34 protein-coding genes (2 of these 34 cut by a window edge) are annotated in these 57,671 nt (G+C 41.1%); 7 read left to right on the top strand and 27 right to left on the bottom strand.

The window, feature by feature from the left end; genetic code table 11:
- The 3 genes from OK025_RS06285 to OK025_RS06295 form a co-directional block, all read left to right on the top strand.
- Window positions 1-645: the 3' portion of a 6-bladed beta-propeller gene (locus OK025_RS06285; RefSeq protein ID WP_317668740.1), read on the top strand. The gene continues 513 nt to the left of window position 1, outside the view; 645 of the gene's 1,158 nt are visible here — the last part of the coding sequence; its start codon lies beyond the left edge, outside the window; the stop codon is at window positions 643-645.
- Window positions 646-650: 5 nt separating this feature from the next.
- Window positions 651-3,467: a hypothetical protein gene (locus tag OK025_RS06290; protein WP_317668741.1), complete on the top strand. Its 2,817-nt coding sequence runs from the start codon at window positions 651-653 to the stop codon at window positions 3,465-3,467.
- 314 nt (window positions 3,468-3,781) lie between these two features.
- Window positions 3,782-4,051, top strand: coding sequence for a hypothetical protein (locus OK025_RS06295; RefSeq protein ID WP_317668742.1), 270 nt, complete (start codon window positions 3,782-3,784; stop codon window positions 4,049-4,051).
- A 196-nt stretch (window positions 4,052-4,247) separates the two neighbouring features.
- Here the strand turns inward: OK025_RS06295 and OK025_RS06300 are convergent, their stop codons facing one another.
- From OK025_RS06300 to OK025_RS06410, 23 genes are all read right to left on the bottom strand, one after another.
- Window positions 4,248-5,672 carry a discoidin domain-containing protein gene (locus OK025_RS06300; protein WP_317668743.1) on the bottom strand — a complete coding sequence of 475 codons (1,425 nt, stop codon included), beginning with the start codon at window positions 5,670-5,672 and terminating at the stop codon, window positions 4,248-4,250.
- A 105-nt stretch (window positions 5,673-5,777) separates the two neighbouring features.
- The gene (locus OK025_RS06305) at window positions 5,778-7,553 is read right to left on the bottom strand and encodes an alkaline phosphatase family protein (protein WP_317668744.1); all 1,776 of its coding nucleotides are present in this window, start codon (window positions 7,551-7,553) and stop codon (window positions 5,778-5,780) included.
- A gap of 9 nt (window positions 7,554-7,562) precedes the next feature.
- Window positions 7,563-9,572 carry a M60 family metallopeptidase gene (locus OK025_RS06310; RefSeq protein ID WP_317668745.1) on the bottom strand — a complete coding sequence of 670 codons (2,010 nt, stop codon included), beginning with the start codon at window positions 9,570-9,572 and terminating at the stop codon, window positions 7,563-7,565.
- Between the two features lie 15 nt (window positions 9,573-9,587).
- Complete coding sequence (locus tag OK025_RS06315) at window positions 9,588-11,321, bottom strand: LamG-like jellyroll fold domain-containing protein (RefSeq protein WP_317668746.1); 1,734 nt, start codon at window positions 11,319-11,321, stop codon at window positions 9,588-9,590.
- 20 nt (window positions 11,322-11,341) lie between these two features.
- On the bottom strand, window positions 11,342-12,931 hold the full coding sequence (locus OK025_RS06320) for a DUF5008 domain-containing protein (protein WP_317668747.1): 1,590 nt from the start codon (window positions 12,929-12,931) through the stop codon (window positions 11,342-11,344).
- A 14-nt stretch (window positions 12,932-12,945) separates the two neighbouring features.
- The gene (locus tag OK025_RS06325; protein ID WP_317668748.1) at window positions 12,946-13,701 is read right to left on the bottom strand and encodes a fasciclin domain-containing protein; all 756 of its coding nucleotides are present in this window, start codon (window positions 13,699-13,701) and stop codon (window positions 12,946-12,948) included.
- A gap of 11 nt (window positions 13,702-13,712) precedes the next feature.
- Entirely contained in the window at window positions 13,713-15,230 is a 1,518-nt protein-coding gene (locus OK025_RS06330) for a RagB/SusD family nutrient uptake outer membrane protein (RefSeq protein ID WP_317668749.1), read from the bottom strand.
- A 12-nt stretch (window positions 15,231-15,242) separates the two neighbouring features.
- A complete protein-coding gene (locus OK025_RS06335; RefSeq protein ID WP_317668750.1) occupies window positions 15,243-18,404 on the bottom strand; it encodes a SusC/RagA family TonB-linked outer membrane protein in 3,162 nt (1,053 codons plus the stop codon).
- A 29-nt stretch (window positions 18,405-18,433) separates the two neighbouring features.
- Window positions 18,434-19,468, bottom strand: a complete 1,035-nt coding sequence (locus tag OK025_RS06340; RefSeq protein WP_317668751.1) for a DUF5007 domain-containing protein — start codon at window positions 19,466-19,468, stop codon at window positions 18,434-18,436.
- A gap of 7 nt (window positions 19,469-19,475) precedes the next feature.
- Window positions 19,476-20,147, bottom strand: coding sequence for a hypothetical protein (locus OK025_RS06345; protein WP_317668752.1), 672 nt, complete (start codon window positions 20,145-20,147; stop codon window positions 19,476-19,478).
- A 14-nt stretch (window positions 20,148-20,161) separates the two neighbouring features.
- Window positions 20,162-21,679 carry a RagB/SusD family nutrient uptake outer membrane protein gene (locus OK025_RS06350; RefSeq protein ID WP_317668753.1) on the bottom strand — a complete coding sequence of 506 codons (1,518 nt, stop codon included), beginning with the start codon at window positions 21,677-21,679 and terminating at the stop codon, window positions 20,162-20,164.
- A gap of 21 nt (window positions 21,680-21,700) precedes the next feature.
- Window positions 21,701-24,634 (bottom strand): SusC/RagA family TonB-linked outer membrane protein, encoded by a 2,934-nt coding sequence (locus OK025_RS06355; RefSeq protein ID WP_317668754.1) that lies wholly within the window; start codon window positions 24,632-24,634, stop codon window positions 21,701-21,703.
- A gap of 740 nt (window positions 24,635-25,374) precedes the next feature.
- Entirely contained in the window at window positions 25,375-27,591 is a 2,217-nt protein-coding gene (locus OK025_RS06360; protein ID WP_317668755.1) for a coagulation factor 5/8 type domain-containing protein, read from the bottom strand.
- Between the two features lie 13 nt (window positions 27,592-27,604).
- Window positions 27,605-30,340, bottom strand: coding sequence for a glycoside hydrolase family 2 TIM barrel-domain containing protein (locus tag OK025_RS06365; RefSeq protein WP_317668756.1), 2,736 nt, complete (start codon window positions 30,338-30,340; stop codon window positions 27,605-27,607).
- Between the two features lie 9 nt (window positions 30,341-30,349).
- Window positions 30,350-32,290, bottom strand: coding sequence for a 7TM diverse intracellular signaling domain-containing protein (locus tag OK025_RS06370; RefSeq protein ID WP_317668757.1), 1,941 nt, complete (start codon window positions 32,288-32,290; stop codon window positions 30,350-30,352).
- Window positions 32,291-32,432: 142 nt separating this feature from the next.
- On the bottom strand, window positions 32,433-34,313 hold the full coding sequence (locus OK025_RS06375) for a RagB/SusD family nutrient uptake outer membrane protein (protein ID WP_317668758.1): 1,881 nt from the start codon (window positions 34,311-34,313) through the stop codon (window positions 32,433-32,435).
- Between the two features lie 15 nt (window positions 34,314-34,328).
- The gene (locus OK025_RS06380; protein ID WP_317668759.1) at window positions 34,329-37,406 is read right to left on the bottom strand and encodes a SusC/RagA family TonB-linked outer membrane protein; all 3,078 of its coding nucleotides are present in this window, start codon (window positions 37,404-37,406) and stop codon (window positions 34,329-34,331) included.
- A gap of 543 nt (window positions 37,407-37,949) precedes the next feature.
- Window positions 37,950-39,527 (bottom strand): signal peptidase I, encoded by a 1,578-nt coding sequence (gene lepB, locus OK025_RS06385; RefSeq protein WP_317668760.1) that lies wholly within the window; start codon window positions 39,525-39,527, stop codon window positions 37,950-37,952.
- 37 nt (window positions 39,528-39,564) lie between these two features.
- Window positions 39,565-40,299: a hypothetical protein gene (locus tag OK025_RS06390; RefSeq protein WP_317668761.1), complete on the bottom strand. Its 735-nt coding sequence runs from the start codon at window positions 40,297-40,299 to the stop codon at window positions 39,565-39,567.
- Between the two features lie 304 nt (window positions 40,300-40,603).
- Window positions 40,604-41,077, bottom strand: coding sequence for a hypothetical protein (locus OK025_RS06395; protein WP_286727815.1), 474 nt, complete (start codon window positions 41,075-41,077; stop codon window positions 40,604-40,606).
- 113 nt (window positions 41,078-41,190) lie between these two features.
- Window positions 41,191-42,252, bottom strand: coding sequence for a hypothetical protein (locus OK025_RS06400; protein ID WP_317668762.1), 1,062 nt, complete (start codon window positions 42,250-42,252; stop codon window positions 41,191-41,193).
- 98 nt (window positions 42,253-42,350) lie between these two features.
- On the bottom strand, window positions 42,351-44,138 hold the full coding sequence (locus OK025_RS06405; protein ID WP_317668763.1) for an HSP90 family protein: 1,788 nt from the start codon (window positions 44,136-44,138) through the stop codon (window positions 42,351-42,353).
- A gap of 7 nt (window positions 44,139-44,145) precedes the next feature.
- Window positions 44,146-46,623 carry a tetratricopeptide repeat protein gene (locus OK025_RS06410; protein WP_317668764.1) on the bottom strand — a complete coding sequence of 826 codons (2,478 nt, stop codon included), beginning with the start codon at window positions 46,621-46,623 and terminating at the stop codon, window positions 44,146-44,148.
- Between the two features lie 228 nt (window positions 46,624-46,851).
- Here OK025_RS06410 and OK025_RS06415 point away from each other — a divergent pair, with 228 nt between their 5' ends.
- The 3 genes from OK025_RS06415 (at window position 46,852) to OK025_RS06425 (ending at window position 50,783) form a co-directional block, all read left to right on the top strand.
- Complete coding sequence (locus tag OK025_RS06415; protein WP_317668765.1) at window positions 46,852-49,020, top strand: TonB-dependent receptor; 2,169 nt, start codon at window positions 46,852-46,854, stop codon at window positions 49,018-49,020.
- A 202-nt stretch (window positions 49,021-49,222) separates the two neighbouring features.
- Window positions 49,223-49,699 carry a DUF4625 domain-containing protein gene (locus OK025_RS06420; RefSeq protein WP_317668766.1) on the top strand — a complete coding sequence of 159 codons (477 nt, stop codon included), beginning with the start codon at window positions 49,223-49,225 and terminating at the stop codon, window positions 49,697-49,699.
- A 64-nt stretch (window positions 49,700-49,763) separates the two neighbouring features.
- Complete coding sequence (locus OK025_RS06425) at window positions 49,764-50,783, top strand: DUF4625 domain-containing protein (protein WP_317668767.1); 1,020 nt, start codon at window positions 49,764-49,766, stop codon at window positions 50,781-50,783.
- Window positions 50,784-50,886: 103 nt separating this feature from the next.
- Here OK025_RS06425 and OK025_RS06430 read toward each other — a convergent pair whose 3' ends face one another.
- From OK025_RS06430 to OK025_RS06445, 4 genes are all read right to left on the bottom strand, one after another.
- On the bottom strand, window positions 50,887-51,336 hold the full coding sequence (locus OK025_RS06430; protein WP_317668768.1) for a PepSY-like domain-containing protein: 450 nt from the start codon (window positions 51,334-51,336) through the stop codon (window positions 50,887-50,889).
- An 82-nt stretch (window positions 51,337-51,418) separates the two neighbouring features.
- Window positions 51,419-52,702, bottom strand: a complete 1,284-nt coding sequence (locus OK025_RS06435) for a HAMP domain-containing sensor histidine kinase (RefSeq protein WP_317668769.1) — start codon at window positions 52,700-52,702, stop codon at window positions 51,419-51,421.
- Window positions 52,699-53,376 (bottom strand): response regulator transcription factor, encoded by a 678-nt coding sequence (locus tag OK025_RS06440; protein WP_286770410.1) that lies wholly within the window; start codon window positions 53,374-53,376, stop codon window positions 52,699-52,701. Before OK025_RS06440 ends, OK025_RS06435 begins: the two co-directional genes overlap by 4 nt.
- Before the next feature lie 137 nt (window positions 53,377-53,513).
- Window positions 53,514-56,570, bottom strand: a complete 3,057-nt coding sequence (locus tag OK025_RS06445) for a beta-L-arabinofuranosidase domain-containing protein (protein ID WP_317668770.1) — start codon at window positions 56,568-56,570, stop codon at window positions 53,514-53,516.
- Between the two features lie 414 nt (window positions 56,571-56,984).
- On the opposite strand from OK025_RS06445, the gene OK025_RS06450 reads away from it, so the two are divergent.
- Window positions 56,985-57,671, top strand: the 5' portion of a protein-coding gene (locus tag OK025_RS06450) for a helix-turn-helix domain-containing protein (protein ID WP_205400086.1). 210 nt of this gene lie beyond the right edge of the window; the window shows 687 of its 897 coding nt (coding positions 1-687); it begins with the start codon at window positions 56,985-56,987; its stop codon lies off the right edge, out of view.

Here is a 57,671-nt window from a genome sequence, read left to right on the forward strand (position 1 = left end):
TCCCCAGACTTAGGTGATCCCAAAATTAAAACAACCGACGCGCTAAAACTCGGAGACAGCGTTATTGTAAAATATGAAAAACTGGACTCCGTACTGATCTCTTATGGCATACATCAGCCTTTAAGTCCAAACATCAATAATAAAGCCTATGCAAGCTTTGATTATACAACCAAATTATTCGAACTGGATAGCAGCGGAGTTTCCAAAATCTACCAATTTGTCTTTCCATTAAAGAATACAGTCAACCTAGATGAACTCCGAAAAGTAAAAGATTATACAAATTACATGCATTATTACAATGCGCATCGCGAGGAAATCCGGACATTGGACAAAGTTGTTAATTATAAAAACTACCTCATCATGGAACTCAAAAAATCAGATAGTTTTTGGATTGCCCTAAATCCGACCAATAAAAACATAATCGGACTAACAAATATTCTCCCCGACAAAAGCAACGACTACCTCAAATTTATGAGCGAATATCTCCTAAGTAGCAATGGCGAATACCTCTTCTCGTTCCTTTCACCAAGTGACATCCGTATTGCCATCAGTAAATCAAAGGAAGAATTCCATCCCATCAGCGAACGGCTCAAAGCCCTGGAAAAATCCAACAACCCTGTGTTTGTCCTATTCAAACTTAAATAAGATCCATGACCAAAGCATCTTTTCAAACTTTACTACTGCTCGCCCTTTTTATACTATTAAACATATCCGGCTTTGCTCAAACCAAAATCGAAGGTATTGCAATTGATACAGCACATAACAATGTCCTACGGTCCGCTACCGTATCCGTTTATGAGAAAGGCAATAAATCCGTCGACAAGATTACACTGACCGATACCTATGGAAAATTTACAATTAACGATCTAGGCTTCAATAAAACCTACTTATTGGAGTTACGCTATCAGGGTTTTAAGAAAGCATTACGGGAATTTATCCTAAAGAAAGATGAATCCAAAAATTTTGGAAAAATCCACATGGATTTTGTGGAGAACGAACTCGAGGAAGTAGAAGTACTCCCTCCTGTTCGAATGAACGGAGATACCTTGGAATTTAACGCTGATGCTTTTAAACTGGACAGCAACGCCGTGGTAGAAGATCTATTGCGTAAACTCCCTGGCATTGTGGTGTGGGGAGACGGCAGTTTGACCTACAATGGAAAAGAGATTCCAAATATACTGGTCAATGGCAAGGAATTTTTTGGATCCAGTAAAGCGATCGTATTACAGAATCTCGCCAAAGATGCCGTCCAAAAGCTGCAGATCTACGATAAGCGTAATGAAAAGGAAAAGAAAGAAAACCCGCTTAATGTGGAACTTGAAATGAATGTGACATTAAAAAAGGGGAAGGAAAAAATGTACTTCGGAAGTCTATCTTACGGTAGGGGCACAAGTAAACGTTACCAACAACATGCGAACTTTAACTTGTCAACCGGTAAATCGCAATATACACTCGCCTATTCTGGGAATAACAGCAATAAATACCTGCAAAGCACGGATCATTTATTAAAAAATACCAGCTTCAAAGGCGTCGGTATCAACGCGGATTTTGATTCAGATTTTTTAAGTACAGGGATCAGCAATCAACATGTGCTTAGTGGTCGGTATCAGTATGATATTGTAGGAACCAACCAAGTCAATAGAAAACACCTATTGACAAGCAACGTGTTGAGCCGCTGGGACAATACAGTCAATAAAGACCATTCAACGACCTCTCTTCTTTCCGATGACAATGCTGTTAATAATCAGCGTACGAACGATAACGAAAGTCACAACAAAAGGAGAAACCTCGTAGCCGCCCTAAATTATACCAATACAGGCGGAAAAGTCAGCAATCGATTTACGAACCTAACAGCAGATGCCGATTTTGAGCACAGCTCCAACTTAGACAATTCGTTCATCCGCAACGAATACAATTACACCAACGAACATGCACAAAATACAGTTCAAAATAATGGTGAATACCGTAAAAATAGATTATCTTATAATACCAACATCGATCTATATGATGTCAATTCAAGTCCTTCGATGAGTGTGCGTACCAAGAACCGCAATTCATTTGGTGAGCTCCTGAGCTATAAATTGAAATGGAGCGGATCAGTCTCCGAAACACAACAATTCAATGAAATGCGGAGTGCCTATATGAACGCCGATAAACAGGAACTAAATAGACAAGATCATCGAACCTACGACAAATCACTCAAAGAATTTAGCCAAAATATTAACCTAAATGTTCGATATCTTGATTGGACCTTTGCAAATAATCTCAGTTTCTATCATACGACCACCAATGACAATGTTGTAAATTTAGTAGCAGACCAATCGCAGGTCAACCTGGATTTAACTCACCTGAGCAGGTTCAATCAGCTTCAATACGAGCCAAATCTTGAAAAATCCTTTCGTCTAAAAAGTCACTATCTACAAGGAAGAAGTAGCTCCTTTATGAGTCTGACATTAGGATCCGGGCTACGTTTCTATAAAGCAGAGAATCGCTCAACACTCGATTATCGCAACCTGGAACAAACTTTCACGACATTTTTGCCGCAGGTTCGCCTAAGTCGATATTATAGCAAAATCAGCCAATACAACATAAACAGCTCCTTAACTTTAAATTATGATGAAGAATATCCAAACCTAGACCAGCTTAGGCCCATTTATGATAACAGCAATGTCGCTTACCGCTTTTTTGGCGCAACACAACTTAAAAAAACACAGCGTGCTAAAGCAACCTTTATGACAAGCTTTAATGAACAACGTCAAAATGGCTATTCGGGCAACATAAGCCTGAGTTATACGCAGTATAGACAGGGACTGACAGACAGCATTTTATTTAAAGAAGGGCAGCAACAAAGATATCTTGTTCAGATTGCTACTCCAATGCCCTTATTAGCTGTTAATGGCTATTTAAATAAAAACTATCCCCTCAGCAAAACACAAGCATTGAATTTTCAATTCGATGTTAGCCTCAACTGGGGAAATAAAATTCAATTTATCGATGCCATAAAACAAGAAATGGGCACAAATAGCCAAAATATCAGCTTAAAAAGCTATTATACCATTCTGGATCGTTATCAAATTGGCTGGATCAACGGCTTGAACCGTTATGCGCGGCACAATAAACTATCTGAAAAAAACAATGACTATATATCCAATTATTGGACTTCGGGAGTAAGTATGAGCTATTCATTATCGAAACGCTGGCAGCTAAATAGTAACGGTACAAGTCGGTTATCGTCCGCTAACAATTACAAAGATCATGCGTTCATCTGGAACATGAATACAACATATCGTTTACTCCCGGGCAATAACCTAGAACTAAAATTATCCGCCTATGATTTACTCAAGGAGAATAAAGGATTGTATATCAATAATGGACTTACCGAATTTACACAGGGCTATCGCAATAATTTAACGCAATATTTTATGTTATCTTTAACGTATTTCCCTCGAAAATTTGGCTTCAAATAAAATGCAATCAGCATATAAAAAGCGCTATGAAGAAAAGCCAGTAATCTAAAATCTGAGCACAATGCGTCCTATTTTACTCACCATCATTGCTTTATTCGCAGCGTTATACTTAAACGCGCAAAACCAAAGCATTTCTATTCACACCGACAGGGATTATTATATTCCTGCCGACACGGTCTGGTTTAAAGCCTACCTACTCGAAGATGGAAGGCACCTGCTAACGGGGTCGCAGCAGTCATAATTTTTGAGCTGGCACCATCAGAAAAAGATCGAGATTTTGGTAAATATGTGGATGAACAGACCTATTGGGTTATATGCCTATCAAGCAGTTTACAAAATGCGACTATTCTAATGAAGCTGACAAGGAACTAATGCAAGAGGATAATCGAATGACACTCTATTGGGATCCATTTTTGTCAATAGACAGTACCGCAGCATCCAAGCAGATCAAATTTTCCAATAACAGTAAAGTGAAAGGATTCTGTATTACTATTCAAGGAGTAACCAGTACAAGTAAACTTATTTACTACTGTCGTCTCTTCGATAGTCCAGGAATTGAACGTCCAGAGAAATCGCAAAAATAATTGCCATTATCTAAGGACACCGTAGTGCTATCGACATGCTTATTAGATTAGTATTAATCCTTTTGTTACTCCATGAAAGGCTGCAAAAAATCCCCCAGAAAGCCGCTTGCTCGCTGGGGGATTTCAAAACCGGACATCTTCTCCTGGCATCTGGATTAAGCCGGGCTGTCTTTCCTTTGTTAAATTTAAAAACGGATTATTTAAGCACTATCGGGGCATATCCCGCTGCTCTAAATTCCGCCAAATGCGTTGATGTCGTACCAGCACGCATTGGCGCCGTCATGGTTATGCGGACATACCTGGCTTTGACCATCGATACATTATAATCCTGCCACGCAGCCGGAGTAATAGCCGAATTAAAATCGAGGTCTTTTCCGACCGTCTTCCAATTCGTTTTGTCCAATGACGTTTCAATATTGAATGTTTTAAAACCGCCCGTACTATTATTATGTCTCCGTATCATTCCAAACTGCGCAAAATTTTCCACTTTCCCAAAATCAACTATAAACCAATGCGGGTAGACTGGATTATTTGACGAAGACCAGGTCGAATGCCAATATGTTCCAATATCGCCATCAATCAACGAGCTCGCTTTTCCATTTGCGGCCCCTTCATTGGATTCGGTCGAAGATACCTCTGCAGACCAGTTCGACCTACTCAACAATGTGGGTGCCTTTACCTCAGCATTTTGCACGGGCGAGGTCAGACCGTCTGTCTCTATTGTAAAAGTAAACGCTGTAGGCTTACCCTCAAGGTCGAATAATAATCTTTTTTCAACATCTGTGCTGTTATCTATCCGTACCGTTTTCGCTTTGCCATTCAATTGGTAATTCACGATAATGGTAGCTGGATCTTTACCTGTATTTGTCCATTCAAGCCCTCCATTATTCCCGTCCATAAAGGCAATCATTGTTTTTAGTATTCCTTTATAAGCCAATATACCAGGCGCTTGCTTCCGCTCGTCCACAACTGCCACTTTCAATTCTTCATCCATAGATAAGATCTTGAAGGCGACTTCCTTGGTTTCGTCTGTCAGATTCGAGATAATGATTTCAGTCTCTTTATTCGAATCAAACGTTCGAACGATCTCTTTCCCTTCAAGTTCATAGCTAATTTTTGTTGCAATGGCCCGATCGGAAGTTTTTGGGAATGAAAACTTTATTCCACCCGGGACGGGTTCCAAAGTAAGCCCGGTCAGCTTATAGGCCGCTTCATAAGGCCCAGGTTTCAATGAACCTGTACTCAATTTTGACGCTGTTCCGTCCGAAGTGAAATATCGAACTGTAACCGTATAATCCTTATATTCTTTGAAACTGATCTTTGTCGGCTCATCAAATTTGTTCACCGTAATCACTTTCTCCTCAGCCCCCTCTGTATAACGAATCTCTGCTTTGGCTACACGATCTGACAAAACGGGCCAATAGAGTTCTAACTTCTGATTAAAGAAAGCCTGATAAGTCAAATTTGTCGGTCTTGCTGTCGGTCTCGTTTTGGTCTCCACTATCCCCTGTTCTACTTGCTGTGGAAACACCAATTCTTCTTCTTTACAACTCCCCATACTTAGCAAAAAAGCTCCTAAAATAGCATTAAATGCCCAGCTCATTTTAAAATTCCTTTTCATCGATAAATAAAGTTTATTCCATCAATATGATGGAGCTTAGTTGTGATTAGGGCTTACTTAAGAATAGTCTATAAAGTAAACCTTAATCACGGATGGTTTCATAATCTATTTTTTTTGCTCAGACAGCAGAAATTCAACCTCGTATTTACTTAAAAACACCTGTCCTTCCAATTTCCAGTCTTTTAAAGTCCGTACTTCCAACCAGTAAAATATTTGTGGGAAAAAGTCCGCTGCCTGAATAAATACGGCATTTTCACCCAAATCACAAGGCACCACTTCCGAAGTCATTCTCGATTGAAAAGCGCCACTAAGCCCCATTGCACTCTTGCCCGACACTTCGTTCTGAATCGAACCGCTTTCAGTAGGCGACATCTTCCAATAACCTTTTAAACTATTGGCAAACGAAGAGCTAGTCAATTCATCGGCAGAACATAAAGAATTGCGGATTTCATCTTGTGTAAATGCCTTATTAAATATCGACACATTCGACACATCAAAATCGACCAAGTCATAAGATATGTTAGGTCTATAACCGAAGATCAAAGGATCAGTCGTTTTGATATTGGCCACATTCATCCCTGATGTAGTTGTTTCCTGCGCTAGTGTACCATTATTATAGATCTTGATATTAACCTGATCATTGCCAATCGCTTTGATGACTGTAGTCATGGTATACCAGTCACCGTTAACTTTCGCTGTCTGACAGGTCGCCTCCTTCACCCCATCACTGATCTTTACCTGCAAATCATTTCCCCAGGTATAATACATCCATCCCGGCGTAGCGGTAGAAGTGTTTGAATCCTTGCCAAAAATACCCGAATACCAGTAGTTATAGGTATTTGGTTGATAAGTCGATGAAATAATTGTATTGTTCAAATTAAATCTGAAGCGGGCAGAAATTGTCAATTCCTTTGTCGTAGCCAAATCATAATCACTTGAATTCCCAATATCTCCACTGACTGCTCTTACCCCTAAAGGCTTGTTTCCAGTACCGTCGTATCCCCACATCCGAACATAGCTCATTGGTTTCCCCGTCAGTTCGGCACTTTTAAAGTTTTTATTCTGAAATATAGCAAAGGTATTCCGTTCCTGCAGCGTGTTACCACCGTAAGAACTTCCAATACCACCATGATTTGATGTTACGATAATCAACCAGTCTTCATTTTGATAATTTTTGCGTGCAGCTAATCCTTTCGTTATTTCGCCGATATACCCGTCAACTTTCTTTAAGGCATCCGCATAATCACTGTTACTCACTGTAAAACCACCTTTTTTTCCCGCATCCAATAAAGATGTAAACTGTACGATCATAAAATCCGTATTTTTGGTATTAAACAGGTCTAATACCTTTGTCTTTACATCTTCGTCGGTCGCTCCATTATAGGTTTCATTCGCGCTAACGAGCAACTTGTCATTCAATGTGACTGACCGTGATACGACCGTTGTTTTCAACGAAGGTGCTACTGTTGAGATACGATACAACATGGACGGATAACCCGCCACATTCTTATGCGGGTCATCTTCATCCGGTTTCGGGATATAAGAATCATCATTAATTTGGTGATTGGAATAGGTAACGCCACTCATCATAGTCATCCAAGCAGATGCATCACCGGTATTCTCGTCAGCTAGTGCGTTAAAGGTGTACTTACTTGTCTTGATCAGCTCGGCCATATTGGCTGGCACACTCTTTTTTAATTCCTGCCCGACCAGCCCGTCCACAGAGATAAACAGCACTTTTCGTTTAACTGGTTGTTGCAGATTCTGCTCATAGTCTTCATACACCGCCGGCGGGTTAGCATATTTTGTACAGCCAACCAATAACGACACCGCACCTACGACAAGAACTAAGGTTTTCTTTATATTGAATAATCTTTTCATAACTTAAGTTTATATATCGTAAAACACCCCTAATTCGGCAATTGCAACATGTTCTGCTCCACCAGTATTTGGATCCGGGAACACAAATTTCACATACTGAGCCTCCACTAAATTCGGGAAAGTAAACTCTTTCATGGCTGAATTCTGAGCCGCTGTCTGTGAAGTGCTTGCCAAAGCAAATGCGCCCAAATCGGTCCAATTTTTATTATCCTTACTAATCAGGACTTTCACTTTGGTCGCGAAAGTGGAATTATTCCTATTCTTGAAATAGAAACCCTTAAAGGTATTCATCTCCTTCATGTTCATTGTCAATTCTACAGGTAAAGTAGTTGGGATAGAACAGCCAGACCAGCAAGTATGCCAATAGGTATTTGGATCGCCATCAGTCATTGCGCTAAACTTACCAGTACTCTCATTTGTTGCTGTAGCAACATTTGCTGTAAATTCAAACAAACCACTTGGCAAGAAATAGCGTGGTTGCAATACACCGTCACCGCCCGTAAACGTCAAAGGATTGTATTCCCAGATGGACCGATCCATAGGAGGATACTTTTCTCGCATCTCGCGTTTGGCAGAGCTACTTACCGGAATCCCCCAAGCAATAAAGAATCGATTAAAATCTTTCCCTGTAAAGTTACATAGCTGCCGATAGAAGTAATCCCGTTTTCCTTGGTCCAAAGAACTTGTGAAGTTTTCGTTTCGCGCTTTGCTATAGATATAAGGGAAAAAATCCCAACCTGACTCTCCATTTTTACCCTTTGTCTTATCAAAGATTTGGAGAAAAGGTGTTAACCGAGCGAAAGGATCATCAGCGTCAATTCCCAATTCTTTAGGAAAGTTGGAAAAGTTCTTCGCAGAGGTTAGTGCGGCAAATTTTAATGCAGCAGGAATTGATGTTTTTAATGCCGGGTGAAAATCAATTCTTGAAGTCACACCGCGATTGCGCGCTGCGTTAAAAATGAACAGGTTATTTGTCGTCTCGCCCAAATCCGACCAACTCCAGGCCCATGTTGCTTGATAATTATGCCCCACCTCATGGTATGAACCCCATGACGTTCCTTTTCTAATCGTGTTGGGATTTGTCAGTTCATCCAACCAATATTCATCTTCTTGCATCACCCATGGGCTACCGCTATGCGCATAGCCTAAGGATGGATGAATATCCATCACACCTCTTTCCCAAAATTCTGGATAGCGATTGATAGGATCCGAAGCATCTGCGGACAGCCCCATCCAATTGTAATAATCTTTGACATAGGTCTCGTCCCAAAGCCGTAGCGCTTCATCCACTTGATCCATTTTTCCAGACTGGATAAATTTAACGACGAGTGAACGTGGGACAGAAAAAGCGACTCGTTGACCTATAAGGTCCATCCAAGGAACATCCTGCGACAGCACTTGTTTCTTCCAATCGGCCACAACAGATTTACCCAGAATAAAGTCTGTGGATTTGACAGCTCCGGCTACTTTAATGTTAACAGGTGTCGTGCTTGCTTTCTGATTAATAATCCATATCGTTCCACCATAGAGGTTCTTGATGTAATTTGTTCCCGGGAATAATTCCTTTCTGGTGTACAGGATAGGGTCTCTCCGTGGAGCATCCTTACCCGTGATGTTATCTGTATGTACTCCCACCTGTACGGTCATGCCAATAGCGCCTTCAGGCACAGTGATTCGAATCACTTCGCCCGCAGGAGCATATAGTCCAGTTGTATAAATTGGCGCCGGTGTTACACTAACTTTATATTCATAGGAGGTCACATATTTTCTATTCATCAACATAGAAATTGTGGTATCCTTAACACGAGTAACATTTTCTCCTACCAAGCCCGGATATATACGCGCTCTATGGTATAAGCTCTTATCCGCTTTACCCATTGTTGTATCTGTCGATAATGGTGTTTCTGTAGAATCTCCAGATTGATAACCATCTGGAAACTCAATACCATATTTACTGCAGGACGAGGCAAAGGCCATCAACCCAACAAATAATCCAAAAACTAAATATCTCTTTCTCATTAGGTCAAAATTTGATTATTTTCTAATCTGTGTATAGTTAGGCGTCCAGCTCTTGCCGTCCAGGTTCCATGACGATTCTACCGACACCCCCAACCATTGGTAAATCATAAAAGGAACATCTACGGCATTCGGCACCAGACGATAAAATGATTCCTCAATAGGTGGTTGAAAAAATGGAACCAATTCATTGAAACTTGTCCAAGCTACAGGACCTGTCAATTTAAAATTGCCGGCTCCTTTACCCGTTTTCTCGGTAAGAACTGTTGTATTAACATCCCCATATCCCGGCCAATAACCTTGTAAATTGCTCCAAAACGGATAAGATTCATCAATATGAGTTACTCCACCATATCTCTTTACCTCTTCTGCTGAAAAGGCCCTATTATATATTTGTACGTTACAAATAGAAATATTACAATCGGTATTCCCATTACCGGGGTTATATCCCAATGTCAGCGGACTTGAATTATCTAAATTGTTCCCATTAGCGCCTACTTGAGAAGACTTACCAGAAACAGTAGCATTGGTTCCATCAGTGTAAACATAAACAGAATCCTGGCTTCCGCTTCGCTTTATGACAGCAGTCAATGCATGCCACTCGCCATCATTGATCGTAGGACCAAAGGCCTGTCCTGCAATTGAACTGTTAAAACCCCAATAATTTCCCTCCAAAAAGAAGTTCCAGCCAGCACCAGTAAAACCTTCTACGCGTTTAGCAAAAAATATGGGATAATTATAACTAGCATTCGCAACGTTATGTTTCAAAAAGAGGGTCATCGTCCAGTCGCTACCTGTACCCATATTGAATTTATTTACATCAGCTAGTTTACCAATGACCTGATTATTGCTCGCATAGGTATAACGCGTTGCGTTTGCTACAAAAGGAATATCTTTTGAGTTCGGTCTAGGTACAATTTTCCGCGCAAACTTTGGCGAGTAGAACAACGTATAGGTATCCCTCTTACTATCACCATAGGGTGTAAAATCTGTAATGGGATCTGTTGATACAGCTCCTCGGCCCGAGGTAACAATCACAACCCAATTCTCTGTATTAAAGCTTGCCCGTTTTTTGATCGTTTCCCATAAGGATTGAACTTGTTTGTCCAAGACATTAATTGCAGCCACATATTTTGTATCTGCAGCCGAATAGGCAGAAGATTTTCCAGCCTTATCCACCTCGGTCAAATGGATAACATTGAGATCCGATTCAGTAGTTGACAGCGACGTTGAGGCTGCATTTACGACAGCAACATCATTACTTTCTACCTTGACTTCAGCATCTTTACCCAACGAAGAACCATATTTTGCATCGGATGTGAAAAGACTCGATTTACGGCTAACTGCATTTTGCTTCAATTTCGTGAAAATCGTCGGGTACTTATTCAAGTCGATCGGACTTAAATCCGAGCCTACCACCTTATTTTTAGCGCTATTGACCCCCGTAAGTAAAGAGGCTGCAACAGACTGATTGGTCACTTCGAAATCTGTTGTTGGATCAGCCAAACTACCATAGGTAACCAAACCATTACGTGTCATCAAGTCGATATTTGTTGGAGCAATATCCTGCATTGCTGGGCCTGAAAGCCCATCAACAATCACCAATAGTACCTTATCACGACTTTCAGGACTATCCTTTGCTTCATTGAAATTTTGCAGCAAATTGGGGAAATCCTTATTACACGCTCCGAATACCATTAAGGTCCCGAGAGCTAAGGAAATATATTTAAAAGTTTTAAAATACTTAATCATAACCAGTTTCATTTATTGGATTAATTCTTGATTTCCAAACGGAAGAAGTTTCCGTATGTTTTTGATCCAAATTGGATAATGCTCCCTCCTATCAATAATGCAGGTTCACCTAAAGAAGATTTGGTTTCAATAACTTTAGAGACAGAACCTGTAAAAGGTCCCAACGAATTATACTTCTGTAATAATTCACCATTTTTTTCCAGAATAACCAGGTTTGCTCTCGGAACACCAGCATAACTTTCTTGTGTTCCGTCTAGAACCACTTGTCCATTATTCAGGATTTGGGCATAGTTGACTATACCAGCACCTATATCTCGTAGTATAAAACTCTCATCGACTGTACCATCTATATTCATTAGTGCAACGTTGTTGATTTTCCCAGAAGCACCAACACCTGAAAATATCCCCGAAACAGCTAACTTTTTCAAGGTGCTATTATAACTTAGTCCGAATAATCTGGTTATATTTCCTTTTAAAGTAAAGCTTTCATCCACCGAACCATCGGCTTTAATACAAGCTATACCATTCGCTGCTTTACCATTATAAGTTGTAAATGCGCCGACAATGACCACGCGTTCATTGTCTATCATAACTGCATCCATAATTTGCCCATTGGCACCGGCATTATTCAATGCAAACGTCGAGTCCAGAGAACCATCTTCTTTCATCCGAATGACGTTTCTGGCAGAGGAAATAATATATTTTCGGGTATCTCGCGAAGAATAATTATAATCAATCTTATAATGTGTACTGAAATTCCCAACAGCTATAACTTTATTGTTTGCCGTGGTAAAAGCCCGCAAAATGGTTGTATTCACCCCGCCGTTAAAAGCTGATACGGTATCCAATGAATTTTTCGGGTCGCTGCCCGGATTAATCACCTCCACGATCATTGAATCGATGGCACCATCATTATTAACACGGACAATATTATTAACGATTCGCTTCGCAAAAGTTCCCAATGCCCCCGCAAAGATAAACTTACCATCATTTGTTTTTGCGATAGACCTGACATAACCGCCACCAAAGGTACCCCTACCAAAATTCATGTTACCACTTGTCTTACCATTGGCATCGATAAAATGTACTCCGTTGCGGTAGACTTTCTTATCCACTGCTTCATTTTCGAAGTTGTAGAATGCCCCTGCTACGATAAAGCCGCCCGCATTAGGTAAAATATCATACACAGCACCTTTAAACCCATTCACCATTCCATAGTTTTCGTCAACTGCTGTATTCCCTTCAATCTCTAAACGTGGACCGTAAAAAACCTCATCGCCAACAACGATTTTGGCATCCCCAGAGGATATCTGTTCTGGCAATTTAATCGTTACCAAGGAGTCCTTCGCAGAAATAATTTCTACGGCTGTATTATTGACAAAAAACCCAATTTTATCTAATTTTCCTTTTAATCCTTTTACATAAAAATCCACCAATTCGCCTGGCTTGGCAGAACCTGGATCTGGATAATTGATATAAAACCCTATTCCCAAGGGTTCTTTACCCCCAGCATAAGGATCTGCCCCGGTTAGAATATCCTTACTACATGCCGCTAATGCGAGTATAGTTACTGCCAGGGCGCTTATTTTGGTTATTAAATTTCTTTTCATACTCATATCAAATTTTACTTAGGCAGCACTCCTAGCAAATATGCCTCGGTTACAAAATCAATACTCTGAAATCCAAATGAATGTTTTGAAAATTTGAGCACATGCAAGACTCCATTAGTGGGTTGAATATCAGAAGTTGCTACAGGAGCCGTAATATAAGGCACAAAATAATCTTTAAACTCTTCAGGTACACTGATAGAATATGGATAATTTAAATAGAGCTGACGATAACCAGCATATTTAATAATCTGATCCCCACCAGAGTTATCATTTTTGGTAATAACATCGTTGTAAAGTACACCAATATTCATATCCGCACCAGCAATATTTTTATAAACACCGCCAGGAAAGGCCGCTAAATTTAACGTGTCAATCTGGCGATAATCTTTGGCGACATTCTTACCTTTAAAAATATATCTGGAAAGGTATTTCCTCCAGACTTCAGGTCTGATCTGCTCCAATTTTGTAATGGAATCTTGCCCAGAACGAAACAGCTGTTGGTTTAGCATCCACACGGACTTTAAAATACATGGATCGGGAGGGGCAAAAAAGGTCACTTCCTCATTTTTAAGCACATCATCCAACTTGGCAACTTTAAGTGCTACCATTAATGTATCAAACAAGTCTGGTCTAGATTCCAGATAGTTCCAGATCGTTCCGTTAAACTTCGCTTCGTGGACTCCTGTATCGATATAATCCTCTTTTTTACATGCTCCAAACAGTGAAATTACCATTAGCAGCAAGAAACTATATTTCCAAATTTTATTCATGGTCTATTCTTTTAATTCCAATAATTGTTTAATCGCATGTATGGATTGTTCGTTAATGCAGACCTATCAATAGGCCAAGTCCATCCGCCGTCGTTAAAAGCCGCAACGGACATTGGTGCAGTGGTATACTCAAAATTGATCACTTTTTTTGTACGTACTAAATCATAATAAAAATTCCCCTCTCCCAATAATTCTCTCACACGTTCCCACCAAATAGCATCTTTTAAGTCATCGCCACTATCGCGTACCGGTGCCGCTTTAGCACGATTACGAATAACATTGACAACAGTTCTTGCTTCTTCATCCTTACCCAATTCAGCCAATGCCTCCGCTCTTAACAAGATAGGATCTGCATATCGAAAGACCATCTGATTATCATCGGGATTATTATCTTCGCCTTCTTCCATAAATACATTGGAGAATTTGAGACATTGGAAATCGCCATTTGTCGAATAGATATCTTTATCAAACCAGTATACTTTACGTTGGTCATCTTCTGCTGGTGGATACATTTTTTCCATAAACTTCGGATCGTAATAGATATATGACTTTGTTGTCACTTTGTTGGGCGCATGTAACACATAATCTGAATAGGATGCAGATAAGTGAAAGCTTTCCCCATAATTGAAGTTTTGAACAATTTCAAACAAACCCTCCTTGGTCCTACCTTTAAAAATCTCTTTGGTCCTGCTTAAATCCAATAACGCATATGCTCCTCCATTTTCTTCCATCAGCTCTTTCCCCATATCTGCAACTTTTTGATATAGTACCGTTTTATCTTCCGATCCTAAACCGGCTATCCACATATTAATATGCATATTCAGTGCGAGTGCCGCACCACGCATTGCTTTAACAGCGACGACAGAAGGATCATCATAAGTCCATGGTAAATCCTTATAAGTAGCATCCAAATCAACAGATAGATTTTTCAATACCGTAAACATATTTGTCCGTGGCAATGGATTGGTATTTATATCCGTATAATAAGGTACGTCGCCATACAGACGTACCATAAAAAAATACGCTAATGAACGCAAAAAGACAGCTTCAGCTTTATATGATTTTTTCTGTTGCTCACTAAGGAACGGCATATCTTTATTTTCTAATTGATAAATAACGATATTCGAATTTTGCACCATTTTATAGAAATTGTTCCATTGGGTGATTCTAGGAAATCTGAAATAGGCGAAATTATTGTCCACATCCTCGCTAGTTCTAGACATTATAGCACTCAAATTATTCTGTCTCAATAACGAAATATATTCTCTTCCAGCCCCTGACGTCGCACTCGTCCGATTTGTAGGCGCACAACGCAAATCACCGGATGCAGGAAAGAAAATGTTTGTCATTGTCGCCTCTCTAAAAGTGGAATAAATCCCACCCATATATTGGTCAACGTCTGCTTGTCTAGTCCAATAGTTATTTCCTGTTAATTTATCAATTTGGGTAATATTTAGGAAGTCCTTTCCGCAGGAGCCAAAACCTAAAGTTGCTCCCAGTATAAATAGATATAAAAATTTCTTCTTCATGTTATTTTGCGCTTAGAATTGTACACTTATTCCCATTGAATAGGTCCTTTTGCTCGGATATCCATTCGAGCCATCACGTCCCACACCTGTTACCAATTCGGGATCTGGCCCAGAATACCGGCTAAACGTGTACACGTTGTTTGCCGTAAAATTCAATCGGGCCGATGAAACCCCAAAACGACGAGCCCATCTTCTGTCAAAATTATAGCCTACTGTTATTGAGTTAATTTTTAAATAAGATCCATCCTCCAAAAACATGGTAGAATTGTAACGATAAGGATTATATAATGTCAAACGCGTAAAGTCTGAAACATTTGGATAATCTGCATTATCGCCTAACTGACGCCAAACATTATAAGCTTCAAGCGGTACATAAGCACCTGGTGCTCCTTTTCCGTAGTTTTGACCAGTGGGATCTGAATAGTTGCGGAATCGATCAGTTAAAGCTGTATTTAGAATATCGCGATCTAGCGTATAGGATAATTGTGTACGTAAAGACCAGTTTTTGTATTGCGTAAATAGATACAAACCTCCTGTAATGGCCGGTTGCGAGTTACCTACATATACTAAGTCATTTTCATCAAGGATATAATCCCCGTTTAGATCTGTAAAAATAGGATCCCCCGCGCGAAAGAATTTGCCGTCATTCATTTCTCCGCCTGCTCTATAACGTAAACCTGTTAATGGATTCACAGGCACCTGATCATCAGAAGTGTATACCCCTTTATAATCGTATAATACAAAACTAAATGCATTCCGCCCAAGACGATAAAACTGTGGTAAATCGTAGCCAGAGCCGTCAGGTTGTACTAACTGACGTGCACCATCAGGTAGTGCAGTTACATAATCCCTATTTATTGCAAATGTTGCGCTCCCATTGAATTTCCAGTCCTCATTTGCTAATGAAGGACGGAACTGGATACTCAATTCATGCCCTCTATTCACCATAGCCGATTCATTTGTTAATACATTTGAAAATGCGTTATGGTTGGCAATAGCTTTTTTACGCAAGATCTTATCTGATTGTTTGTAATAAGTTTCGTAGGTAATATAAATGGCACTATTGAAAAAGCCCAATTCCGTTGCTACAGACCATTGTGTTGTCGTCTGAGGAACCAGATTCGTATTGGGAGCATTCTCCAAGTCCAATGAGGTCGTTGGTCTATTATTATAACGGCCGTCGTCAATTTTATACCAGCCATAAAGATCAGATAATGATCCGGTTGGAGAAATCGTACGTCCTACCGATCCTCTGATAAAGCCCGTATCCCACCATTCTAATCCTTGCATAAAGTTCTCCTTCTTAAAGTTCCAACGTAAACCTGCCGAAGGATTCTGTGTCCAGGGTGAGCTTCCCCCTGTCACCGAAGTACCATCAATACGATAACTCAAGTCAACAACATACTTAGAATCATAATTGTAGGTAAAATTTCCGGCGTAAGCAATCGACCTAAAATTATTCAGGGAATTCAACAACCCACCTAATGTATTCCGCGTATTATAGCTAATTCCTGTATTAAATTGATCGTTTGCAGTACCACGAATTCTGGACAAATCTTCTGAAGAAGAAGATATCCACATCTCGGTAAATCCATAAAGATTAAATAAGTGTTTTTCTTTAATTGCTTTAGTATATCCAAGTGAATTTCGATTATATACTTTACTATTGTTACCATAATAACTATACACTTCCGAAGAATTTCCCAAAAGTACCTCAGGTGTATAACGATCTTTTGTCGATGTCATATAGGTATAGTTGAAAGTCGAACTCGCCCTTAGCCCCTGAAAAGGTTCATATTGTAATTCGATCTGACCAGTATAATTTCCTGTTTTATTTTGATCATCAACCCCCAAAGCAGACAGCGCAGACATACTGCCAGAAAATAGTGAAGGTGAGGGATAGAGCGACGTTGTATTGACAGACTTACCTACCCCCGTCTGCATCATTGCATTTCCCGAACCCATTTTATTTTGGGCGACCTGCACATTGACATTTGCTCGCATCAAAAATTTATCACTTGGTTGATATGTCATGTTGGATGAGGTGGTATATTTTTTCAGGCCTGTATTGGCGATAATACCATTTTCATCATAATAGTTGATATTCGTTTTATAGTTGAAGATCGTTTCTCCCCCCGAAATATTCAAGTTATGTGTTTGATTGTAGGTATTTCGATAGAAATAGGATTGCCAGTCGGTTGAATTATTATAATAGGGATTTAACGAATCGGCCAATATTGGAGAGTCATTGATACGCCGCAAGGCTGCCGCCAATGTCGTATCATTCATCAAAATTTGTTCAATACGTATCATTCGTTCATCTCTACCGCCGATAACACGACGCAATTTAGGTACAGCTGACAGGAAGAATTGACCTTGATATTGTACAATTGGCACTTTTGACTTACCACGTTTTGTTTCAACAACAATTACACCATAGGCACCCCGAGAACCATATTGTGAAGTTGCTTGCGCATCTTTCATAACAGTTATATTTTCAATATCTTCAGGTGGGATCATTGCGATCGGAGACATGCCCGGTCCGGCTGTTTCAAAGCCATATTCGTATCCCGCATTGTCGTCAATTGGTACCCCATCGATCACAAATAAGGGGGAAGTCGGTGTTACAAAGGCATTATCTCCACTTCCCGAAACGTTAAAATTGGACATACCACGAACCGCCATCGTCCCACGCATCCCCGGACTACCTGTATTATTTTGAATATTCAGTCCGGCGACCTTACCTTGTAACAGATCGACAAAGTTACCGGCAGGAATATCCTGAATTTCCTTTCCAGAAATAGTAACTACTGAGCCTGTCAATGTCTCTCTTTTACGTTGTTGGTATCCAACTACGACAGTTTCTTGAAGCTCCTGCGCTTCCATCTCAAGCGTGACATTATATTCGGTTTTCCCTGCAACAATCGTAAACTTTTCCGTACGATATCCTTGATAGGAAAATACCATTACCCCAGTATTCGGGGCGGAAATTACAAATCGTCCATCATCCCCGGTTTTCCCTAAATCTCTTTTAGGATTTTCCAAACGAATAGACACGCCACCAAGGGCCTTCTTATCGTTTCCTTTCACTACCCCTTTGATCATGGTTTGGGCCCAAGCCTCCCCAACAAACAAGGTGCAAATGAACGTAAATATTATGCAGAATTGTTTCATAATTTTTAAGCTAATTAGTTGGTCCATCATCATTCAAATCTTGGCGTTTCATACATAAATCGAAATTGTATCTCCCAATCCCCTTCTTCATAAATCGCAAATGGCATCTGTATACCACAATCTTCAAGAAAGCCAAATTGTCCTTTCCTTCTAAATTTGAAGTTCATTACAGCAGCCCCACCATCTTCAGAAGTAAAATCAGTTTTAATTGGAGCTAGTGGAATTGGATAAGCCACATCGTAAATAACTTTACCATTTTCGAATCTGTGATTAAAACCATGAACTAATTTGTCCCATTCCGTTGCGGCAAACTTTTTCACATCAATCGGACGATTCAGGGAGTCTAAAAAACTTATTGTCAATGTCCGGCTTCCAGTCCCTTTACGCTCAAGCTTGTTAAAATAAACGTTGATTTCGGAAGGGAAAACAAGTAGATTGGTCCGCTCACCAAATAAATTGGTCGTTGAAGCGGGATGCGTATAAGGTAATGGTGACAAACCTGTCACTGGATCCATAATACTGGGTTCAAATGCACGTTCGCGATAAGGTTTCAATTTGAAATCCCGCAAATATCTACGCCCTCCTGTATTACTAATCTCGATATCAAACACATACCCAGAGTCTGGTTGGGCCTTAACAAAATTTGAGTTTACAGATTGTCCCCAAAAATTAATATTCCCAGATTTTTCAAGTATTTCTAATATGGGCCGATATTCTATTTTACGTTTGCTTTCTATCTCATCAATTGATTTTTCATAGCCGCTATACGCCTTTGTCCAGATTTTAACAGGGAACTTATCATCGAAAAGTGTTGCGGGTTGCCCGTCAATGTCACGAACATTGACAATTTTGAAGGAAAGTGGCTGTGAGGTATTCTGCCCAATATTGACAATATTGTTATAAAAAGTATTTCTTCCCAACAATGGTGTAAACTCATTTGTATTGTATACAACATCACTTCCTAAAGAATCTTGGTCATCCGGGATATATTTCTTGCAAGACACTAACATGAAAAGTCCCATTCCGAGCATCAATAGCTGTTTGGCAGATTTTAATATTTTCATTTCCATGTTATTTGTTTAATAGTTTTGCTAGTTTACTAAATCCGAAATTATGACTTGGAGCGAGGACGTGTAGCATACCATTATGTGTGCGTATATTCACCACCGATGTTGCACTCTCCTGCCAATAACGCTGAAAAATAGACTTATTCATATCGCTCAATATAATTTGTTGTTGGCCTCCACCAATTATTCCAGAAGCCGATGTTACTTTATATTTTAGTGTCATATCGTAGTTATCAAGCGCTTTGATCACCTTACCTTCTACAAAATCATGCAAATAGGGAGTATCGTATATCCCGTCAAATGCATAATGGTAGGTTAAAGAATCGAGAACCAATTGCGGGATATCCTCAAGATAAAGTGGGGGTCTGTTCCCCGCTTTTCGTACACCATTCATTGCATCTAAAGCATTTGTAAAACTGTTGTTCGTCATAGCAAAAAAGGTAATTTTTGCATTAGGATCTTTTAGTTTAGCACGTACCGATGGAACGCGTTCCAATACCAAGAGTAAAGAGTCATAGGTACTACCTTGTGATTCCAAAAAATCCAATGAAGTCCCATCAAATTCGGTATACTTGACTTGAAAATCTTCGTAATAGGTATTCCCTTTTTTACAACTTGTGATGCCCAACAGCAATACGATTAGCGATAAGCCTAAAAAAATATGTTTGTTTTTCATGATTATCTATTCTATTATTTCCAATAAGAGTTTTGCACCAATTTGGAGTTTCTCTCAAGTACATCTGAAGAGATCGGCCAATAGATTCCACCTTTTTGAATCAAATCATTCATGACGGGATTATTTTTCTTAATCTTTGCCAGGCGAATTTGATCATACCATCTCCACCCCTCACCCATTAATTCTCTTCTTCGTTCCAAGAAAATTTCTTCCAATAAATCTTTTGGCGAGTTACTGATATATGGTTTTAAACCACGGCGTTCTTTGATGACATTGAGGTATTTGATCGCGTCATCACGCTGATTGAGAACGGCTTTCGCCTCCGCTTGCAACAAATAAATTTCTTCTAAACGGGTAAAAACCAGATTGGAGCCGAAAATGGAGAAGTCAGAATCCCCAGCACCATTACGGATGACCTTGATTTTACTAAAAATTGGAATATCGCCGTTGTAATTGGTAAAGTAGTTGGTCCGAACCAATCCCGATATAGAATCGATACCAAAACGCGTATCATTGACGTCATCAAACAATTTATTAATGGTGTCTCGACTAACATAGATATCCGGTTTAGCTTTAGTAACAATTGGATACCCCAAAGTCAATGATTCAATATGCCCTGTATTGGTTGCCTCTCCAAATTCATAGGAGGAGCGAATTGCTAATATCTGTGCCCGTGTACTAGGGCCAAATAATCCATCTGTTGGATTCACCAATGCGGGAGTTGTCAATAGCTCAAGACTTGCCTGCGAATAATTATCAATGACAAATCTTGAATATACCTCTGCATTAATGTACTTTCCTTGCCAAGCAGCCACGTGAGCTAACAGAGAATAGGCCGTAATTTTATTAACCAATACGCCAACCCAGGTGCCATATAAGGCTCCATAATAACTCTGTGTCCCAACAGCATACCGATAAGGTAGATCTTGCGCTGCGGCTAATAATTCTGATTCTGCGAAGGACAAAACAGTCGCTTCCGAAGAACGTGCTAATTCAACAAAAGAGCCATTGTCATAGGAGTCTTTTAGCAAAGGAACATCTCCCCAGATACGAACCATATAGAAATACATAAGTGCACGAATCGTACGTGCCTGTGCTACATCGTACTTCATATCCCGTTCTGTATAGCGTTTATCTTTCTCCATGACTTCTGGTGCACGTTCAATAAAGAGCGAAGCCGCATTAATGACGGCATAAAATCTACGCCAATCTGTAAGGTCTTTCAACAACGGATATGCGGATTTTAATTTATTCTCCCTTACCGCACGGAGGTCGGCCCGTGAATAAGAAGTAAAATCGCCATAGCGTATTTCCCCATACACCCAATGTCCATAGTTATCAGCCGTAGCTGACCGCATTAAACCATAGATGCCCATCAAATGCGCACGGGTATCGGATATGGATTGCCATTCCAATTTCTCTGAGCCCAGATTTGATGCAACAATATCCAATTTCTTATTACATGAACTCGTAAAAACAGTAATGCCAAGTGACATCACCAGAATTACCGCCCATCGATTATATCTTTTCATAGTTTTTTCTATATTAAATAATTACAGATCTAACTTAATACCTAATGAAACCATTGGAGATAATGGCAAGCCATACCCTGTGTAATATCCATTAAAATCTATCAGTTCAGGATCGGCACCTGAGAATTTAGAAATTGTCAATAAATTGGTGCCGGAAACATAAACATAAGCCCGTCGAACAGTCTTCATCTTTTGTTTTATTTTGTCCAACTGAGAAAGATCATAACCAATCGTTACAGCTCTCAACTTCAGAAACGAAGCATTCTCTAAGAATAAATCTTGATCCACCCGATATGCAACGATCGGACTCCAAGGATTATAGATTGGATATTTGTTAATATCAACATCTTGTTGCCAATGGAACACCTCTCGAATTCCATCCAGTGAATTGGTATTTTCGGTATTAATGAAATTATATTTATTTGAAGCACGTTGATTCAGAGCCTTATGTCCCAGCGCAAAATACCATTGCATATTCAGGTCGAACCCTTTGTATTTGAAGTAGTTTTGAAATGATCCCGTCAGCTTTGGCATCGCATGGCCTTTTAACACACGGTCCTCATCGTTGATTCTGAAATCTCCATTCTGATCTTTCCAAATTGGATCACCAGCCGCAAAATCTACCCCGTCAAACTGCAACTTTTGGCCATTTTGAACAGGAATACTTGCTTCAGTATCATAGGTACCCTGATTCTCATACAACCAAAACTGATCAATGGCCTCGCCCACTTTTAACAACCTATTACCAACCTTCAACTGTTTACGTCCCTCGGGAAGTGCAGTCAATTTATTTTGATTGTAGTTTAAGTTAAGCGATGTATTCCATTGTAATGCTTCTGGATTGGCGAGTACTTTTGCTGACAGATTGAGATCTATACCGGTATTTTTAACAGTCATACCATTAATAATTTGACCAGAATATCCGTATTCTGCCGGGATAGGAGAATTAATCAATTGATTGGCATCTTTCTTCTGATATAGCGAAACTTCAAAATCGACCTTTTTCTCCAATAACGTTCCATCAACTGTCAATTCAGCATGATCCGTGTAGGGCCATTTGATATCGTAGCCCACCCAACCTTCTGAATAAGGTCGGGATGCAACTGCAAAACCATTATAGGATACTAGGGATTTTTCCGATCCCCAATTTAGATCAGCTGTATAATTTGGTCCGATAGCAAACTTACTTGTAAATACAGGTTTCCCTATTCTCGCCCACGAGGCTTTCACGCCCAATTGATTAAATAATTCCCCCTCATTTTCAGGAATCAGGTGGTATTTCGCAGCAAATGATGGTGTCATTAACCAACGCGAATCTGGTTGCATCGTTGAAGAACCGTCATAACGCAATACCGCATCTAAATCAAGAAGATTTTTATATTTATAATGACCCGCTAAGTATAAAGAATGTAATCGAAAATCTTCCCGGTTACTGTAGCGGTTTACATACAATCCGCCTATCGGTGTCAAATAGCCGGCGTTATTAGGATCCCCATTTACAACGTTAACCTTGATAAAATCATTTGGTCCATCATAAGCCCGTGCATAATTGTATCGATAGAGATCCTGTGTATAGGAAGACCCTAGCGTCAAGTCTAATTGATGTTTGTCTTGAAATTTCAAGTTGTATTCCAACCGGTTGTTATATACCAAACGCTGATTGAAACCAAAATAACTCGACATATAATTATTGGTTTCCATCAATGAACCAGGGAAGAATGCTTGTCTTGCTCCTTCTGAATAATCGACCCCTAAGGAAGTATTAAATTTTAGGTTCTTGAGAAAATAAATATCCAGTGTAAGTAATGCATTTAATGAATTGACCGTATTTTTATCCAAAGCTTGTTTATAGATATCTAGATACTGCGCATACATCTCCTTATTTGGCGAGATTGGCACAGATAAATCCGGCACATAGGACGCCTCACCAAAACGGTCTCTTAAACTGCGATTACGATCTCTTAAACTGCGGCTCCCATTAATCGTCGTTCCAAATTGTAACCATTTGAAAGGTGCCATATTAACATTGAATAAGGCATTATATCGTTCGATATTTGTCTGGTCCGCCGAAATCGCATTCTTCATATAACCACCAATAAATCCGAAATTCGCACGGTCATTACCTCCACGAATACCTAAATTTCCGCCATAAGAAGGTGTAACTTTGTAATATTCTTGATTCCAGTTTGCCGGTCCATAATAATTCACGTTGGTCGAATCGCTCAGATATCCTGGGTAATTCAAACGATCAGTATCCGACCCATATTTATTATAGAAGATGGACCGGAACATATTCTCATACTGAGCATTTACGGGAGTTACAACTGGTTTTGTAGAGAGTCCCACATAAGTATTTATAGATATTTCCCGATTTCCGTCTTTACCAGGTTTGGTAAGAATCCAAATAGCACCATTGGCAGCTAATGGTCCCAGTTTTGCTAACTTAACGGGATCTTTTATTACCTCAATGGATTCTACTGTTGAGAGATCAATACCGGCAAAGTTGTCCGTTCCCGGACCGATACGATTGAATTGATACTGTTGAATTGAATACGCAAAATTGTTGTCTCTTGCAATAGGTATTCCATTGACAAATACAGCTGGTTGCACATTAACCGCATCTTTGATTTCGAGCAACGGCGATCCTAAACCCCTAAGCACCATATTCTTTGGCGCTCCTGGTTCACCTGTCGCTTCTTGTACGTAGAGACCGGCAACTTGCCCTTTCAAAAGCTCTGGAATACTGACAACAGGCAATGTTTCAACGTTTCTTAAATTGAGACTGTCTTTGACACCTTGCTTTTTTAACAAGGTAGCTAGTCGTCCTTTAAGTAATCGCTTGTCAACCTCATTGATTTCAGAAGTATCTTGTTTTGAAGTCCAAAAGTTAAGATGGTTAGCCTTAGCAGATGGAAACATAGGGACAAGAAATAAAAAACAAAATAGTCTTTTCATTCGATTTATGTCTTTAGGCATTAAAAAAATTGGTATTATTCGGCTAGCAAATAAACTTAGTTTCGGCTTAAATAAAAGTTGGACTTTCGGTCCTATTAATAATTGATAGTATGTAACAATGATATAATAATATTTTTAAAGTCATACATATTGACAGGAACGAAATCGATTGCGTAATCGAAGCAAACGATTGCATAAATTAATCATGAATGTCTATATAGATTATAGTTTTATAATTTTATAAAAGAAGTAAACGAAGTCATTCTATTTTCTTATCAATCTCGCGCTTTCTATTTGCGACATTTTTTGGTTGCTTTTTATAACCAAATGAAGAGTTAAAAAAAAGTTCTCTCTAAATTTGAATACTTTCAACACGAAAAAAGCCGAATCACTTATTGTAATTCGGCCTTATTTTGTCATACATATAAGAATTCTCGCTATTTTTTAATAACGCAAGATCAACCTTCCCACAATTCCTGTGTCAATGTATGATATATTTACTAGGATCATTCTATTGAAGGGAACCGACAAAAAAGAACTCATAATGATCAAAAAAGTCTGTTAAATCCAGTTTAGATAGTTCCCTAGCTGATTGGATGTTATCACTCACTTTCAAAATATAGCTGTAACTACGAAAAAGGAGTCAACCAATCGAATACAATCGGATCAGACGAAAAATAGCGCCATCCTATCGTAAGCGCTATTTTTTTTAAACAATTAGTCGATTCGGAAACTGGCTTTTAAGGGAACTCCACCACAAATGTCCGATTATCCCGCCAGGTATTGTATGTACTTTTTCCTACTTGATTGATGATATAACCGTAGCCACGATTGGGACCATTGGACAAGCTGTTGTTACAGATATGTTTGAGCCTAACACCGGGTTTTACCGGTACTTCCACCGAACTTTCAATGCGAATCGGATTGACCAGCACATCATATATTCCAAAAGCATAGGCTTCATGTTGCTGCACCGTATCGGCGACCTTGTAAGCCGCAAACCCATCGCGTGTCCCATTTTCGCTCCGGTATGCTGCCTGGTCCGGCGCATCGTAAGGACTTTCACATTGAAAGAAATAGGTGCGGCCGTAATTACCGGTCCAATAGGTTTGATATTCCTGAAAATGTTCATTGAACAAAGCATACATGGTCATATAATCGCCATTGACCACCAATCCATTGCGTGTCGTATTCATATCCCAACCAACACTGCCCTTCACCCCATGATCGGCACGCCATATCCAAAAGTGATCTCCGATCACATCATTGCTATTGACAATAACCGATTGGTCGACATGAACTTTGTGGGCCCGAAATCCGCCAATACGCAGAAATAGGTCCGCCAGCAGGGTCGGGTTACTTTCATGTCTTATCCCGGTCTTTTCCTGACCGACCTGAATCAAACTATGCGAACTATAATGCGCGTCAAACATCAATGACGCAACAGTGACACCTGCAACATCATCAACATCAATTGCCGTATGCGGATTTGCTGCGCCGGGTATCAATGTGGCCAAGCCAAGTCCAAGTATAATGGTATTGGCCTTGCTGACATGAAGGGGTTCAGATAACTCATACATCCCGGGTGTAATCAGCAAATGCTTGCCATTCCCTAACTGTCGGTTCATCTCCGCCGCTGTATCGCCGGGTTTGACAACATAAAACTCCTTCTCCACATCGATAATATCTCCCGCCCCCATATCGTCGCGTGTATAGGATACGCCTGTATGATTATGCTTTAGCGCTGGCCGAAACACTTTATACCGCCCATCTTTGTCAAAAAACACAAAGGGCTTTTCACGAATCACGGGTGTCGTTGGAATGACCGTCACGTTGCCGCCTTCTGCCCAATTATTTTGATAGCTATTCTTATCAACAGAAGGTCCAAAATCGACTCCCTGAAAACAATAATTGTATTTAATTTCTTCAAACTTACCTCTTCCTTTGTTTAGAAAGGAGTTTCGTGTATACCACTGCTGCTGGTTTTTGGAACCTGCAGCTGCCTCAAAATAGCAGTCTGCGGTATAACCACCACTAACCCATCCATTTGCCCATTGATTGCGCACCACCCGTGTGGAATAAATACGACGCAAGGGGGCAGCTTGGGAAACCGCCCATTTAAAAGTTTGTTCTTCCTCATAGCTCTCCGGACCGATGACAGACAGATTCTCAGCAGCACGCCAGAATGTACAGGTCCCGTTCCCATCGGCAAGGTGGGGCGGCGTGTGTATATTTGAAATCGCAACATCATAAGGCACTTTACCTAATCCAGCAATCTGCACATAAAAAGGAATCTTCAATAGTCCTGCCTCTTTGTAATCGCCCGATTTGAACAGCAATGCATAGCGATGGGGACTAAATTCTTTTCCGAACATCTTTTCATGGAGCTGATTGACTTCATTGCCGACACGCACCTTATTATCTGTTGGACTATAAACAAATGTATTTTCACCAAACAGCTGGAGTTCTAAACTCAAACGTGCTACAAACTCTCCTTTTACGGTCTGGATCTCATAATAATAGTCGTATGGACTACCATCGAGCACTTGATCCACAAATTTGGGCTGTGTGACTTTGGCAATAGTTTGATAATCGCCCAACCTGCCCTGGCTCCGTCGGATAAGAAAGGGCCCTATTATCTCTTTATCGGTCAGCCGTTTACTAAAATTAAGGTATATTCGCCCCTTTTGGATGAAGACTTCGGGACTGCCTACCTTGGATTTATCTTTCACAACATCGTTTTGCCGCCTGGCTTTTACCGCGGCCGTTTTCCTTAGGCCATTTGGACTTTTCGCGAGCTCGCTTGGATCAGGTTGATGTGTCACGACGGCGGTTACTGTAGTTCCGTACGCCCCAGTATAGGTTGGTTTATTTAGCTTATAGCTAGTTTCTGCAAGGACGGGTTGTATCATCAACAACGCGATAATAGGCTTAATATAGTTTCTAAATGGTTGCATAAGTTTTATTTTTTTATGGGTTGACTGACTGGTTTATCTTTTTAAGTCGGATCGCATTCAGTATCGGTTCTCCTTTCTTAGGAATAAAGGAAATCACTAAGTTACCATCGCTGTGCACTTTCACCTGAAATTTTCGACGAAGCACGCTAAAAGCCCCGACTTCACGCAACACATTTAAATCCGTAGCAAGCGCGTGGTCTCCAATCCGAATGTCAAAAACGCGATCCATGCCCTTTTGCTCCTGTTTCTTCTCTCGCTGCTCAAGATCATATAAGAGGTTTTCCTTGTTATTCGGGCCATCCAATTCGGCAAAAAATAACTCGACCTCGTAATTGCCATTAGGCAGATCAAATCGGTAGGATTCCAGTCCCTGCAATTGTGTCTGGAAGAGCGGGTCATCCCCTGTACCGCTAATATTTACATCGGTCCCCAGATTTTCACGGCCTGTATTTTTCAGACGATATTTTTCGCCCTTTAAATAACCCCAGCTTTCCCTTTCATAAGGCTGATCTGGGAACCATCGATTTCCCAGGGAATCTATGTATTCTCGATTGTCGCCAACATTGATGCGGAGTTCTTGCCAGTCACTATCCTTCTTCAGATCATAGGGCAATACCTCACAATCCATTACAGTTTCATCGACTGCACTTAATTTTCCGTTATGGAAAGCCTGGGCTTTCACCGTGTGTGATCCACGGCTTAGGTTTACAGGCCATAATATCATCCGATCCACAGGCTTGCTTACGCCCAACGACATACCATCCAGCAGGAGTTCCACCGAATCAGCATTACTGAATATGGGCAGCTTTAGCCATCCGGATCCTATTAATGCCCGGTCCGGCTCGGTCCTTAAAGCCCATTTTTTTCCAAAAGTACCTCCTATTTTTACAAAAGGGGCTTTCTTGAGATAAGCTTGATATAGAAAATAGCTATCCTTCGCTTTCCGGTCCCAGGTCAGCAAACCTTTGGTATTGATATGTGGCATGCTTTCCTCCCTGGTCTCCGAATTAAAATCGGATAAATTCCATGCCACCCCGCCAGCGACAAATGCTTTCTGTAGGATGTCATTGAGATAGCCCTGATGGTACCGAATAGCATATTCAATACTTTTGTCGAAACGAACTGGTTTATCCGAATGTATTCGATAGTCGGCATCTGCTCCATATTCAGTTACCAATAAGGGTTTCTCGGGCAACTGTTGATGAATATGTTCCAACTGCTTGCCAAAATCTGCAATTTTGCCACCATACCAGCCCGGATACAAATTCCAGCCCACAAGCATAGGAACCTTGGTCAGCCCCGTCCGATGATAGAGATCAAAGTTTCCATGATTGGCGATCATCGTATAGCGTGTAGTATCTTCGTCTCGTGTGAGCGCTTCGAGTTTTTCCGCCAATGATAGCACTGATTTAAAATATTTTTCCTGACGTTCTTTATCTTTTGGAAAATGGGGCCGAAGAAAGATTTCGTTCATATAGCCCCAGATAATGATACTCGGATGGTTAAAATATTGTCTAATCATCTCCTTCTGCATCTGAAAGCTATTGGCTGCAAACGTTGGACTTTCAGTAATCTCATTTACAAGCGGAATTTCTACCGATGCCAACAAGCCCAAGCTGTCGCAGGCTTTCAATACGGCAGGATCCTGCGGATAATGTGCCACACGCAGGAAGTTACCGCCCATCGCTTTTAATTTCACAAGATCCTGTACTTGTAGGCTATCGGGAACAGCATTGCCCATACCTTTAAAATCCTGGTGTCGGCTGGCTCCTACTAATTTTAGTGATTTTCCGTTTAAAAAAAAGCCTTTTTCGGGATGGAATGAAAACCAGCGGAAACCAACGGAATTATCCAGCTGGTCTAGCTGTCGGCCCTTGGAATTATAAATCCGCGTTATCAAACAATACAAGTACGGCAAGTCTGGCGACCACAATTTTGGATGCTCAATTTCAGCTATGTTCAATTGGAAATTGCTGTATGAATGAGGTTTTAGATTTTCTTTCTGCTGTACTTTTTTTACCGCCACTCCATCGGCATCCACAAGCGTAGTTTCAATCACAATAGCTTGTTGTGATGCTGAAGTATTCTGAATAGCCCCATCAAGATGAATTGTTGCATTTTCTCGGGAATCAACTTTTGCATTTACGCGCAAACCACTGCTTCCGTAAACAGGATCTGCAAAATGGATCTGATCCAACAGCAGCAAAGACACTTTTCTGTAAACACCTCCAAAAAAAGTAAAATCGCCACTTAATGGCGCGATATCCTGATTGAAGCGATTGGTGACTTGCATCACTATCGTATTTTTTCCATTTACTCTTCGATTGAGATCGTCTGTAATGTCGACATTGAAAGCCGTATAACCACCAATATGGGCTTTCACCTGTTTACCATTCACAAATACGGTTGCCTCCTGATTGGCGGCCCCTACATGAAGTACTATTCGTTTATTTTGCCAGGCAGTTTTCCAATAGAAGGTATTTTGATATTGAGTGCCACCGCGATAATAGCCAGGCGTATCGTCCATGACATCGGCTATATTCCAGGTATGTGGTAGATCAACAATCTGTTCCCGTTGTTTTTGTTTAACTATACGGTCTGTGATAGCTTCCTCCTTCCTGAATTTCCAGTTTGACGAGAAATCAACTGAAACTCTTCCATCTAGTACGGTTTGCGCGTGTACGCTCGAAGAGAAAAATAGACAGGCTATATAGCCTAGGTTGATGAATTGTTTAAATATTATATTCATGTATCGCATTTATGTTGGTCGATCTAGCGCTTGCAGCACCAATCTTGTCCAACCTGATTTTTCATTTTTTTTATGTTTTTTACCGCTTGTTGTCAGGATGTCTTTTACCTTGCTTGCATAATTCCAGCAGGTACTCTGCCGAATACCCAATTTCTGCGAAAGCTTATAGGAAGAGATGTCGCCCTGATGGAAATGCACGAGATAAACCAGATAAAAGGCTTTATTAATTGGAATCCGTACATTTTCAAAAATCGTATTGTTCAACACAGATTCTTCATAGGTACACTTGGTGCACCTTCGGCTATAAGGTGTTTTACCGGCACAATAGTTATCGTACCCACATTTTATACAACGGTATTCTTTTTTCCATTTCAAATCGGACAAGACCTTATAACAGGTCTCCTTATCTGGATATTTTATCCCAAATTCTTCAAAATTCATTTCCTTGGAAAGCACCCGATCATCGGTAATCCGTTCAATATTGGTCTGTAGGTTTTTATTATCCTTTGTCAACAACTGGTTCATGCGGCCAATTTCTTCCGACTGAGCCCATAATAGGCTATTCATCTCTTTCAGTTCGCGATTCTGATCGTTAATAATTTCGGATTTTTCAAGCAGTTCTTTTGATTTCTGCATCACTTCCAGCGTGCGCTCCTGCACTTTCCGTTCGAGATCTCTATTGTGCTTCTCCTGGAGTTTCTCGTTGATCTGCATCTGTTCAATGACTCTCTTTTGTGCCCGTTCTTTCTTGCTTTTCAAGAGCCGAACTTTATCATGAATTGCGAATGAGAGAAAAGTCATCTCCAGTACAAAGCCAAATGTGATGCTATAATGCCCGATCGAACTGGGCAGAAAACGCGCATAGCCCAATACATAGATTACTTTCAACACAAAGCCGAGGAAAAGAAACGTATAAGCAAGCACGAAATACCGGGCTGGACGATAGTTTTTCTTCCAAAGCCATATCCCCGAAATAAAGGCAACTGACAATGGAACAATCTCAACAAATTTGTAGATAAACCAGTTCTGGTTAAAACCTAAACAATACAGAAAGAATGCGATTCTTAAAATAATGACCAGATCCAACAAACGATTCAATTTAGGCTCTTTTTGTTTTACATGCAGTAAGGATTTCGTAAATAACAACGCAAACACGCTAACACAGCAGACAAAAACTGCTGTTGCGTATTGATTGAACCAGGGATTTTCGGGCCATAGGTACTGAAAAGCGATACCATCCGAAGACATCTCGTATAATCCGACACACAAGATATAGAGGACATAATACAGGTATTGGCGCCCTCTGACAGCAAAATACATGAGTAAATTGTTGAAACTAAACAGAATAATCATCCCATAGAACAGACCAAACGTAAAATATTCAGTCAGCGTATATTGAACAAAACGATCTAGGGTACGATAAACCAAAATTACGTTGACCATCTGTCTTGATCGTACCTTAAAATAAGCCTCGTAAGTACCTTTCTGTAATGTAGGGATTAGGAATTCAAAATTCTTGTGCATAAACTGCCTATTCTCGAAATCGATCGAAGCGCCGGCCCGATAATGGACAAAACCGTCTGTTCCATTTGGGATAAATGCCTCCACCATGTCGGCAGTCTGATCGAACAGCTCGATAATCCGGTCATGGGATAGGTGTTGATCAAAAGACATTCGCACCCTAAACCAATACGTTGAGGACCGGTTGAAATTTTTGGGATAGTATCGCTCATTAGGTTTAAATTGTTCTGCATGTTCCGGTGATCTTATTTCTGCAAATGACAGGGCATTGGTACTATCTTCGATATAGTATACTTCTGTGGTCTTAAAAATATGCTCGGCTGTACCGAGCGATAGCGCAATAGGCTTTTGACCAAATAGCAAACCCATTTGGAATAACAATAACAATAGCGCAAATCCGCGTATTTTCATCCTTTCTACAGTATACATAGCTCGTCTACTTCTTTCTTTTGGTTATTTATGACCGGATAGGCATTCGTATTTGGATACGGATCCTATCCGGTTTTAGCAGGTCAAAATAACAAAATTATCAGAAAGCTTATAGTCCTCATTTACGACCTGACAACTGCAGCTATTCAACAATCTTATCGAGCGGCGGCACATTGTTTTCTGCGCCGGCATAACCCTGATTCTGATTGATCATCCCATTGGTATTAAACCGTTGTGCAGATGCAGGTACAGGCCACAGCACATGGTATGGCGCAATCTCATAATGCACCCCCTGTACAGTAGGAACCTTATCGCGATAGAAGGAATTTTTTTCAATAATACGATCGTAGAAGAAATTGCTTTGCGAGAAGTTAGCCATGCTATATGTTTTGCCATTATAAGCCGGGATACCGGTCTGCGCAAAAATATAAGCAATACGTGTCAACTCTGACTTACGTGCTTCTTCCCAAAAGAGTTCTCTTGCCCTTTCATCCAATACGGTACCGATGGTAACTTTTGTCGCATTTTGCAGTAGCGCAGCATTTGCTCTTCCCCGAACGGCATTGATATCTGCCATAGCCTGTGCCTGCTGGCCCTTCCATACATAGGCTTCTGCACGCAACAAGTAGGTTTCGGCCAAGCGAAAGACATACCAGTCCGTGTTTGTTCCGCGCGGCGGATTCCAATTTGGATCCTCGGCGAATTGATTGGTTGAATTGATGAAAACCTTATAATGGGGCCATCCAAACCAGTGACGAATAGTATCCAACGAACCATTGGTAAACACTTTGTTGATATTTTCTTTTGTAAACTGCTGGATCGGCTGACCATAAAGTTTACTGATTTCGGGGTCCTTTGAAGCTTTGATTGCCGGATTATTGTAAACAAGATCCGTCATATCCATCCACATTCCCTTTGCATGACGGTAATCTGTCTGATCTGTCCATATTTCTTTGGTACTGTAATAAGTACCGCGATAACGACCAATGCCACGACCATACATCCGTGTCAGCGGGATTTCTGCACTCACAGCATCCACAATGGCCTGCAGTCCGCCTTGTGGGATTTTTAAGTTGGCAAAATGCCAAGCTGGAACGGTATTCCGCATCAACTGAGAACCAAGATCCGTACGGCCTTGCAGCGTTTGTCGGTCAATCACCAGGAATAAAGCCTCTTTATTTGCAGGGATTGCTTTGTTGTCCATGCGGTGTAAATCCCATACGACATTTTTAGATTGGTCTGCCGCGGTGCTACCAAAGCGGTTTTTCATCAAGGTATATTTACCACCGTCAATCACTTTACTGGCAGCAGCAATAGCTCCGTCAAAGTCTCCCAATGCGAGATCTATTTTTGTCAACAGGTGATTGACGGCCCCATTTGTCACTTCCCCTTTATTAACACCATCTTTAACCCAAAGCTGCGCAAACTCCAGGTCTTCTTTCATCTTTTTCAGAATAACCTCTCTTTTGGTTGAGTAAAAATCATATTTCGGAGCCGAAAGATCTTTCAACTGTAGCGGTACATCGCCAAATTCGTGCACCAATCGATAGTAAAAATAAGCGCGGTAGAAGTAAGCAGCACCCAAAATTTCATTTTTCTGAGCCTCTGAACTATATGTTGGGCGATCGATATTACTTATCACCGTATTAGCAGACCGGACTGCAGCGAAAAAATTGGTCCAATACCAACCAATTTTATTGAAGTCATCACTATTGAGGTTGGCATCTGGTGTGATCAACGAAACAAGGTTCTGCGCCGGTGTTGCTTTGTCTGTAGTTCCTTCCACAGCAACATCCGAGAAGATCGATTCGGTCAACATGGGAGCAGCATCACCAAAAAATTCGCCCCGGGCTGCTTTACCCAAAGCGTTCAACACCCCCTTAAGGGCATCGACATTGTTTAGATTATCCGGAGAATACTGCGATAGCTGATCGGAGTCCAAAAAGCTCTTTTTGCATCCATGGACAGCCAACAAGGTGATTGATGCGAAAACGGCAGCTACTTTTATATTTATTTTCTTCATTTTCTTTCGTTTTAATTAAAGAGATACATTCAAACCTAGTGTATAATATCGCGGCGTAGGACCGTCGTTCTGTGGATCCCAATAGTTCCAAACCGGTGCATATACCGCAGCATTGTTGACGTTCATATATACTTTCAGGTTTCTTACTTTAAGTCGTTCTGATACCGGTTTCGGCAGAGAGTAGGCCAGCGATATATTGTTCAGACGTATAAAACTATTTTTCCAATACACATTGAAACTTGTTCCGTTCGCGCCGCTTCCTAAGCGCGCATAGTCGTTGCTCGGATTTTCGGGCGTCCAATACGGTTGAACGTAAGACGTTGAACGCATAAAGCCCACACTTCCGGGATTGTTCTTCGCCTGATTAAATTGTTTTTTCTGACCCCAATTAGAAATCAACTGAAATGAAAAGTCGAAGTTCTTGAACAAGTTAAACTCATTCCGTAAGGACCAAGTAAAACGTGGCGAAGTGTAACCTATAAATTGCTTGTCTTCATCATTATAGACATAATCGCCGTTCACATCTTCCAATTTGAAATCGCCGGGACGTATACTTGCTTTTGTATACTTTTTAGCCTCCTCGACCTCATTTTCCTGCCATACGCCCAATACTTTATAATCCCATATGACATCGATATCCTGTCCTATAAACCAACCGTTGCCGGGGTCATTATTTGGTGTTGCAAGACGTGAAATCTTATTTCGGTTCAAGGAGAGAATAAAATTGGAGTTCCATTTGATATTTCCGTCGACAATATTTCGACTTGTCAAACTGACTTCGAGTCCTTTATTTTTCACCTCAGCCAAGTTGGAATAAACAAACTGGTAGCCTGATACACTGGAAAGCGTTTGTTTAACCAATAGATCATTTGTCCTTTTACTATACACATCTACTGAGCCGCTGATTCGATCCTTGAAAATTGAAAAATCCAATCCTGCATTGAGTGAGGTGGTTTGCTCCCATTTGAGATTTTCATTTCCCATTCGCGAACCGACCACTACTGTATTGACCTCAGCCGGTGTACCGTTGGCATCGACGGTCTGGTATTTATTGACCGTCAGTTGCGATAAAGCGGCATAAGGATCCACTGTTCCATTATCTGGATTACGAAGATCCCTGTTACCGTTGATACCATATGAAAGTCGAAGTTTACCGAAATTTAGCCAGGAAAGATTTTTCATAAACGATTCTTCGGAAAAGGTCCAGGCTCCAGCTACTGCCGGAAAAGTCGCTCTCTTACTATTGACGCCGAACACCGAGTAACCGTCTCTACGCACCGATAAGGTCAAATTATAGCGATCCATAAGACTATAATTAACCCGTGCCATCAGGGCGTCCCCGGTATATACTTTATCCTCGCTATTAACGGTAGGCAGATTACCACTGGCCAGATTATGATAGCCAAGATAGTCCCCGGGGACAAAACCTTGATTTGCCGCCTGCGTCCACCAAGTTTGATATTTTTCAGAATTTGCCAAAAGGGTTACATCCACACTGTGGATTTCAGCAAATTTCCGGTTCCATTTCAGGAGATTATCGATTTGCCAATTATAACGCGTTTCCTGATCACGACTTGCCGAGCCACCAGCAATAGTCACATTGGGATTTGCTGAGGAGTTATGGTTGAAGGTACGATACATATCAATCCCGGGACTAAAGTTGAACTGATAAGTAATACCAAAAGGCAAGTTCACTTTTGCAAAGAGACTTGCAAAAAGGGTATTCTGCTTGTTCATCCGGTCATTGTAGGTCATATTTAGAAAAGGATTACGGGCATTCAATCCGCTATCATCGGTCGGAATCCTTCTTAATGTACCATCCGCATTGTATTTATCACCATAAGGCGATAGATTTGTTAACTGTGCCCAGTCGGCCTCAATTGCCCCTTCGTCGCGATCAGCATATTGCACATTGGCCCCCATACGCAGAAAGTTCGTCACCTTACCTTCGAGATTCAATCGCGCCCGAAATGTACTGAATTCACCACCCTCGATCAGATTTTGATTTTTGTTATACCCAACCGACATGTAGTAATTGACATCTTCCTTTCTTCCGCTCATACTTACCGTATGATCCTGACGAATTCCTGTTCTAAAGATCTCATCGTACCAATCTATGGTCTTACCCGCCATGTAGTTGGCTTTTTCATTCGCCACTAGACCAAGCCTATCTAACCAAATATCTACTGGATCCAAATCTTTATTTCCCCCGGAAAGCCATTGATCAAATGTCACGTCGGAAGGGAGGTTAAGCGGATCGTCATAAAAATAGGATGGCCTTGTACCACCAGCTCTTCCCACATCCGCTCGCCATTTCAGAAAACCAGGACCATCGTAAACACGTTGATTACGTGCTAGAGTAGCTAATCCCCAGTTGGTATTCGCCGTCAACACGGGTTTATCGCTTGTTCCTTTTTTGGTGGTAATGGCAACTACCCCTGTAGCAGCTTTAGCACCATAAACAGCCAAGGAGCTCGCATCCTTCAGGACATCTATGGTCTGTATGTCATTGGGGTTAATATCAGAAAGCTGCCCATTGTAGATGATCCCATCCAATACGATCAATGGTGAAGTCGAGGCACTGAGCGTGGTTTTACCACGTACCAATAGATCTCCGCCTCCTTTCGCAGAAGTATTTTGTGAAACGCTCAGACCTGCGATGTTCCCTTTTAGCAGATCCGCAACACTCTGCGGATTCTCATTTTCAAGCTGTTCAGCTTTTACACTTGCAATGGAGCCCGTGACATCCTTTCGGGAAGCGGTTCCATAACCGATGACAACAACTTCGGTCAATTCGGTATTGCCCGAGTCCATGGTTATGTTCAACGTTGTCTGTCCATCGACGTCCTGCTCCTTATTCAGAAAGCCCACACTTGACAATACAAGCGTAGACTTAGGAAAGACAGCAATAGAGAACCTCCCCTGGTCATCCGTTGTCGTTCCCCCAGAACGATTTTTCAGTTTGATAGATACTTGTGGAATTGGCTTCCCTTGGCTATCCACTACAGTACCGCTGACTGTCCGATTTTGTGCATTTGCCATATAGGTACATGCAAGTACACTTGTAATCAGGAGCGTTAATTGTTTGGCCATAATTTATGGAAATTTAGCGTTCAAATAATTGTTAATTGGGTTATTTATGGAAGCTAAATTAATTCGATCAAATCAAAAAAACAACTAAAATAAAGTGTAAAGCACTGCAAATTAGATAGTTATAAAAAATAATAATACACTTAAATCCCAAGTAACAACATCCTTAACTGATTGATCTACACAGGTTATATTGAAAGGAAATAGTGATTATTAATACGGTATATCAACAAGCAATATTTTTTGATTTTTCTTGTCCGCCATTTGAGCTTATTATTTTTAGCGCTCGCGAGAAAAACATAAGCCACAAAAGGAATTGTTGCGATGCTTCACGCAAATTGCATCACTCAATCAAAATGCAGCCGTTCAGGTTCGATGCATTAAAAAATAAAAAGAATCAATCCTTATGGTTATTCAAGCAGAATCCCCTCAAAAATTTGAGGGGATTCTGCTTGAATATATCTATTGAAATACTATATCATCAATCAATTGCCCGTACAGGTAGTCTAGGTGGAATTAATAGTGCTGGCGAGAATGCTTTCTTTATTAATGGATACCTTTGAAAATTCTATTCCATCGTATTTTGGAAAGCCCATTGCCATTTGCATTCCAGCTCATCCAGGTAAATAATGCTTTTCCGACAATATGATCCTCAGGAGCAAATCCCCAGTCCCTGGCATCAAGGGAGTTGTGTCTATTGTCTCCCATCATCCAATAATAATCCATTTTAAAGGTATAAGAATTTGCTTTACGGCCATTTAGATATAATCCGTCAGCTTTCTTCTCGAGTTTGTTATGCTCATAGACCTGAATTGCACGAGCATAGAGTGGTAAAGTCTGCGTATTTAAAGGCACAGTCATTCCTTTCTTTGGAATAACAAATGGCCCAAAGTTATCGTAGTTCCATTTGTATTGTGGATCATTCGGAAAAGTATTTGCTTGAGCCACTCCCGGCTTTTGCACGTTCATTTGCATGGATTTGACATTGGACCAAGATTTCACCATGGCTGCCTGGTCTTTTGTTAAAAAGATTAGGTAAACTCCGGGTTGAATTAAAGAGACTTCTATTTCCATATCTTTCAGACGCTGTTCGTCCAGACCTGTCTCATCGGTTATCACGGTATAATCCATCTGACTTTCTGGAGCTACAAAACCTGGTTGGTCGTTCACAAACAATACTCCTTCTGTCATGCTGATTTTATCCCCAGGCATTCCCACGCAGCGTTTAATTAAATGTTCGCGTTTATCCACTGGACGGGTCTGAATTGTAAATTGTTGATGTACTGCTTCACGTCCCATGTTACGCACCAGGTCATAATAGGGCGAGTCTTGATTTTCTACTGCAACAGTATCGCCGGCAGGTGCATTAAAAACGATCACATCATTCCTTTTTATTTCTTGAAATCCGGGCAATCGTTTGTAAGGAATTTTAATGAGTTCGGAGAACGCTTTTCCTCCTATTAATGGCATCGTATGATGTGCAAAAGGAAATGCTATAGGCGTATTAGGAATACGAGGACCATAATTCAGTTTACTGACAAAAAGATAATCACCAATGAGAAGAGATTGCTGCATAGACCCCGAAGGAATCATAAATGCCTCCAATAAAAAACCGCGAATCAAGGTTGCAGCTACCGTCGCAAAAACAATCGCATCCGCCCATTCACGCACCATCGATTTTTTATAGGGGTATTTTTTCTTATAATCTATATACGATTCATGCGCAATTCCCAGTTCAGAGTCCTTTGTCATCAGCTTACCTGCCTCATTTGCAGCTTTAAGGTTTTTGGCATAAAGACCATTCAGAAATTGCACGTTTTTATCGCTACCCCAAATTGGCAGTACAATAAACGGAACCAATACTGCAGCACAGTTTTCCCAAAACCTTCTCTTTCCAAAACAATGAATAAAATCGAGGTAGAGGTTATAAAAGACAAAAACATTGACAATCGGAACAAACAACAGGATAAGTTGCCAGGTTTTCTTGCCGAGAATGCGCGATTGGATCCACTGGCTATAAAGAGGAACAATTCCCTCCCAGCCTCTGCGCCCTGCTTTTTCAAATAGCAACCAAAAACCGTAGGCTGCGACTATAGTCAATACAATAAAGATGGTAAGTATCATAAATTCGTTTAATTGCAGTATTAGTCAATATAAGATCTTAATAAATAAACAGTTTCTTCTTTCCCTCTGAAGAGGCATTTGAAGATTGGATCTCATTATAGCGCATAAGGTACTTTATAAAAAGATCATAATCATACTTTTTTTCCTTTTCAAATTCTGCGAATAACTCCGGTTCGTCATTGATCAAACGCCCTAAAGCGATAGTCCGCTTCTTCTTACTGTTACTAAAAAGTCCATTTGTGTTGCTATTTATTTCAATCACTTCACCAGTTGATTTTTTTAATGCATAGGCATATTTGGACTTACTGACTCCAATGGATAACATTGTACCACCTCCACCAGTACCAAACATCATTCCTCCGCCACCTCCGAGATTCAAATTAGACACGTAATAAACCATAATTTCTCCATCCACCAACACTTCGGCAAAAGTTGGCTCCTCCGTATAATTTCTATCTATTTGAAATACCTGTGGTGAAGTTCCCTGAACGGGCTCCAAGCCATTTTCGACATAGGAAGGTGCATAGACTTTTCTTTTAGATTCCCAGTAAGCACGAAACACCTGGCCGGGGGCAAACGTTAGCTTCTCTTTCTGTTGATTTTCAAATTTGAGATTGTGATCCTTGATGGAGGTGATTTTCCCATAAAGGGTATCTGCGTTCATTAAAACTAAGTAATCTAATTTTTTTGCGGCTTCCTGTGCACGAGCTGTCATTAGTATATTGGCGAAGCAAGAAAAAAACACAGCAGTTAAAATTGATATGGCTTTCATTTGAACATTTGTTTTGCACTATTTTTAAATCCCATGGCATGCGCTACTACACGTAAGGTAAAGCTACATAAAAATATGAAATTCAAGTTCGGCCTTCGGAGTTTTAACGTTTGTTAGCATTTTGTTTTGCTAGGGCATCCCTACAATACTGTGCAAAGATTTTAAGATCCCTAAAAACGATCCCTAATAATACAGTCAATACAGCCGTATTTCTCAAGCAACAACAGCTGTACTGCAAAAAACAAAGCCACATCATTTTTTGCTGATGTGGCTTCACTGATTGCTTATTGTTTATGCAAAAAGATTAACTTTTATATTTACTTTCAAATGCTGTGGATGCTTGATTGACCCCATTACTCATATTTTCAAATGCTTTATTAATATTATCAAGCAATGCGGATTCTTTAGCTGCATCGGGTGTTTTATTTTTTCGAAGCTCAATCAATTTTGGATAATCCTCCGTAACAATTTTTTTATACCCGTTCAGGCCATCGAGCACCGCCTTTTGGAATGTCGCATCACCCTTGAAATCACCAAGTTCCTCTACTTTTTTGATATCGTCATTTAAAGACTTCTCCCAATCTGCCCGCACCTGTTCAGCCTTAGAATAATCGGAGCCATTCATGGCGGCATTCATGTCTGTCACATGTTTTTCACTACTGTTGATCACAGTAATAATTGAATTGTTGTACGCTGCAGGATCTTTTTCTCCCGAACTACAACTTGACAGGCTCAGAACCGCTGCGGTCATCATGCCCGTAATAAATTGTTTAATCATATTGATCTATTTTGTTGTTACATTTCAGTATTTAATGCTCATTTACACAAAGATAGCCTTCAACACAACTGAATTTCATCACGGAAATCAGGGATTTCTGCAGCCATTCCATGCTAAAGGGACATTAACTGATTGCGAAAGTTGTGATTGCCATTACGTTGGTCAAAGCGGTCGGCGAGTTGATCCGCCAGTTTCCCATAGTGATTAGCCAATTCGCTTGCGGTGTAAATATTTTTCCCCTGAAAAAGATTGTGCTGATTGCCGAGCTCAAGCATAAAAGATTCATCAGGGCCAAAGTTCCGCATGGCTTCACAGATATAGCAGGCCAACTGAAACATGGATCGATTGTCGGGACCATCGGCCCAAGGCAAAAATCGTTCGATCCATTCCTTGGCTTTACCCGTATCGGTATAGGAAAAATAGGTTGCTAGTTTAATAGCCGAAATCAAAATTGCGGAATCCTTTTCTTTCTTAAACACCTCCTTTTCTGCCAACTGCGCCATTTTATCGGCCTGTTCAGTATCACCTTGTTTAAGACCTTCATATGCCAGGTTCACGGCCGTACGCAAAGGGACATGCGAACAGGTAAACTGGCCCTCAATTAAAGGTAAGGCTTTATCGACTGCTGGGCTATAGCCATCCTGTAATAGTGTTGCTGATACTTCTGCATCCATTTCACAGGCTTCACAATCGCTCATGTCATCTCTTTGCATAGCATTTACGTTCTTCAATGCGCGCTCGATGGCAACAATATCTTTTTGCGCCAGCGCATCACTCAGCTCCTCATTGTATATGGCACGCTTACCATAACCGTTGCGGATCAATCGTTGTTCAAAGTCGCGCAAAGCCGCTTCAATCTGCTCACGGCTGACAGCAGGATTATCGTATAATTCGGACATCATCCATTTGTATTGCCACAAGAAGTCTTCTTCATTAAAGAGTTCAGGATTTTCGTCGTAAGCCTGTAATATCCACGCAAATGCCGGTAATGATTCGGTTGAAAAAGCAAGGTCTATCTCTTCGCTGATTAAATCTAAGCGAAGGTCATAACCCCATTCAATATCTTGATTTTCATCTGCAATCCGAATAGCCTGTGTCAACAGGTTAACCTTTTCCAAGGTATTGTCTACTCGTGCAATCTGATTGCGAAGTTTCTGAATTTTAAGTGTATACATCTAATTACTCCTTCTTTTTTTTTGAGTATATTTACTTTTTAATATATTTTCTATGCAATAAAAGGAAATCCGTACGCGGTGGAGTATACTCAACCGCTTTAAAGATTCACAAAATTATCCAGCCCCATGACGATAAGGCTTTTCAGGGCCTCATTCATGACCTTCATTTCCCGCTCCTGGACAGGGTACTTGCCCAAAATTAGCGCCTGCACGTAAAGCACTTCCATAACTGAACGAAGCATGTAGACATCTTTTATATCCATTAGTGTTTTGATCAACGCATTGTCAGCATTTAAACATAACGTATTCTGGATCTTATTCGGCCTCGATGTCTTAAGTACCTGCGCAAAAGGATTTGCATTTTCCTTTAATTGGCTAATCGTATTCTCTACATTATTTTGCTCCATTTTTGTAAAAATAGCCGGCGTATCAATCGGTTTAAACCGTCTAATTTCAAGGACGCAGCTATAATCGTCTAAAATGCGCTGCACTTCTTTCTGAAAAGAAACATAGTGATTGTGCTCATCTTCATGAATCGGCTGAAACGTTTCCAAAAGCTGATTGGGCGACATCTCTGTTATCTTATAGTCGCGATATTTTTGTTTGATCCTGCGGAGCAACTCGGTATCAAATGTGTAGGACGCATTCACAAGAATCATCCCCTGTGTATCGGCCATACGGTCAATCTGTTTGAAATCTTCAAAATCAGCACAGTAATAGAGCTGTTGCTGATGATCAATGATATTTTGAAAGCTTCGTTGTCCGCGATTGGTCTCAAACGGAATATCAGCCAAAAATATTTCTAGAAAGTCCGGATCTTCGAGCGCGAAAGCTTTCAAGTGGAGATAATGAGTTTGGATAATGCGAATATATATATCGAAATCGATCTTCTTCACCTGCTGCAGGTACGTTTTCAGCACAACAGCTATTTCCTTTCGAGCCTGCCGTAGTAGATCATTTTTCATCAAAGACTCCCGTGAGGCGGTGGCACTAAGTTCCTCTGTGTTGACAAGCATCCGGACAAAAAATGCCCAATTTGGCAAAATAGACTGATCTTCTTCAGCGAGAAACATGCGCTTCAAGTAGATACGGTGACGCTGCTTGCTGCTAAACTGTGTACGGAAAGGTAAAATATACAACACCCCCTTTGCCTTTCCCGCCGTCGTTTCAAATGGAATTGCATCTAAAAAGTTGACATGAAAGAGATCTTTGCCTATAGCAAGCAATTCCGTCTTCGAAATCGATGGAGCGAGCCATTTGGGTTCTTCTTTATGGATGATCTTTTCGTCACCTCCTACCACAATAGAAATGGTTTCTCGCAGCGCATCTCCATAAAACTTGATTTTTTTCTCAAAATAATCCGCTTCAAAAATATAGTTGAATTGCTTTTTAGGACTAAGGATAACCCGTGTTCCGACAGGAATATCTTCAGTCAGACGCTCGATTTTATAGTCCCCTTCAGCTCTTGCGGTCCAACGTAGAGGCAGTTGTTCAAGAGCCGATTTTGTTTCCACAACGATCTCATCGCTGACCACAAAACAAGAAAGCAGTCCAATACCAAACTTACCTATGAAATCCTGAGCATCCTTAATGTCTTTACTCTTTGAACTCTCGCCTATAACCGACAAAAATTGGTGAATATCGGTCTCCTTAAGGCCTATCCCATTATCGCTGAACAGAAACTTCGGTTGTTCAGTGCTTGGCAGCTCAATCGTTATTTTACCCTGATGCTCTTCATCCAAGTGTTTCAATGCTGTAATTGCATCCACGCCGTTTTGAAGCAGCTCCCGAATAAATGTATTGGGATCGCTATACAGGTGCTCTGAGAGCAGTGCGATCATTCCTTTCAGATTGACCTGAAAGGAATAGGATTTTTCTTCTTGCATGTTTATCTTACTTTCTCGTTTTCTTTGTCAATCGAATAGCATCTTCATGTCCATTATCGGCTGCCCGTTCAAACCACTCCAGGGCAAGATCTTCATTTTCTTCTACCCCATCCCCCATAAGATAACAGTTGGCCAGTTTATATTGTGCATCAGCATGATCGGCTTCAGCAGCCTTCATAAGCCATTCTACACCGTCGCGAAGATCCATTGGTATGCCATCTCCTTCCAGCAGTTGCACCGCAACAAAGTAAGAAGCATACACATTCCCTTGCTGCGCTACTTCCATAAAATACCCAAAGGAAGCTGCTTTATCGATCTCGGTACCTATTCCAAAATAATAACAACGGGCTAATCGGTAGCTCGCCTGCTGATTTCCTCGCTCTGCAGCTTGTTTATAATATCCAAAAGCTTTCGCTGGATGCACCTCTACTCCGACACCAAACTCATAACACATGCCAATTCCCTCCGTCAGATAGCCAAGTTTTTCGGCACGCGTGTAGTAATCAAAGCCTTTGTCGTATTCTTCCAACTGATCATAGTCGAAGAAAAAGTAGTCGCCAAGCAGCAAAAGCGCCTCAGCTACATTTTTTTGTGCGGCCTCTTCCAAAAGCTGAAGACCATGAGCTGCATCCTTTTGCACCAATCCGGTCAAATAGTATCGTCCCAATACATAAGTTGCGTAAGGGAACCCCAGATCAGCAGCTTTCTTAATATTTTCCTGTGCTTTAAATGTATCTTGGTTCAATCCATAACCATATTCATAACAGAGACCCAGATCTGTCAACGCCTGTACATGATTTCGTTCAGCAGCCTGTTGGTATAAAGCAATCATCCGGTCCAGGTTTATCTCCGTACCTATGCCCCCTCGGTAACATCGCGCCAGTTCATATATACTATTTAGCTCCTGCATACCGGCTCCAATTTCAAACGCGGTAAAAGCTGCTTTCGGTTGGGGAGCTCCAGACTGGTGATAATCATTTTCCAAATAAATACCTTTTAAATAATAGGCATATGGATAACCAAGATCTGCCGCACGCGAGAAATAATCAAAGGCCAATTTATAATCCGGTTCGGACTTTAATTCAGCCGCTAAACCCATTTCCGTTAGGGCTGTAGCGTTATTATATCCTGCCGCTTCTTCAAAATAAGGCAATGCAGCGGCCAAATCTGGTTTCTCTCCATGGATACCATATTTTAGGTACCTACCAACCTGATATAAAGCTTGAGGCAATTTATCCGTCGCTGCATCCTGATAGTAAGCAAAGGCGGTTTTGTAATCCGGAGCAACTCCATCATAACCAGATTCGACCATATTACCCATGCGCAACTTGGCGTAAGCAATGTTCTTTTCCGCCATTGCACTGAAACGCAGAAAGGCTGATTTTTCATCCCTTGGGAGGAATCTACCCTCGAGGAGAATTTCAGCAAGTTCAACCTGAGCTTCCACATACCCGTCTTTCTCGTCCAGCAGGCGCAATAAAGATAGCCCCTTTTCGATGTCCTGCACAGCCTCCTGATAGAGATACAGACAGGCGAGACGATAACCCGCATAATTATTATTATAGTCGTATGCTTTCTGAAGATACCACAGCGGCTCTTCGAAATCTTGTTTTTCTCTATTGTTGTTGCCAAGTGCCTGAAGTTTGATAAGTGCAATTTGCACCGCGGCGTCCATCATTCCGTATTCAAACAGTTCTCGATATTCCGGTATAAGAAGTTCCTGTTCACCAATGGAAGCCGCCTCCGAACGTTTTATTTCATTCAGCACAAATCTGCAATAACGAGATTCAGCCATCGTGATACCCTCTTCGAGGGTTTGCAGACGTTTGCCCTTGTCCTCTTTACGCGCATAGTAAAATTGGAGCGCCTCATAATAATGGCGCAGTATTTTCCTTTCCGGAGATTGCTTGAGCAGCTGAATACGGTCAAAGACTTCTTCATATTTATCGGTCCAGACATCGATATGGGCAGCATATGCGATTCCCCAAAGATCTCCGCCCAAAGCAAGTGCATCCAGTTCGGCCTTGGCGTTATCGCGGTCGATATCGGCCAGCAAACCTAAATAATTGTAGTATAAATAAAGAGGTCTTGCCCATTCAACCCCAGCATCGATGCCTCTCTTCAAATAAAGGGACGCCTTTTCCTTCTCTACCACATGTCGGCGACATAAAATATGCTGTAAGCCAAGCTCCACCCATGCATGAGAATTGATCGCAGCATAGCGCGCTAATATTGTCCGTATTTTATCAATAAAAAAGGTATAATCCTCTTCGTTCAGATATACGTTTGCGGCAAAATCAGTTCCTTTTTCAAATAATGCATCATAAAGTGCAGCTGCACTGGACTGCTCCAAGTTGTGCTCAAAATAAATCAGGACATCAAGCCATATATCGGGCGTAATGCGTTTCGAAAGGTCAACTGTCAATTGATGTTCAGCCGATTGCAATGCGGCAACTTTAATAGAATATTCTTCACTTAACTTCATATATCATCGTATGTACTACTTGTAAAACATGCTTTTTATACTCTCTAGGCGCCAAAAAGCAACAAAAACTTTGCCACTGTATCGTACAGTCAATTCTGTTTATTATAATGCAACTATATTGCTTTTAAAATCTTTTTCCCTATATTTGTTGCAACTTAATTGCAATACATATTCATTGGGCTATATACGTATGGCACGAATTAATGTTTGCGAATCGAATCCACATAGATGAATAGGTATATTATTATTTCACTTATCACAGCACAACAACTATTTTTCCCGTGTTATGGACAGGAGAAGAGTATCGAGCTTGAAGAAGTAAAAGTTGGCGGGCGACGTTATCACAGGACAGCAGAAGGCGCATTATCGATCCACGTATTGACTGCCGACTCTATACAAAAATACCAAGCGGGAAGTTTAATGCAGACATTGAGCAGACTGCCCGGTGTCAGTGCCATAGGTATAGGTGCGAATCAATCTAAACCGCAGATTAGAGGACTCGGATTTAATCGTGTGGCCACGGTAGAAAATGGCATTAAACATGAAGGCCAACAGTGGGGGTTGGATCATGGATTAGAAATCGATCAATACAGTGTGGGGAGTGCCGAGGTATTAAAGGGAGCCAGTTCATTTCTGTATGGCTCAGATGCCATTGGCGGTGTCATTCGGCTATCACCGCCATCGGAACTACAGGAGACAGGTTTTAAAGGGCAGTTTAACCTATTGACAAAGTCAAACAACGCTACTTTTGGCGGATCGCTACAAGCACAGGGCCGAAAAGGGAATTGGGTATTTGGGGGCGGATTCACGCATCTGGAATATGGCGATTACCGTGTCCCCACAGATACAGTCTATGTTTACAATTATGCGGTACGCCTGAAAGATCGGCATGTTCGCAACACTGCGGGACGAGAGACACATTTTCAACTACGCGGTGGATATTCATCGGAACGTTTTTCTTCAATTTTCTACCTGAGTAATTATCAAACAAAGTTTGGCTTTTTTGCCAATGCGCACGGCTTGGAACCAAGGGGCGTAGATACAGCGCTTTATGACAAATCCAGTCGTGACATTGGTTTTCCGAGCCAGACGGTCAATCACCTGAAGCTTATTAACCGCAACTTTATCGATCTGAATAAGCATAAGCTTTGGATAGACCTGGGCTATCAGAAAAATTACCGGCAAGAATATAACAATTACACCGCGCATGGTTATATGCCACCTGTTTATCCAAAAGATATGACTATCCCAATCAATTTGGAAAGGTTATATGACAAACAGGTTTATAGTATCACTGTAAAAGACCAATTTGAGTTGGCCACCCATCAATTTACCATTGGTGCAAATGGAGAGTATCAGGATAACCGGATTGATGGTTGGAGCTTTCTCATCCCCACTTTTAGCCAAAAGGCAATGGGCCTATTCGTTTACGATCAATACAGGCTCGCGGACGAAACCATGCTATATGGGGCATTGCGTTACGATTACAGCCATATTCTGACCTCACCTTATCAGGATTGGTTCGAATCACAGCTGGAAGATAATCAGTCGGGAAGAATAGTCCGGGCTACAGCGCTAGGTCGCCGTTTCAATAGCCTGGTTTGGTCTATAGGAGCGGCACATCAATTCGGAGATCTCGAAACAAAAATCAATATAGGAAAAAGTTTCAGAGCCCCCATCGCACAGGAACTTGCCGCCAATGGAGTCAACTATCATTACTTCAGTTATGAAAAAGGCAACGGATCATTATCGCCCGAGCAGTCCTACCAGCTGGATTTATCCTTAACCTGGAGTCCCAGAAACGTCTTTGTTGCCTTTACACCATTCTTTAATTACTTTTCCAATTATATCTATCTCAATCCCACGTCAAGCTACGATCAATATTATGGCGCCGGCAATCAAATCTTTGAATATATGGAAAGCCGTGTTCGTCGTTATGGAGCAGAATTGAAGCTCAGCTATCAGCCTCTGAAACAATGGAAAGTAGAATTATTGGGTGAATATGTTCGATCGGAACAACTATCGGGTGCAAAGAAAGGATATACACTTCCATTCTCTCCGGCACCTTCAGCTTTGATGGACATTAGCTGGACAGCAAAAAATAGCACACATTTTAAAGAGACCTATCTTTCCGTCGACTGCAAATGGACGGCAGCGCAGCATCATGTTGTTCCACCAGAAGAGTCCACAGCAGCTTATCAGGTCTTCAACTTCCGAGCAGGAACACAAGTTCGGTTTTCGGGATCTGTCCTCCAATTACGCTTGCAGGTACAAAATCTCTTTGATAAGAACTATATGGATCATACCAGCTTTTATCGGCTGATATCAATGCCTGAACAGGGAAGGAATTTTATGCTATCCATTGGAGTTCCTTTTGGAAAACTCTCCCGATCATAACATGAATTACAACGAATGAAGAATAAAATAAGATTCAATTAAAGATCACAGCTTTAAATAAGCCTTTGCTTCCAATAAACACCCGTTGAGCAGTATGCGATGAGCACAGCAAACCGAGTACAACAGCAAAGCGAATGAATAATCGAGCAAAGCGACCATATAAATAGCGCTTAACACATACAAGAACGAATAAAATTTATATATGAAAACACTTCAAAAATACACACTTATTATAGTGTTACTTGCCATAACTGTTGCCTGTAAAAAAGATAAGGAAAGCATTGATACTGAAAAGCCGGTCATCGCCATCGATTCGGAAACGGCTTTCCCAAAACAATGCAGCACGATTAAACGTGGCACAAGCTTTACTTTCCGCAGTAAGCTATCTGATAACGTCGCGCTCGGGAGCTATAGCATTGACGTACACCATAATTTTGACCATCATTCGCATAGCACAGAAATTGGCGAATGCACGGTTGAGGCGATCAAAACACCCATTAAGCCCTTCACTTTGGTCAAGACAGTCAATATTCCGGGGCAACCACAGCAATATGATGCCGAATTAAAAATCGATGTGCCAGCAGATATCGATCCGGGTAATTATCATTTTATGATTCAGGTGACCGACCTGGCAGGATGGAGCAGCCAGAAGGGAATCAGCATCCGTATACTCGAGTAATACCATACATATTTGTCAACTCACATACATATTTATCAACTCAATTTAATTAAATCCATTTTACATGAAAACTAGAAACATTCGCTTCTTCTTCCTGTTAAGTACAATTCTTTTAGGCTTCCTATCGTCCTGTAAGAAAGATAACGAGGAAATTCCAGCACTTGCAAAGCCCCAGATAGGCACACTTGAAATCGGCAGTGGCAATAACAAAACCGTCCAAGCGGGATCAGATCTTCATCTTGAAGGTGATATTGTTGCCGAAGCACTGATTGCTAAAATCGAAATTGAGGTTCATCAAGAAGGTGGCGGTCAGTATAAGTTTACAAAAGCCTATACGGATGGGAAATACATTGGCGTGAAAAATGCGACATTTCACGAACACATCGATGTCCCTGCTGATGCTCCCGCCGGGGCATATCATTTTCATTTTACGGTAACCGACAAAGCCGGAAATACAACCGCTGTAGAATCTCCATTAACCATACAGGGTTCAGAGGCCAAAGTTGCTTATAAGCTCGTATTTACGGAAGTAGCCGGCGAAGCACATGGAGACCATTTCCATGATCTTGCCGACAAAGAAAAGGTAGAACCAATTACGATCAGCTTTGACGACAAGGGAACAGCATTGGCCGGAGGACATGCCCACCTCAATCCGTCAGGTATCTATAAAATTGAATTCAAACAATTTGATGCTTCTTCCAAAGAAATCCAGGCGCAATATATCAGCAATAAAGCAACAGCAGATTATTACAAAGCATTCCTTACGGGTGGTTCTTTTGTTTTAAACCCCAACAGCAGTACAGGTAGCGGTGCGATCTTTCAAACGAAAGAAACGACCTATGGTGATGGCTCTGCAGTCAACGGAGCAACAGAGACGACAGGGATTATCACTTATTTTACAGCAGGAAAAGATAATGAAGGTGAGAAAAATGTATTCTTTGTACTTCGCAAATTTAACGATGCCAGCACAAAGGCAAAAGTTACCCGTACTGACTGGAACCTATCGGATTATGCCACTAAGTTTGCTGGTCAAGACCTCATAAAGCTATCTTTTGAAATCCACGCAGAGGAAGGAGAAGATTAGCTAGCGCAATAAACTCGGCCTACTTGCACAAAAGAACCTTCATGATTTCGCCGCTATGAGTGCGTGTAAAATCATGAAGGTTTTATTTGTACAGAAATATCGTTTAGTCCCTTACTTTCGTAAGAACATTTCCCTGTGGATCGAGTACCAGCTTCCATTCCTCTTTTCGACTTTTCACTTCAAACGCATAACTTACTTTCTGCTCGGCGGTAATCTTTTTTGCGTCTTCAATGCGATAGCCCGGAAAATCTCTTTTCACTCGATCCAGCACACTCTTCGGTAGTTCTCTTTTGTTGATGTCAGTCTTGTGGCGCAGAAGTTTTCCGTTATGTTGAAACCAAGCTTCCTGGTCAATGCCAAATAAGCCCGTTTCAAACTCCGCTTCATAAACATTCCCCTTCAATTCCCAATCTACTTTTTTGGCTTTTGGAAATTTCTGTTGGAAACTATTCACCACGACAGCGGGAACTTGACTTTGTGGTATATCCTGAGCAATAGCTCCTGCTGTTGTCAGTGCAAGTACGAAAGCACTCCAGATTAATTTACAGTTCATGATTCTATTTTTAAGTGTACTACAAAGTAAAAAAGCGAATCTGTAAAGATTTGGGAACACTTACCTTCTCCTGTTATATTTTCTAAGGGAACATATTGAGCTGAAAGCTATGCTGATTGTTTTCATAATGGTAGACGATTGCAAAACCATAGAGGTTACAGATGGCCTGCACAATGGCCAGCCCCAAGCCAGTACCTTTGGATGCTGCATCTGATTTATAAAAACGGGAGAATACCAGGTTAGCATCCAACGCTGCATGTGTACTCGTATTGGACACGGTAAGCCTTTTGTTCGTTATATGGATATTCACCTCCCCGCCTAATCTATTATGGAACAAAGCATTTCGTAGGAGATTTGACACCACTATATTTGCCAAAGCACCATCCATTTGTACAGTCAGCTGATCTTCTTGTACAACATTGATTTTTACCTGTTTAAATTCAGCAATAGCCTCAAACTCCGCCACAATATTTAGTACAAGCGTATTGAACGAAAGATCCTCATTGTGCAAAAATTGTTTATTCTCAATTTTACTCAACAGCAACAAGGATTTATTGAGGCGCACAAGCCGCTCGGCAGTTGCTAATACTGCTGCGACAGTCTCAGACTGTTTCTGGTTCAACCCCTCTGTTTCCGCCATGATTTCCAATTTGTTGATCATAATGGCCAACGGTGTCTGTAATTCATGCGAAGCATTGCCAATAAACTGTTTTTGCTGTTCATAGCTTTCCTCGTTATGGCGAATTAAGGTAGCCACAGCAAGCTGTAGGTCTTTAAATTCCTGGATCTGCGTATCCATCGTGGGCTTCTCCTTGGTTTTGCCTAAACGAAAGCGTGTCAACTGATCCAAGAACGTATATAATGGCCCCCATAAACGTTCTATTACGACTTTATTGATGGATACGATACTGATGACCAACAAAACAAATAAAATAACAACAGAATAAAAGAGATTCTTGATTAGATCGCTCTCTTCGATCATCGAGTTGATGATCGAAAGTTCATAATAATGTCCTTGATGTTCAAATGCTGTGGTCAACATTCGGACTGGTTCCAGTTCCGGCTCGGGATCATCATCGTCCTGCATATACAACATGGTGTCCTTATAAACGTTTTGCATCTTAAGGGCTTGTTCTTCGGAAATCTGGCGTACCTTATAATTATTTATCCCAAACTCTAAATCTGGAGCTACGGTGGGATTGCTGGAAAGTTCCTGGATAATGAGCCGCTTTTGGTTTTCGAGTTCTTCGTCGATATTATCGTGGATCACCTCCAGCATAAATAGATAGAACACTGTTGACCAGAGAGCGATGACCACCAACACGGAGATAGAAAGATACTTTAGTGTTTGGTTGGCTAATCTCATTTTTCGACAAGTTTATAACCGATTCCATATACCGCTTCAAAATCCACATCAGCATGACTAGCCAAGAATTTTTTGCGCAAGTTTTTTATCTGTGAATAGATGAAATCAAGATTATCCGCCTGGTCCGTATTATCGCCCCAGACATGTTCTGCCAGCGCACTTTTGCTGACCAGTCTATTTTTGTTCAATAAGAAGTAGTTGAGCATATCGAACTCTTTCCGATTTAACGGCACAGGCTCCTGTGCAATAAATAAGCAGCGTTCATTGAGATCCAGCACGATGTTTCCCATTTCCAATGTATTCTTACCTTCCCGTTGTTTTCTTCGTAACACGGCTTTAATCCGTGCATTCAGCTCAGCAATATGAAAGGGTTTTGTCAAATAGTCATCGGCTCCAAGTTCGAGTCCCTTTAGCTTATCGTCCAAAGAATCCTTTGCGGAGATAATGATCACATTATCGGACTTACCCTCATTTTTGAGCTGATCGAGAATCTGCAAACCATTGCCTCCAGGCAGCATGATGTCAAGCAGGATACAATCGTAATCATAAACAGCGACTTTCTCAAGGGCTGATTCGTAATCAGCGGCAGTTTCTACCGTATATTCTTCCTTAAGTAAAGATGCCTTCACAATTTCCCTTAAATCCGCTTCGTCTTCAATAACCAATATTTTCATCTTCTTAATTCTATTTAGAGGAAAACCCGTGTAAACAATAGTAATCTGTCCATGCTAAATGACAAGTTACATACACAATTGTTTATGACAAAGGTACCTTGAATTTGGGAAAGATTTAGGAATACACTGCTAGCCTCCTATTTTAAGCTGACATCCAGGTAAACCGAATGACGTCCGTAGGTATCATAAAATGGTTTATAAAGCACATCATCAATGTAAAATTCCAATGTTTCCGGATTTCCTTTAATCGACTTAGCAATATCCTTTGCATCCAAAGTTACTTTACGCCAATCTTTTCTTGCGGCAGGTTCCTGGGCTGCCAATAAGATTGGTCCATAAAACAGACTTGCAATATTGGGCTGATCCATAACCGGATCCAGATGAAACTGAAACGGCATTTTAAGGTTGATCACATCCCCATCTTTCCAGGTGCGGTTTAAGGTCAGGTAAGTTCCCGGCTCAGCTTTAATTTTTTGATCGACTCCATTTATTGCAACAAAAAATCCCTTTGTTGCCCAGCTTGGCACCCGCACATGAAGTTCAAATTTGCCATTCCCCCGTATGGTCAGCGCTGTTTGATCCGCTTTCGGAAAACTGGTTTGTTGCTCGACGCTGATTCCGCGTTCCGTCCAGTGTAAGGTAGAGGGAATATACAGATTGACATACAGCGCCTGGTCATCCTTACTTTTAAAATAGATTGTATTCTGCAATTTAGTACTGCTCTCAATAGCCGTACCATTACAGCAGGTAAAACCTTTCATATCGGCATTTCCAAACTGCTTAATAGATCCCGCGCGTAAAGGCACATGATACGTATTTGCTGGACTATTTTCTGCAACAGAAGCTAAGATGTGATTGTATAATCCACGTTCATAATAATCCATCAACTCTGCGCGCTGATCGAACATAAACAAGTCGCTTGTCAATTTCAGCATGTTGTAGGTTGCACAGGTTTCGTTCTGTCCACCTGCAGAAAATCCATTTTCATATAATGTCGCCGGCTGGCTAATAAAACATTCGGCATTGGCGGGATTTCTGGCACCAGCCACACCACCGATACTATACATATAATCGTTGGTGGCCTTATACCAAAAGTTGTCCGCAATTTTATAATATTGGGGCTCATTGGACACCCGGTATAACTCCATACTGCCCACAATTTGAGGAATATGCTGATTGGCATGTAATCCCCTAAAAGTATCTACATTTTTGGCCAGTCCATGTGTGTGCGCGGCATTGCCGTAGAACATATCAATATTGTCAAATAAGCGGGCGGTTTTTAAGTAATTCTCTTCACCCGTTATACGATATAACCTTGCCATCACTTCATTCATTCCGCCAAATTCACCTGCGATATACGTATTCCACATTTTGATTAATGTCTCTGTCGGGACTTTACTTAAACGTGTATACACCCAAGTGCCCATTCCCTGTGCGATCTCCAATGCTTTTTTATTTCCACTTACCTCATAAACATCTATCAGGCCGGCCAGGATTTTATGCAGGGTATAATAAGGTGCCCAAACCTGGTTCTTCTGCCCGCCATATTTTGCGCCATGTTCAAGCATAATAAACTGATCTGGGGGATAGGCACTGATAAAGCCAAGTCCCCAGTTCCAATAATCTGTACGGATTCCTTCGTCACTGAGGTCAGAATCATAAGCTGATTTACCCGGACCATAAGGTACCGCAGCAGGATCCGCAATAAAAGCCTGTCCCGCTTGTCTCGGTGTACCCGACAACTTTGACAAGGCATAAAGCACGTTGACCATGGTATCCATCTTCCCCAAAAATTTTGACTGGAGTACCTTATCGTACCCTGTACTCGCATAAGCTTGTGCAATTGCCGTCAGGTAATGTCCTGTAGCGTGGCCACGCAGTTTGATATCCTGACTGTCCCATACTTCCAAGGGCTGCGCACCGGTCGGTTGCTTTTGCCCAAACGCGTGACGAAACATATAGAGGAATGAATTGGGATCCGATTTTGCCAATGTATCAATGAATTTATTGCGATTTTCGATAAACTTTGTTTGATGCTGCTTGACATCCGTATTAAGGGAAACCTGATCCAAGTGAAATGCGTCCAATTTTAAGCTAGGCATCTTGGACTTTACCTTCCCTTTGACTGTAATGATGGCTTTGGGTTTCAGATCAGTCCCGGGAACGCGCCCCGTGACGGCGTAAGCTGTTTGCTGCGCGACGGCACTATTGTCGGTTGGCGCAGGCCACAACACACGCACTTTTGGTCCCACCATACCGTCTTTATATGTACCGACGACATAACTCGGCAATCGTGGCAGCTCGCCTACCGCTGTTTCTACGGTGACATCTGCAACTCCGGTTAAAAACCCATTATAAAGCTCCGCTTTATTCATTGGAAATCGCGGTAGGTCATCCTCAGCCTTACCTTTAGAAGCAACATCTTCACGCACACCTTTCAGCGCATTTCTGTACACCATGCCGATCTGGTTTCGATTCAGTGGCACACGATAAATGCGAAAATCATGCAACAGTGCATTTAAACTTACATTTCCACCCAACAGGGATTTTCCAATGTATAGTGTCCTCTTACTACCTGCCGGTCCAAAAACCTCGGTCAACTCCTGTGGGATATCTTTAACTTCGCCAGCGGGCATACCATCTAAATATGTTTGCATGGTCCCTGTAGCAATATCAACTACAATGGCCAAGTGCACCCATTTGTTTAAAGGCACTGCCGAAGAGACCGCATTTTTTACTTCGGCCTTCTTTTGGGCGATTATCCCCATATAGCCATTTTGTAGCGCTGTACCTGTTGGTGTCCCTGCAAAATGCCTGGTGATATCTTGTCCAAAATCGAATAAATACTGGCCAGACTGCGCTGCACGTAAGTACATCCAGCCTGTTATACTAATCGACTCGAGATCCGCGAGTACTTGCGCTGGAAGTACGACAAAATCGTCCTTTCCTCCAGCGAGAGAAAGTACCTTTGTAAATTGTTTATCTGATACAAATGAAGCTTTTGTGCCCTGGAATTTACCATGTAGTCCATTGCGCGACCAATCCTTAAAATCCCCATCAAAAACATAACGGGCCACCATGCCTGTCTCTCCAATACCATCCAGGATCTGATCCCCACCCTGTGCCACAGCTACAGCTGTCGTTTTGATAAAAATCGTAAGAATTGCTGCAAAATATATCGTATATTTTTTCATATCGCTATCTTTTATTCGCTAATGATTTATTGTTTAAAGATCACCTTCTAGCCAGCTGAAAGCTATTACCGTATCCTTTTCCTTGATTGTCTTCAACAGATGACGAACAAAAAGAGAAGCAATGCCTATTAATAAGCTTCCAAAGTCGAAGAACATTTTCTGTATTGCTGTCTATTTGACATTTATAAAATTAATGACAATAGCTCATTATACATAGGTTTATTTTAGCCTATATTCTCCAGATTTTAACTAAGGTGTATCGAATATACTGTCGTCCATAGCCCCCCAACTCCTGCCGCCCGCCAGGAGAAGTAAAGCGCCAATATGCTACGAAGATAGAAACATGCGCAAACTCAGCTCGCAATGACCGATTACTCCGCGGTATTTTGTATTTTAGATTCGATATGATCTACTATGGATAAACGAAATTCAAAAATTTGGGCACCAGTGATCAGTCTGGATGGTTTCCGCAAGGAACAGACTGCAGGGCGCGACGAACTCCTATTTAATGAACTGCATGGCGAGCGGCTCATCGACAAACCGCATAAACATGACTTCTTTATCATAAATCTGTTCGATAAAGCATCCGGCGTCCATACGATCGATTCGATTGACCATATCATCAAAGACCATCAGGTTCATGTGCTCTTTCCGGGGCAAATGCACAAATGGCATGTCTATGCGGGTACTATAGGCTATCAACTCATGATTGAACGATCTTTTTTTGAGCACTTCGCCCCTTTCTTTCGCTTTTCATTCACCAATTACCAAAACCATCCCGTCATTGATCTTACCGCAGATGCTTTTGCACAATTGCATTATGAATTTGAATCCGTGAAGCAGGAGTTAAAAAGAGAGAATTCACTTATTCCATTGATAACTGCCCGAGCGGGGGTCATTGCAGCGATTGTAAGTCGAGAGGCCGAGTCTGCCTTCACCGAATTCAAAGTCTATCAATCTGTTCCACGACTTGCCAAGTTCAATATGCTCATTGACGAATTCTTTAGGGAGCAAAAGCTGGTCGCCTTCTATGCCGAAAAGCTCCATATTTCGCCCAATTACCTGAATATACTGTGCAAAAAACATCTGAAAATATCAGCC

This window comes from Sphingobacterium sp. UGAL515B_05 (assembly GCF_033097525.1).
Classification (GTDB): Bacteria; Bacteroidota; Bacteroidia; order Sphingobacteriales; family Sphingobacteriaceae; genus Sphingobacterium.

Coding starts and splice junctions, on each gene's coding strand:
- OK025_RS06290 (WP_317668741.1), top strand. CDS start 651: ATGACCAAAGCATCTTTTCAAACTTTACTACTGCTCGCCCTTTTTATA.
- OK025_RS06295 (WP_317668742.1), top strand. CDS start 3,782: ATGCCTATCAAGCAGTTTACAAAATGCGACTATTCTAATGAAGCTGAC.
- OK025_RS06300 (WP_317668743.1), bottom strand. CDS start 5,672: ATGAAAAGGAATTTTAAAATGAGCTGGGCATTTAATGCTATTTTAGGA.
- OK025_RS06305 (WP_317668744.1), bottom strand. CDS start 7,553: ATGAAAAGATTATTCAATATAAAGAAAACCTTAGTTCTTGTCGTAGGT.
- OK025_RS06310 (WP_317668745.1), bottom strand. CDS start 9,572: ATGAGAAAGAGATATTTAGTTTTTGGATTATTTGTTGGGTTGATGGCC.
- OK025_RS06315 (WP_317668746.1), bottom strand. CDS start 11,321: ATGATTAAGTATTTTAAAACTTTTAAATATATTTCCTTAGCTCTCGGG.
- OK025_RS06320 (WP_317668747.1), bottom strand. CDS start 12,931: ATGAAAAGAAATTTAATAACCAAAATAAGCGCCCTGGCAGTAACTATA.
- OK025_RS06325 (WP_317668748.1), bottom strand. CDS start 13,701: ATGAATAAAATTTGGAAATATAGTTTCTTGCTGCTAATGGTAATTTCA.
- OK025_RS06330 (WP_317668749.1), bottom strand. CDS start 15,230: ATGAAGAAGAAATTTTTATATCTATTTATACTGGGAGCAACTTTAGGT.
- OK025_RS06335 (WP_317668750.1), bottom strand. CDS start 18,404: ATGAAACAATTCTGCATAATATTTACGTTCATTTGCACCTTGTTTGTT.
- OK025_RS06340 (WP_317668751.1), bottom strand. CDS start 19,468: ATGAAAATATTAAAATCTGCCAAACAGCTATTGATGCTCGGAATGGGA.
- OK025_RS06345 (WP_317668752.1), bottom strand. CDS start 20,147: ATGAAAAACAAACATATTTTTTTAGGCTTATCGCTAATCGTATTGCTG.
- OK025_RS06350 (WP_317668753.1), bottom strand. CDS start 21,679: ATGAAAAGATATAATCGATGGGCGGTAATTCTGGTGATGTCACTTGGC.
- OK025_RS06355 (WP_317668754.1), bottom strand. CDS start 24,634: ATGAAAAGACTATTTTGTTTTTTATTTCTTGTCCCTATGTTTCCATCT.
- OK025_RS06360 (WP_317668755.1), bottom strand. CDS start 27,591: ATGCAACCATTTAGAAACTATATTAAGCCTATTATCGCGTTGTTGATG.
- OK025_RS06365 (WP_317668756.1), bottom strand. CDS start 30,340: ATGAATATAATATTTAAACAATTCATCAACCTAGGCTATATAGCCTGT.
- OK025_RS06370 (WP_317668757.1), bottom strand. CDS start 32,290: ATGTATACTGTAGAAAGGATGAAAATACGCGGATTTGCGCTATTGTTA.
- OK025_RS06375 (WP_317668758.1), bottom strand. CDS start 34,313: ATGAAGAAAATAAATATAAAAGTAGCTGCCGTTTTCGCATCAATCACC.
- OK025_RS06380 (WP_317668759.1), bottom strand. CDS start 37,406: ATGGCCAAACAATTAACGCTCCTGATTACAAGTGTACTTGCATGTACC.
- lepB (WP_317668760.1), bottom strand. CDS start 39,527: ATGATACTTACCATCTTTATTGTATTGACTATAGTCGCAGCCTACGGT.
- OK025_RS06390 (WP_317668761.1), bottom strand. CDS start 40,299: ATGAAAGCCATATCAATTTTAACTGCTGTGTTTTTTTCTTGCTTCGCC.
- OK025_RS06395 (WP_286727815.1), bottom strand. CDS start 41,077: ATGATTAAACAATTTATTACGGGCATGATGACCGCAGCGGTTCTGAGC.
- OK025_RS06400 (WP_317668762.1), bottom strand. CDS start 42,252: ATGTATACACTTAAAATTCAGAAACTTCGCAATCAGATTGCACGAGTA.
- OK025_RS06405 (WP_317668763.1), bottom strand. CDS start 44,138: ATGCAAGAAGAAAAATCCTATTCCTTTCAGGTCAATCTGAAAGGAATG.
- OK025_RS06410 (WP_317668764.1), bottom strand. CDS start 46,623: ATGAAGTTAAGTGAAGAATATTCTATTAAAGTTGCCGCATTGCAATCG.
- OK025_RS06415 (WP_317668765.1), top strand. CDS start 46,852: ATGAATAGGTATATTATTATTTCACTTATCACAGCACAACAACTATTT.
- OK025_RS06420 (WP_317668766.1), top strand. CDS start 49,223: ATGAAAACACTTCAAAAATACACACTTATTATAGTGTTACTTGCCATA.
- OK025_RS06425 (WP_317668767.1), top strand. CDS start 49,764: ATGAAAACTAGAAACATTCGCTTCTTCTTCCTGTTAAGTACAATTCTT.
- OK025_RS06430 (WP_317668768.1), bottom strand. CDS start 51,336: ATGAACTGTAAATTAATCTGGAGTGCTTTCGTACTTGCACTGACAACA.
- OK025_RS06435 (WP_317668769.1), bottom strand. CDS start 52,702: ATGAGATTAGCCAACCAAACACTAAAGTATCTTTCTATCTCCGTGTTG.
- OK025_RS06440 (WP_286770410.1), bottom strand. CDS start 53,376: ATGAAAATATTGGTTATTGAAGACGAAGCGGATTTAAGGGAAATTGTG.
- OK025_RS06445 (WP_317668770.1), bottom strand. CDS start 56,570: ATGAAAAAATATACGATATATTTTGCAGCAATTCTTACGATTTTTATC.